Here is a 53,819-nt window from a genome sequence, read left to right on the forward strand (position 1 = left end):
AGTCCTTGGTCAGCTCGATGGAGTCGACGAAGTCCTTGTTCGCCTCCCACTCGCCGTTCTCCTTGAACTGGATGAAGCTCGGCAGGTAGGTCTGCGAGATGGTGGTGTCGTCGACCGTCCCCGAGTCCAGGTTGAGCAGCTGCCAGTTCGCCGGAGCGGTGTCGATCGGCAGGGTGATCGACCCGCCGTCCTTGACGTCAGCGCGGTCCGCGACGGTCCAGCCGGTCGACTTCAGCGACGACTCGGCGACCGCGGAGCTGCTGTTGCCAGCCTGTCCGCCGCCGGAGCAGCCCGCCAGCACGACGGCGGCAGCCGCAGCGGTGGCGAGGACGGCGATGCCCTTGATCCTCTTTCGCATGGCGAGGATTCCCTTCCCTTGTGGTTCGCGCAGATCGCGCTGGACCGCGTACGGCCCCCGCCGTCGCGTCTGTTGGTTGAGAACCCTAGCCACATCCGAAGGCGGCACAAGGGTCTGTGCGACGAATCGAAACACGCTCGTAACGAATGTTGCATAGCGTCACTTCCGTTGTCCCACCCGGTCGCCCGAACGGCTAGCCTGTCGCCACCGACAACGCCGTCCGGTCGGACGGCCGCACCCAGAGGTCACGAACCACATGCTCGCCTTCATCGCAAAGCGGATCGTCAACTACATCGTCCTGACGATCGTGGCGACCACGCTCGGGTACATCCTCGCCAGCACGACGCTCAACCCGGCCGCCCGGTTCCTGGGGCGCAACCCGGCCGTGCCGCAGGGCACCATCGAGGCGTCGCTCCGCAAGCTCGGTGCCGATCCGGGTACCCCGCTCCTCGTCCGCACCTGGGACTGGTGGGTCGGCCTGGTGACGCACGGCTCGCTCGGCATGAGCACCCGCGGCACCGAGGTGACGGCCGACATCATCGCCCGCTCCGGCACGAGCCTGCGGCTGCTCGTGATCGGCACACTGCTCGGCGCGATCCTCGGGGTACTGCTCGGCGTCTGGAACGCGGTCCGGCAGTACCGCACCTCCGACCAGGTGTCGACGTACCTGTCGTTCGCGGTGCTCGCCACCCCGACCTTCGTCATCGCGGTCGTGCTGATGATCCTCGCGACCTCGCTCAACCAGGGCGTCGGGACGCAGGTGATCCGGTTCACCGGCGAGTACACGCCGGGGGTGACCGGGTTCTTCCCGGTGCTCGGCGACCGGCTCGTGCACCTGTTGTTACCGACGATCTCGCTGACCATCGGCGCCGTCGCCACGTACTCGCGCTACCAGCGCTCAGCGATGCTCGACGTGCTGTCGAACGACTTCATCCGCACCGCACGGTCGAAGGGCCGCACCCGCGGGTCGGCGATCATGCGCCACGGTGTGCGGGTCGCCCTCATCCCGATGTCGACCTTCTTCGCGTACTCGTTCGGACTCATCCTGACCGGCGCGAGCATCACCGAGCTGGTCTTCAGTTGGCACGGCATGGGCGAGTACTTCGTCCAGAGCATCAGCAACAACGACATCAACGCGGCATCGGGCACGATCCTCTTCACGGCGATCCTCGTGCTCATCGCAGGGACCCTCGCGGACCTGCTGTACGCCGCGCTCGACCCGCGAGTGAGGGTGTGACCCGTGTCTGTTCTCGACCCCACGACCACGACCACCGCCGGTGACCCCGGCGACGGCGACGCCGGTACGCCGGCGCACGTCATCGAGGTGAAGGGCGGCCGCACCCCGCTCTGGCGCAAGGTGTTCGGCACCTGGCGCGCGCGCATCGGCGGCAGCGCACTGCTCCTCATCATCCTCTGGGCGTTCCTCGGCCCGTACCTGTACCACTGGAACGCCGTCGACTCCGACGGGCTGGCGTTCGGCATGCCGCCGAGCGCCGCGCACTGGTTCGGCACGAACGACATCGGCCAGGACATCTACGCGCAGACCCTGGTCGGCCTGCAGAAGTCGCTGCTCATCGGCCTGATCGCCGGTCCGGCAGCGACCCTGATCGCCGGCGTCGTCGGCGCGATCGCAGGGTACTTCGGCGGCGTCACCGACCGGCTGCTCGTGTGGGTCATCGACCTGCTGCTCGTGATCCCGTCGTTCTACGCGCTCGTGCTGCTCAGCCCGGTGTTCAAGAACCTGACGTGGGTGGCCCTCATCGTCGGCCTCGCGGTGTTCAGCTGGATGGTGATGGCCCGGGTGATCCGCGGTCAGACGATGTCGCTGCGCGAACGCGACTACGTCAAGGCCGCCCGGTTCATGGGCGTCCCGGCGTTCACGATCATCCGGCGGCACATCCTGCCGAACGTGGCGTCGCTGCTCATCATCGACGCCACGCTCGGCGTCGGCGCCGCGATCCTGGCGGAGAGCTCGCTGAGCTTCTTCGGCTTCGGCATCCAGATCCCCGACGTCTCGCTCGGCACCCTGCTCGCCGCCGGCAGCCAGTCCGCCGTCACCCGCCCGTGGCTCTTCGTCCTGCCCGCCGCGACGCTGGTCGCGACCGTGCTCTCGACCAGCCTGCTCGGCGACGCCCTGCGCGACGCCATCGACCCCACCTCCGGAGCCAACCGTGACTGAGCCGCTGCTCACCGTGTCCGACCTGTCGGTCACGTTCAACCCGAAGACCAAGCCCGTCTACGCGGTCCGGGGTGTCGACTACTCGGTGGCTCCCGGCGAGTTCCTCGGCATCGTCGGCGAATCGGGTTCCGGCAAGTCGGTGTCCTCGATGGCCGTGATGGGCCTGCTGCCGTCGTCCGCCCAGGTGCAGGGCAGCATCCGGTTCGACGGACAGGAGCTCGTCGGCAGGAACGACCGCGAGATGTCGGCGCTGCGCGGTCGTGACATCGCGATGGTGTTCCAGGACCCGCTGTCCGCCCTGACGCCGGTGTACACGATCGGCCAGCAGATCATCGAGGGCCTGCGCCTGCACGACCGCTCCCTCACCCAGCACGCCGCACGCACCCGCGCCGAGGAACTCCTGCGCATCGTCGGCATCCCGAACCCGGCTCGACGACTCGACGCGTTCCCGCACGAGTTCTCCGGCGGCATGCGACAGCGGGCGATGATCGCCATCGCCATCGCGAACGACCCGAAGCTGATCATCGCGGACGAACCCACCACCGCGCTCGACGTGACGATCCAGGCGCAGATCCTCGACGTGCTGCAGACCGCCAAGGACATGACCGGTGCGGCCGTCGTGCTCATCACGCACGACCTCGGCGTCGTCGCCGGCAACGCCGACCGCGTGGCCGTGATGTATGCCGGCCGGATCGTCGAGACGGCGCCGGTGCTCCCCTTGTTCCGCGAGCCGGTGATGCCGTACACGATCGGGCTGCTCCGCTCGATGCCGAACATGACGTCCGCCCGCACCGAGCGGCTCGTCCCGCTCGACGGCCGCCCGCCCCTGCTCACCCAGAAGCCGACGGGCTGCCCGTTCGCCGACCGCTGCCCCGCCGTCATCGACGCCTGCCGCGACGGCGAGCCCGCCCTCGTCGCTCCGTCGGTGCCGCAGAGCGCCGACAACCCGGTGCTGACCGGCGCCGTCACGACGATCGGCAACGGCACGCTGCTCGACGACCACACCGCCGCGTGCATCCGTCGCGACGAGATCGCCGCGGGCACCCTCGAGCGCTCGGAGATCTTCCCCCGCCCCGAGGACGTCCCCGAGGCGGCCGTCGACCACGGCGACGACGTCGTGCTCGAGCTGCAGGACGTCGTCAAGACGTTCCCGCTCACCAAGGGCGCGCTGTTCCGCCGGCAGATCGGCGAGGTGCACGCGGTCGACGGCATCTCCCTGACGCTCAAGCGCGGGCAGGTGCTCGGCCTGGTCGGCGAGTCCGGCTGCGGCAAGACGACCACCATCATGGAGATCCTCGAGCTCGCCGGTGCCCAGCACGGCACCATCCGGGTGAACGGCGTCGACACCGCCTCGCTGTCCAAGAAGGACCGCCTGGCACTGCGCCGCGACATCCAGGTCGTGTTCCAGGACCCGATGGCGTCGATCGACCCCCGGCTCGACATCGGCTCGGTGATCGGTGAACCCCTCACCGTGCACGGCGTGGCGAAGGACGAGATCCGCCGGCGGGTGCGCGAGGTGCTCGAGCTGGTCGGGCTCGAGCCGAGCTACATCGACCGGTACCCGCACGAGTTCTCGGGTGGCCAGCGGCAGCGCATCGGCATCGCCCGTGCGCTCATCGTCGAGCCGAAGATCCTGGTGCTCGACGAGCCGGTCTCCGCGCTCGACGTCTCCGTGCAGGCCGGTGTGATCAACCTGCTCGAGGACCTCAAGCACCGCCTCGGGCTGTCGTACCTGTTCGTGGCGCACGACCTGTCCGTGGTCCGGCACATCGCCGACGACGTCGCGGTCATGTACCTCGGCCGCATCGTCGAGTACGGCGACGGCGACGCCGTGTTCTCGGACCCGCAGCACCCGTACACCCGGGCCCTGCTGTCCGCGGTGCCGGTGCCGGACCCCATGGCCGAGGCCGCCCGCGGGCGCATCCTGCTCGACGGCGACCTGCCCTCCCCCACGGAGCGCATCGCCGGTTGCCGGTTCCGCACGCGCTGCCCGCTCTACCAGCTCCTCGACGAGGGCCGGCAGGAGCAGTGCCGCACGATCGACCCGGGTCTCGAGCCCGTGCACGGCCGCGGTGTCGCCTGCATCCAGACCGACCAGGAGCACCTGCTCACCGAGCGGGTCGGCGCGGTCGTCTGACGTCGCTGGTCACGCCGTGGACGTGACCAGCAGACGGACGGGAGGCCCGGAGCACGTCGTGCGCCGGGCCTCCCGTCCGTCCTGTGGTCGCGATCGCGAGCCGTATCAGGCTCCCAGCCACAGGCTGAGCAGCGAGGCGGCGAGCAGCGCCAGCGCGGCTGCACCGACCGCCAGGGCCGGCACGTCCCAGCCACGCACGGCGTCGCCGGCACCGGCGCGCTCGCGGTGCTCGGACCAGCGGTCGAGCAGCACCGTCATCTCGTCGGGCTGTCGCAGGACGGCCCGCTCGCCGCGCCGGGCCGGTTTCGGCCGCGGCAGCGACGGCCCGCCCCAGCACTGCACCTTCCGGCCGGCGACCGTCTCGATCACGATCTGCCAGCGGAGCCGCACGTCGGCGACGGCGTGCCACGGCACCACGGTGCGGCGCAGCGGGTTGACCACGGTGACCGCGCGCTCGTCGATGACGATGCACGGGCGGTAGGTCAGGACCCAGAGCGCCCAGACGAGCACGGCGATCGGGCCGGCGGCGCGGAGGAACACGTCCCAGCTCCCCCGGAACGCCGCATCGCCGAGCAGGAACAGACCCAGGACGGCGACGAGGCCGGACGCCACCGCGCCCCCGCGACCAGCGCGGAGGACGACGGGGCGTCCGGCCTCGTTCGTGTCCAGGTGGATCAGCGTCCGAACTCGAACCCGGCGCCGGGGATGGCGGCCAGGAGGTCCTTCGTGTACTGCTCCTTCGGGGCGGCGAAGACCTCGTCGGTCGTCGCCTTCTCGACGATCTGCCCACGGCGCATGACGCAGACGTTGTCCGCGACGAGGCGGACGACCGCGAGGTCGTGCGTGATGAACAGGTACGTCAATCCGAGCTCGGTCTGCAGCTCGGTGAGCAGATCGAGGATCTGACCCTGCACGAGCACGTCGAGCGCGGAGACGGCCTCGTCGAGGACGATGACCTCCGGCTTGAGCGCCAGCGCGCGAGCGACGGCGATGCGCTGTCGCTGACCACCGGACAGTTCGTTCGGGTAGCGGTTCACCATCGACTTCGGCAGCGCGACCTGGTCGAGCAGCTCGAGCACCCGGGCGCGACGCGAGGCCTTGTCGCCCACCTTGTGCGTGGCGAGCGGCTCGGCGATCGTGTTCCCGACGTTGTACATCGGGTCCAGGGAGCCGTACGGGTCCTGGAACACCGGCTGCACGCGGCGGCGGAAGTCGAAGAGGTCCTTGCCCTTCAGCGCGCCGATGTCGATGCCGTCGAACTGCACGGTGCCGCTCGTGATGCTCTCGAGCTGCAGGACGAGCTTCGCGACGGTCGACTTGCCCGAACCGGACTCGCCGACGAGCGCCGTGGTGGTGCCCTTCTGGATCGAGAACGACACGTCGTCGACGGCCTTGAGCTCGCGCGTGGCGCGGTTCTTGCCGCGCAGCTTGTAGACCTTCTCGAGGTTCTTCACCACGATGAGGTCCTCGGTCGGACGGTGCTCGCGCTCCTGGGCCCGGTGGATCAGCTCGGCGTCGTCGTTGCCGGCGTCGGCGATGTCGACCCGCTGGTGCTGCACCTTCGACTGGATGCGGCGGCTGGCCAGCGACGGGGCCGCCGCGACGAGACGCTGCGTGTACGGGTGCTGCGGGTTGGCCAGGATCTCCTTCGAGGGACCGGCCTCGACGACCTGGCCCTTGTACATCACGACGAGCTTCTCGGCACGCTCGGCGGCGAGTCCGAGGTCGTGCGTGATGAACAGCACCGAGGTGCCGAAGTCGCGCGTCAGGGTCTCGAGGTGATCGAGGATGACGCGCTGGACGGTGACGTCGAGCGCACTCGTCGGCTCGTCGGCGATGAGCAGCTGCGGGCGGCTCGACAGGCCGATGCCGATGAGCACGCGCTGCCGCATGCCGCCGGAGAACTCGTGCGGGTACTGCTTCAGACGGGTCGACGCGTCGCCGAGGCCGGCTTCCTGCAGGACCTCGACGGCACGGTCACGGACGGCCTTCTTGCCGGTCGCCATGCCGTTCGCACGGATCGCCTCTTCCACCTGGAAGCCGATCGACCACAGCGGGTTGAGGTTCGACATCGGGTCCTGGGGGACGTAGCCGATCTCCTTCCCGCGGATCTCCGACATCTCCTTGTCGCTCAGACCGACGAGCTCACGCCCGTTGAACTTGATCGAGCCACCGGTGACCTGACCGGTACCGGGGAGCAGCTTGATGATCGCCTGGGCGCTCGTCGACTTGCCGGAACCGGACTCGCCGACGATGGCCAGGCGCTCGCCCTGCTCGAGGGTGAGGTCGACGCCGCGGACGGCCTGCACGAGGCCACTCTGGGTCTTGAAACCGACCTGCAGGTCGCGGATCTCGAGCAGCGGGGCACCGGAACCGCCGGTGCGGCTGCTGTTCGGCTGGGTCAGTGTCTCGCTCATCGGCGGGCCCTCGCCTTCGGGTCGAGCGCATCGCGCACCACGTCACCGAGGAGCAGGAACGCGAGCACGGTGATGGACAGGGCGGCGGACGGCCAGAAGATCGTCGCCGGGTTGGTCCGGATCGAGGTCTGGGCCGTACCGATGTCGAGGCCCCAGCTGAGCGCCGACGGCGGCAGACCGATACCGAGGAACGACAGCGTGGCCTCGGCGACGATGAACGTGCCGAGGGACACCGTCGCGACGACGATGACCGGAGCCAGCGAGTTCGGGATGACGTGGCGGACCAGTGTCTTGAAGCGGCTGACGCCGAGGGCAGCGGAAGCCATCACGTAGTCCGACTGCTTGGCGCTGAGCACGGCACCACGCATGATGCGGGCGATCTGCGGCCAGGCGAAGGCAGCGAGGACGAGCGCGACGGTGATGGCGTTCCGGGCGGGGATCACCGACATGATCACGATCGCGCCGAGGATGGTCGGGATCGAGAAGAAGATGTCCGCGATCCGGGACACGATCGTGTCGAGCCAGCCACCGTAGAAGCCGGCCAGCGAACCGATGATGATGCCGACGAGCGACACCAGGACCGTCGCGACGATGCCGACGATGACCGAGTTCTGTGCGCCCCAGATCACGCGGGCGTAGACGTCGTAGCCCTGGCGGGTGTAGCCGAGCGGGTGCCCGGGGCGCGCGCCCTCGTCACTGAAGTCGAGGTTCGACGCCCGCGGGTCGACGTGCGTGAAGAGCCCGGGGAAGATCGCGACGACGACGATGAGCAGGATCAGGACCGAGGAGATCCAGAACGTCGGTCGGGTCCGCATGGACTCCCACGCGTCCGTCCACAGCGATCGGGTCTTCTCGTCCTCGTTGACCTGGTCGACCGCCTGCAGGGGGGTCTCCTCGATCGGGGCGACGTAGTGCGTCGCCGAACGGGGTGCGGCGTTACTTGGCATAGCGGATCCTCGGGTCCAGGACGGCGTAGAGCAGGTCGACCAGGAGGTTGGCGAGCATGAAGATGATGACCATCACGGCGACGAAGGACACGACCGTGGGGCCCTCGCCGAGCTTGACGGCGCGGAACACCGTGCCGCCGACGCCGTTGATGTTGAAGATGCCCTCGGTGACGACCGCGCCGACCATCAGGTTGCCGATGTCGACACCCAGGTAGGTCACCACGGGGATGAGCGAGTTGCGGAAGATGTGCACGCCGACGACACGACGACGCGGCAGGCCCTTCGCGGTGGCGGTCCGCACGAAGTCGGCGCTGGTGTTCTCGGCGACGCTCGCTCGGGTCAGACGAACGATGTAGGCGAACGAGACCGAGGCGAGCACGATCGCCGGCAGCACGAGCTCCGACCACGGTGCGTCACCGGACACCGTGACCCGGAACAGGCCGAGCTTGATGCCGAACACGTACTGCAGGACGAACCCGACGACGAAGGTCGGCACCGAGATGAGCAGCAGCGACACGACGAGTGCGGTGGCGTCGAACAGCTTGCCCTTGCGCAGACCGGCGATGACACCGACGACGATGCCGGCGACGGCCTCGAAGACGAGCGCCAGGATGGCCAGTCGAGCCGTGATCGGGAAGGCCTGGGCGAGCTGCGAGCTGACCGGCTGGCCCGAGTACGTCAGGCCGAGGTCACCGCGGAACACGCCACCGATCCAGAGCAGGTACTGGATGATGAACGGCTTGTCGAGGTTGTACTGCTGTCGCAGCGTCTCGATGACCTGCGGCGACGGCTGGCGGTCGCCGAACAGCGCGGCGATCGGGTCGCCGGGCAGCGAGAAGACCATGAAGTAGATGAGGAACGTGGCCCCGAAGAACACGGGGATGAGTTGCAGGAGGCGCTTGCCGAGGTACCAGAGCATCAGATCACTGCCCGGTCCGGAGCGATGTCGATCAGGTTCATTGTGGTGAGGGGTGGACGGTCCGAGGGTCGGCACGGATGTCCGGTGCGGGAGGGCGCCCGCGGTGTGGGGAAGGTCTTACCGCCGCGGTACGGGGGTTCGGGGACCGTGTGGTCCCCGAACCCCCGTCCGGTGGTCGCGAGGCAGGATACCTGCTCGCGTGGTGGTCTCTACGAGACCAGTGTTACTTCTTGACCTCGATGTCGTAGTACAGCGGCACCGAGTTCCAGCCGAACTTCACGTTCGACACGTTGTCCGCGTTCCAGACACCGGTCACGTTGGAGTACCAGAGCGGGATCTCGGGCAGGTCCTCGAACAGGAGTTCCTGTGCCTGGTCGAAGATCTTGTTGCCCTCTTCGACGGTCGCAGCCGAACGGCCCTCGGCGAGGAGGTCGTTGTACTCCTTGGAGTCGTACCGCGAGTAGTTGTTCGACGAGCCCTCACCCATGGTCGGGCCGAGGAAGTTGTACAGCGACGGGTAGTCGGCCTGCCAACCGGTGCGGCTGCCGCCCGTGAGCTTGTCGTTCGTCTGGAGGTCCAGGGCTTCCTGGAACGTCGGGATCGCGTTGCCCTCGGCCTTGATGCCGAGCGTGTTCGAGATCGAGTTCGTGACCGCGGTCACCCAGGCCTCGTGGCCACCATCGGCGTTGTACGTGATGGTGAGGGTGTCGTCGTACTTCGAGATCTTGTCGGCCTCGGCCCAGAGCTTCTTGGCCTCGGACTTGTTGAACTCGAGGACGTCAGCGCCCTTGAGGTCGTCGCTCCAGCCGTCGATCACCGGGGAGGTGAAGTCCTTGGCCGGGGTGCGGGTGCCGTCGAAGATCTTGTCGGTGATCTGCTTGCGGTTGATCGCCATCGACACGGCCTCGCGGCGGAGCTTGCCCTCTTCACCCTTCCAGTGGTCGAGGTAGTAGGGCAGGTAGATCGCCTGGAAGATCGCAGCGGCCTGGTTGACGTTCGAGTCCGGGAAGTCGGACTTGTAGGTCGCGAAGGCTGCGTCCGGCACGGCGTCGAGGACGTCGAGGTTGCCGCCCTGGGCGTCGGAGTACGCGGTGTCCTGCGAGGTGTAGAACGTGATCGTCAGACCACCGTTCTTCGGCTTGCGCTTGCCCTCGTAGTCCTTGTTGGTGACGAGCTTGATGGACTGGTTGTGGGTCCAGGCGCTCTTGCCGTCGAGCTTGTACGGACCGTTGCCGATCGGGTTCTCGCCGAACGCCTTGGTGTCGTCGTAGAACGCCGAGGGCAGCGGCACGAACGCCGAGTAACCGAGCGACAGCGGGAAGTCCGACTGCGCCGACTTCAGCGTGACGGTGAACTCGTCGTCGTCGACGACCTTGAGACCGGTCAGCTTCGAGTCCTTCTCGGCGTCGTAGCCCTCGATGTTCTCGAAGAAGTAGCTCGCGCCCTGGGCGTTCGACTTCTGCGCAGCCCAGTCCCAAGCCTTGGTGAACGACTCGGCCGTGACCTTCTCGCCGTTGGTGAAGGTGTAGTTCGTGTTGAGCGTGATGTCGAAGGTCTTCGAGTCATCGGTCTTGATGCTCTTCGCGACCTCGTTGACCGGCTTGCCGTCGGCGTCGTACGAGACGAGGCCTTCGAAGAGCGAGTCGATGATCTTGCCGCCACCGGTCTCGGTGGTGTTCGACGGGATCAGCGGGTTCTGCGGCTCGCTGCCGTTCGTGGTGACGATCCCGGACGCGTTCGCCGAACCCGAGTCACCGCCGTTCGACGAGCTGTTGCTGGAGCAGGCGGTCAGGGCGAGTGCTGTGGCCCCGAGCACGGCGAGGGCTGAGAGCCCGGCGCGCTTCTTGATCAAGGTTCCTCCTGGTGCATGGGACGCGCAAGGGCACAGCGGTGTCACCCGGGCGCGTTTGACCTTTGCACTGTAGGCAAGGTGAACAGCGGCGTCCAAACCCTGGGGCGAACGGTTACACGCCGGTAACCAACTTGCACGATCGTTGCGAGAAGATGCAAGATTTGCGCGCCTGTCGATGGAGGGTGCGTTTTTGTTGCATCTGCATGAAATCCGTTGCACTCCGCCACACTTCTGTGCAAGTCGGGGACGGGCGAGCATCGCTCAGGGGTACGGCTGAGGGAGTGCGTCGAGCGGTCGGGACCTGCCGTGGTGGCGCGCCGAGTGGTCACGATCTGTCGGTGGGAGCGGGCTCGGACGACGGTTCACGACCGCCCGGCGGAACTGAGCGGGGTGTCGTGACCGTCCGACGCTGCGCCGGACGCTCGGACGCGACCGTGCCCCGCCCGGAGGACCGGACGGGGCACGAAGCGTTCGGCGATCGAGCGCCGGGCGACGACGGGGTGTCGGCGCCGGTCGGATCAGGCGAACGCCTCGATCGGCGGGCAGGCGCACACCAGGTTGCGGTCCCCGTACGCCTGGTCGATGCGACGCACCGGCGGCCAGTACTTCCGGCCGCTGATGCCCGGCAGCGGGTAGACGGCCTGCTCCCGGGTGTAGGCGTGCGCCCACTCCCCCGAGATCACCGACGAGGCGGTGTGCGGCGCGTGCACGAGCGGGTTGTCGTCCGCCGGCCACTCCCCGCGCTCCACCGCTGCGGCCTCGGCCCGGATCGCGAGCATGGCGTCGACGAAGCGGTCGAGCTCGGCGAGGTCCTCGCTCTCGGTCGGCTCGACCATGAGCGTGCCCGCCACCGGGAAGGACATCGTCGGCGCGTGGAACCCGTAGTCGACCAGGCGCTTCGCGACGTCGTCGACCGTGATGCCGGTGGTGTCACGCAGCGGACGGAGATCGAGGATGCACTCGTGCGCGACCAGTCCGTCGTCGCCCGTGTACAGCACCGGGAACGCGTCGCGCAGACGAGCCGCGATGTAGTTCGCCCCGAGGACCGCGGCCTCGGTCGCACGCGTGAGGCCCTCGAGCCCCATCATCCGGACGTACGTCCACGTGATGGGCAGGATGCTCGGGCTGCCGTACGGTGCCGCACTGACCGGGCCGCCGGCGTGCGCAAGGCGGCCGTCCGCCTCGGCGGTGATCGCGCCGGAGCGCCGGTCGGCCTGCTGCGCGAACGGGTGGCCGGGCAGGAACGGTGCCAGGTGCGCCTTCGCAGCGACGGGTCCCACGCCGGGACCGCCACCCCCGTGCGGGATGCAGAAGGTCTTGTGCAGGTTGAGGTGCGACACGTCGCCGCCGAAGTCACCGAAGCGGGCGTGGCCGAGCAGCGCGTTGAGGTTCGCGCCGTCGACGTAGACCTGGCCGCCGGCGTCGTGCACGGCGTCGCAGATCTCGCGGATGTCGTGCTCGTAGACGCCGTGGGTGGACGGGTACGTGATCATCAGGGCCGCGAGGGTGTCGGCGTGGGCGGCGACGCGGGCCCGGAGGTCCTCGAGGTCGACGTTGCCGTTCTCGTCGCAGGCCACGACGACGACCTTCATGCCGGCGAGCACCGCGGACGCCGCGTTCGTGCCGTGGGCGCTCGACGGGATCAGGCAGACCGTGCGCTCGCTGTCGCCGTTGGCCTGGTGGTACCCGCGGATGGCCAGCAGGCCGGCGAGTTCGCCCTGGCTGCCGGCGTTCGGCTGCAGGGACACGGTGTCGTAACCGGTGACCTCGGCGAGCCACGACTCGAGGTCGCCGATCATGTCGAGGTACCCCTCGACGTCCTCGCGCGGTGCGAACGGGTGGATGTTCGCGAACTCCGGCCAGGTCACGGCGGCCATCTCGGTCGCCGCGTTGAGCTTCATCGTGCAGCTGCCGAGCGGGATCATGCCGCGGTCGAGCGCGTAGTCCTTGTCGGACAGGTGCTTGAGGTACCGCATCATGCGGGTCTCGCTGCGGTGTGCGCTGAAGACGGGGTGCGTCAGGTAGTCGCTCTCGCGCTGCAGGGCGGCCGGGAGGCCCGTGGCCGCGTCGCGTACGGCGGTCTCGGTCGCGGGGACGGTCACGTCCACCGCCCCGAGCACGCCCGCCAGCGCCACGACGTCGTCGGGCGTGGTCGTCTCGTCGACGGACAGCTGGAACGTGTCGGCGTCCACGACGTGCAGCAGGTAGCCGGCGTCCTGCGCTGCCGCGACGATCGGCTCGGCGCGACCGACGGCCCGCAGGGTGAGCGTGTCGAAGAAGGCGTCGTGCACGACCTCGACCCCGGCGTCACTCGCCACGGCGGCGAGCGCTCCGGTGGTCCGCGCGACCCGGCCGGCGATGAACCGCAGGCCCTCGGGCCCGTGGTAGACGGCGTACATCGAGGCCATCACGGCGAGCAGGACCTGCGCGGTGCAGATGTTGCTCGTCGCCTTCTCGCGGCGGATGTGCTGCTCGCGAGTCTGCAGGCTGAGGCGGTAGGCCATCGCTCCGTCGGCGTCGAAGGACACCCCGACCAGGCGACCGGGGAGCTGGCGCTCGAGGCCGGCGCGCACCGCGAGGTAGCCGGCGTGCGGGCCACCGAAGCCGAGCGGGACGCCGAAGCGCTGGCTCGTCCCGACGGCCACGTCGGCACCCAGGTCGCCGGGGCTGGCGAGCAGGGTCATCGCGAGCAGGTCGGCTGCGACGACGGCGATGCCACCACCGGCGTGGACCCGCTCGATGACGGACGACGGGTCGACGATGCGGCCCGAGGCGCCCGGGTACTGCAGGACGACGCCGAACGCGCCGTCGAGCTGGTCGTCGCTCGGGCCGTCGGCGGCGTCGAACGCGCGCAGCGTGATGCCCACGGCGTCGGCACGGTGGTCGAGCAGCGCACGGGTCTGCGGCAGCAGGTCGGCGTCGACGAGGAACGCGTCACCCTTGACCTTGGACGCGCGCCGGGCGAGGAGCATGCCCTCGACCACCGCGGTGCCCTCGTCGAGCATCGAGGCGCCGGCGGTGGCCATGCCTGTCAGGTCGGACACCATCGTCTGGAAGTTGATCAGTGCTTCGAGGCGGCCCTGCGAGATCTCCGGCTGGTAGGGCGTGTACGCCGTGTACCAGCTCGGGTTCTCGAGCACGTTCCGCTGGATCACCGCGGGCGTGTGGGTGCCGTGGTAGCCGAGGCCGATCATGGCGCGGCGGACGGTGTTGCGGCCGGCCTTCGCGCGGAGCTCGGCGAGCGCCTCGGTCTCGCCGACGGCGGCCGGGATCACCGAGTCGGCGACGGGGCCGACGTGGATGGACTCCGGGATCGCCGCACGGACCAGGGCGTCGAGCGACGGCTGCCCGACGACGTCGAGCATGGCCTGCTGGTCGGCCGGGGTGGTGCCGATGTGGCGGTCGGCGAAGGTCGTCTGGAGGTTCTCGAACGCGGTCATGCGATGGAGGCCCGGTACGCGTCGTGGTCCATCAGGTCCTCGGGGAACGAGGTGCCGTCGACCTTGATCTTCACGAGCCAGCCGGCACCGAACGGGTCCTGGTTGACGGTGTCGGGGGTGTCGACGACGGCGTCGTTGACCTCGACGACCTCGCCCTCGATCGGGGCGAAGAGCTCGCCGACGCTCTTGGTCGACTCGATCTCGCCGATCTGCTCACCGGCGGTGGTGGCGGTGCCGACGGCGGGGAGCTCGACGTAGACGACGTCACCGAGCTGCTCGGCGGCGTGGTCGGTGATGCCGACGGTGACGGTGTCGCCCTCGACGAGCAGCCACTCGTGGTCGGCCGTGTACTGGAGTGCGGTCTGGTCGGTCATTGGGTCAGCCTTTCGAGGCGCGGCGGTAGAAGGGGAACGCGGAGACCGTGCTGGGGACGGCAGTCCCGCGGACGTCGATGTGGAGGACCTGTGCCCCGTCCGACACGGCGGCGAGCGCGCCCGGGTCGACGAAGGCCATCGCGACCGGGTGTCCGAGCGTCGGTGAGAGCGCGCCCGAGGTCACGGTGCCGACGACCGTGCCGTCGAGCACGACGTCGTAGCCGGCTCGGGGAGCACGGCGGCCCTCGGTCACCAGGCCGACGAGCACCCGGGCGTCCGCGGACGGGGTGACGCCGGCCGCACCGACGAAGTCGCCGTCCTTCGCGACGACACGGCCGAGGCCGGCCTGGGCCGGACGGACGTCGGTGCCGAGCTCGTGCCCGTACAGGGGCATGCCGGCCTCGAGCCGCAGGGTGTCGCGTGCGGCGAGCCCTGCGGGGACGACCCCGCGGTCGGCACCGGCCTCGAGCAGGGCATCCCAGAGCACCGGGGCGGTGTCAGGGTCGGTGTAGACCTCGAAGCCGTCCTCGCCGGTGTACCCGGTGCGCGCGACGAGCACGTCGGCACCGTCGAACAGCGCGTGCAGCACCCGGTAGTAGCCGAGTTCGTCGAGCGGGGTCTCGGGCTGCAGGCGGTCGGCGACCACGAGGGCGTCGAGCGTGCCGGCCGCCGCTGGTCCCTGCACGGCGACGAGGGCTGTGGTGTCGGAGTCGTCGGAGACCTCGATGTCGAACCCGTCGGCCCGCGCGGTGAGCGCACTGACGGCGACATCGCGGTTGGAGGCGTTCGCGACGACGAGGAAGACGTCGTCGTCGGTCCGGTACACGACGAGGTCGTCGAGGATCCCGCCGTCCTCGGCGAGCAGCAGCGAGTACTTGGCGCGGCCGATCGGCATCGTGCCGAAGGACCCGGCGAGCGCGTGGTCGAGGAAGGCGACGGCCTCGGTGCCGGTCACCCCGATCTCGGCCATGTGCGACAGGTCGAAGACCCCGGCGGCCTGGCGCACGGCGTGGTGCTCGGCGAGGTCCGACGAGTAGCGCACGGGCATGCGGTACCCGGCGAAGTCGGTGAAGGTCGCTCCGGCGGCTTCGTGCACGGCTTCGAGCGGCGACGAACGCGGACCCGGCGTGGGCAGTGGGGACGGACTCATGGCGGAGTTCTCCTGGCATCGGCAGGACCCGGCGACGATCGCCGGGTGGAACTCCCCCTCTGTCATGGGCCTGAGAGTTTCACCGCGGCCCGTGAGGTCCGGCGGCTTTCACCGTGGGCGAGACGACCGAGCGTCTGCTTTTCAGAGTGGCCTGTCCGCTGCGGTGTGGGACCTGAGAGATTGACGGGGGGATTGCTCCTTCGGTGCCGTGCGTGCGCCCGGGGGCACGACGTACCCGGAGGTACGTGCACGGCGTCTCCCGCGACGGATGAGCGGCCGGTGTGTTCAGTTGTCCGCCCAGAGCATACCGAGACCGCGTTACGAGCGTGTGTCGTGGTCCAGCCTTCGACATCTCGTAGAATGCGGGGATGGCCGGACAACGATCGCGCCCCCGCGGGCAGCTGGAGCAGGCGGTGCTCGACGCACTCCGCTCCGCCGACTCCGGGCTCACCGCACGCCAGGTGCTCGACGCGTTCCCGGAGCCCCGCCCCGCGCTGACGACCGTCCTCACCGTGCTCGACCGGCTCGGCCGGAAGGGCCAGGTGGAACGGGAACAGCACGACGACGCTCCCCTGACGTTCCGCGCGGTGCACAGTCGCGACGAGCAGACCGCGTCCCTGATGTCGAGCGCGCTGGCCGCGTCGTCCGACCGCGAGGCCGCGCTGCTGCAGTTCACCGGCTCGCTCGCCTCGGACGACCTCGAGGCCCTGCGCCGCGCCCTCGACGCCCGCGCCCGCTCCTGACCGGCTGCGCACCGTGGTCGTCGCCGGCATCACGCTCATCGTCCTCGCACTCGCGGTGGTGGTGTTCGCGCCCCGGGTCCTGACCCGTTCCGCCTGGACGATCGACCTGCCCCGCACCGCGCTGGTCTGCTGGTCGGTCGCTGTCCTGCTCGGCGTCGTCGGCTTCGTGGCCGGCATCACCCTCGTGGTGCTCGCTGACCGTCCGGTCACGGAGCTGTTCGGCGGGGACGGCTCCCCCACGCACGGCTTCAACGTCGGCGTCGCGCTGCTCGCGGTCGTCGCGTTCGTCGTCGCGGTCCGGGTGCGCCCCGGCCCGGAACACGAGGCCGTCCGGCAGGCCATGCGTTCCGGCGTCGCCCCGCACCGCGAGATCGACGGCACCCCCGTCGCCGTCGTCGAGGCCGACCACGCACTGGCGTGCGCCGTGCCGGGTCGGAGCGGTGGCGTCCTCGTCAGCACCGGCTTGGCAGACCGGTTGCGCACCGACGAACTGGAGGCCGTGGTCGCCCACGAACGCGCCCACCTGACCCAACACCACGCGGCTGCGGTCGCGGTCGCGGAATCGATCGAACGTGCGGTGCCGTGGGTGCCCGGTGCGCGCGCCATGGCGCGGTCGACGCGTGTGCTCGTGGAGTTCGCCGCGGACGACGCGGCGGCCCGTCGCGTCGGACGCGACGCCCTGCGCCGGGCGGTGCTGGTGGCGGACGGGAGCAGCGCGCTCGGGGCGATCCGCGCCTCCAGGCTGTCGTAGCGCCCTGTCGGAGGCGAGGAATAGGGTGTCAGCACCGTGAAGCCACTGACCGAAGCCGACATCCGATCGTCGTTCGTGAACGCCACCCCCGACGAGCTCGCACAGCTGCCGATCCCCGGCCTGCACGAGACACTCTGGGACGAACGCGAGTTCCTGGGCTGGCGCGATCCACAGGCCGCCCGCCGCGGCTACATCGTGTCCTGGATCGACGAGCGCCCCGTGGGCATCGTCGTCCGGTCCGCCGGTGGCTCGCTGCGCCCCGGCATCGCCGCGATGTGCTCGTTCTGCCACTCGCCGCAGCCCGCGACCCAGGTCCGGCTGTTCTCCGCCGCACGTGCCGGTGAGTCCGGGCGCAACGGCAACACGATCGGCACGTACATCTGCGAAGACCTCGGGTGCCCGATGCTGATCCGCACCGCGCCCCCGCACCTGAACCCGCCGGCGACGATCGCGATGCGTGGCGCCTCCCTGCTGCAGCGCGTGCAGAACTTCACCGCGGACATCACCAAGACGGCGTGAGCCGGTTCGGCACCGCCCGCTGGGCCGTGGTCGAGGAGCTCGGCGACGGCCGGTGGCGGCTGACGCTGCGGGACGAGGCCGACGACGAACTCGGCGCGTTCGGCCTGGGCGTCGAGGGGCCGTGGGACCCCGACGTCGAGCCGCACGTCGGGTTCGTGCTCGTCCAGCTCGGCCTGACGTTGCGCGGGGCTCGGCCGTGGCGCATCGACGAGCTCGGTGACCACCGGGCGCCCGTCCTGTCGCTCGGCTGAAGGAGGACGCCCGACCGGCGTCCGCTCGCGCGCCCGGTCCGCTCGGTCAGTCCGCGGCGACGAAGTTGCGCAGGATCTCGCGGTCGTCGTCGGCGCGCATCGCCCAGGCGAGCTCGCTGCGGTGGTCGCTGCCCTCGAGCGGCAGGAGCGCCACCGTGTCGGGTGCGGCGAGCGCGGCACTCTCCGGCACCACCGTGACACCGAGGCCCACCCCGACCAGGTGCAGCACGGTCGCCCAGGTCGTGGCCTCCTGCACGACGACGGGCCGGCGGCCGCCGGCGGTGACCGGTGCCAGGTTGCGCTCGGTCGCCAGGGCCCCCGCGACCGCCGGGAAGAACACGAACGGCTCGTCGACCAGCTCGGTGCCGCGGATGCGATCCCGATCCGCCAACCGGTGGCCGCGCGGGACAGCGGCGACGAAGGCCTCGGACCGGAACGGCAGCAGTCGCACGGCGGGGTCAGGGTCGGCATCGCGGACGACGGCGAGGTCGAGCTCGCCGCGGACGATCCGGGCGAGCAGGGTCGACGAGTACCCCTCGGTCAGTTCCACCCGGACCAGCGGGTAGCGTTCCCGGAACGCCTGCACGCGTTCGATCGGACCGAGGGGCAGCGCGGAGACGACGAACCCGACGTCGAGCCGACCGACCTCGCCCCGACCGACCCGCACCGTCTCGTCGAGGTCCCGTCGCACCTGCCCGAGCAACGACCGCGCACGGCCCTGCAGCACCCGGCCGGCGGCGGTCAGGGCCACGCTGCGGCTGGTCCGGACGAACAGGTCGACCTCGAGCGCGCGTTCGGTCCGCCGGATCTGCTGGGACAGCGCGGGCTGGGCGATCCGCAGCTGCTCGGCAGCTCGGCCGAAGTGCAGCTCGTCGGCGACGGCCAGGAACGCCCGCAGCTGCCGGAGGTCGACGTCGGGTTCTCGATCCATGCACCCAGCGTATCGATCAGCGCGAACGAGTATTGGACGTGACTGCATCGTCCATCGAGGATGGTTGCATGCCCGAAGCGACCTCCACCGTCACCATCGCCGACCTCGCCACCCCCGCGGACGCCGAAGCGTTCCGCACGCTCAACGAGGCCTGGATCACCCGGTACTTCACCCTCGAGGACGAGGACCGCGTGTTCCTCTCCGATCCCGTCGGCCGGGTCGTGGAGCGGGGCGGGGCCGTCCTGGTCGCCCGGCTCGACGACCAGGTCATCGGGTGCATCGGGGTCGTGCCCACCACCCCCGGCGTGTTCGAGCTCGTGAAGATGGCCGTCTCCCCCGACCACCAGGGGCACGGCACCGGGCGGAAGCTCATCACCGCGGCACTCGACCGGGCACGCGAACTCGGCGCACGCCGCATCGACCTGGAGAGCAACGCGCAGCTCACCAGCGCCGTGCACCTGTACGAGGCGTTCGGCTTCCGGCACCTGCGCGAGGACGAGATCGCCCCGAGCCCGTACGTGCGGGCCGACGTGCACATGACCCTCGACCTGCACTGACGTTCGGCCTGCACTGACGTTCGGCCTGCGCTGATGTTCGGCCTGCACTGACGGCGGCCCGGTCCCGGTACGCTCGCGGCATGGCGACGTACGAGGTGCAGGCGGTCCGCGAGGCCGGCGCGTGGCAGGTCTTCATCGACGGCTTCATGGTGACCGAGGTGTCCCGGTGGCCGTCCGTCGGGTTCGTGGCCCGCGAGCTCCTCGCGATGGACCGCGACGACGACCTGCGCATCCGCGTCGTCGGCCGCAACCAGTACATCGACTGACGCCGGCGGGCTCGAGTGAGCAGAAGACATCGAGTGCGCGCCGCCGACCCGACGTCTTGTGCTCACTCGGTGCTGCGTAGCCGGCAAACGACGCCGTTCCGCAGGTCAGGCGACGTGCCAGACCAGCCCCTCCTGCGCGCTCGACGGGTACGCCGAGGCGATCCGGAACACGGCCTCGCGCAGGGTCTCCGGTGAGCACGCCAGGTTGAGCCGGACGAACCCGCGCCCCTCGGACCCGAACCCGAGCCCGGAGTTCAGCGCGACGAACGCGTTCTCACGCAGCGGCACCGCGGGGTCGTCGCCGAGGCCGATGCCCCGGAAGTCGAGCCACGCCAGGTACCCGGCGCGCGGCCGCGTGTAGACGACCCCGGGCAGGTGCTCGGCGAGGAGCTTGGCGAGCAGTCGGTCGTTCGCCACGATGCGCGCCACGACGTCGTCGAGCCAGTCCGTCGCCAGGGTGAACGCCGCCAGGTTCGCGTGCAGCCCGAGGATGCTCGTGCGGCAGGCGACCTCCTCCCACAGGGTGTCGAGGAGCGCGGCGGTCCGGGGATCGCCGGCGACGATGACCGAGCACTTCACACCGGCGAGGTTCCACCCCTTGCTCGCCGAGGTCACGCACACGCTGCGGGCACCGAGCGGCTCGGCGACGGCGGCGAACGGGGTGAACTGCACGCCGGGGTGGGTCAGGGGCGCGTGGATCTCGTCGCTGATGACGAGGACGTCGTACTTCGCGGCCAGTTCGGCGATCGCGACGAGGTCGGCCCGGTCGTGCACGAGTCCGACGGGGTTGTGCGGGTTGCAGAGCAGGAAGACGCCGACCCCGTCGGCGAACGCGCGCTCGAGGCCCTCGAGGTCGAGCCGGTACTGCCCCCACTGCTCGAGCAGCGGGACTTCCTCGACCTGACATCGAGCTTCTTCGACGAGCTCGAAGAACGGCGGGTACACCGGCGGCGTGATCGCGACGCGGCCGCCGTCGGGCAGCGCCAGCCGGAGCGACTCGACGATCCCGACGCTGACGTCGGTGGCCAGGTGGATCCGCGACGGGTCGATCTCCCAGCCCCAGCGGTCCAGCGCGAACTGCGCGAAGGCGGGAGCGAGCGGCCCGGGGCCGTCGAGGTACCCGAGGTCGGACTGCGAGACCCGCTCGATCAGGGCCTGCCGGATCGCCGGCGCGACGTCGTGGTCCATCTCGGCGACGAACAGGGGCAGCACGTCGGGCGCGTACCGCGTCCACTTGATGCTCGTCCGGACCCCACGGAGCGTGCCGACCGGGTCCTGCTCGTCGCTCGCCATGCGTCCCAGCATGCCCCTGCCCGGAGGCCCGGCGCGACTCCCGACGTCATCCCACGTCGTCTTCGGGTGGGCTCGCGGCCCGGCGCCGCCCCGTCGGCCTACGCTCGGCAGCATGAGCACGAGCACCGCCGACAAGGCCGTCACCCTCAAGCAACTGCACGAAGCCCCCGAGATCCTGCGCGTCGTGAACGTGTGGGACGCGATCACCGCCAAGGTCGTCAGCGACCTGCCCGGCACGAAGGCGATCGCCACCGCCGGGCACTCGATCGCCGCGTCGTACGGGTACGAGGACGGCGGCATGCCCCTCGACCTCGCGCTGTCCGGGGCGGCGATCGTCGCCGCCGCCACGGACCTGCCGGTCACCGCCGACCTGGATGACGGCTACGAGGATCCCGCCGAGACGATCCGCCGCGCCATCGGCTCGGGCATCGTGGGCGCCAACGTCGAGGACCGGCTTCGACCCTTCGACGAGGCGGTCGCCCGCGTCGCCGCGATCACCGCTGCGGCACAGGCCGAGGGCGTCGACTTCCAGCTGAACGCCCGCACCGACGCGATCGTGCGCGGCGGCGAGCGCCCGATCGACGAGAGCATCGAGGACGCGATCGCCCGCGGCAAGGCGTTCCTGGACAACGGCGCCGCCCTGGTCTTCGTGCCCGGGGCGATCGAGCGTTCCGTGGTCGAGCGACTCGTCGCCGGTCTGGGCCGCGGCAAGCTCTCGGTCATCGGCCTGCCCGGCGCACTGGCCGCCGCGGAGTACGAGGCACTCGGCGTCGCCCGCATCTCGTACGGCCCGCTCACGCAGCGGGTCGCGCTGCGCGCGCTCCGTGACCTGGCGACCGACCTGTACGCCGACGGCGTCGTACCGGAGGACACCCCGGTCCTGAACTGACGGAGCGGACGGACGGGAGGCCCGGTGCCAGCTGGCACCGGGCCTCCTGCGCGTCACGTGGTCGCGATCGCGACCCGCTCAGCTCAACCGAGCGCCGGGTACAGCGCGGGCGCGGTGCGCGCGTGCGTCTCCTGCTCGAAGGCGTAGCCGAGGCCGATGACCGTGCTCTCGTCGAACGAGCGGCCGAGGAACTCCAGGTTCACGCCGGCGCCGGTGATCGTGTTGTCGGCAGCGGTCGCCTGGCCCATCGGGACGGTGATCGCCGGCATGCCGGTGTTCGGGCTGAGGCGCATGTTCGTCGACTGCGTGCTGTACGGCGTTCCCGACGGGTAGACGAGTGCGTCGAGGTCCTGGTCGTCGAGCATCTGCGTCACGAGCTGCTTGCCGGTGGCGAGCTGCGTCGTGTGCGACCCCGTCGGGCCGGCCCACGCCTGGTACTGCGCGTCGGTGATCAGGTCACGCGACTGGTAGGTGCTCTTGCGGCTCGGCACGTACTCGCCCGAGGCCAGGATGCCCTGCAGCGAGCGTGCGGCGACGTCGGGGTCGAGGTGCTTCGCGACGTACTCGTCCAGGTCGTGCTTGAACTCGTTCGTGCTGCCGCTGCCCTCGGACAGGACCCGGTTGAAGGCCGTCGTCGCGGTGATCGGGACGACGGTGGCACCGGCGGCCTGGAGCTTCGCGACGGAGGCGTCGAACAGGCGCTTCGTCGTGGCGTTCGTGCCGACCATGCTCGTCACGTAGCCGATGCGGGCGCCCTGCAGGGAGTCGGCGTCGAGCGACGATGTGTACGACGTCGGCACCTTGCCGGCCTGCGCACTCGTCGCCGGGTCCGCCGCGTCCACGCCGGTCACGGCGTCGAGCGCGACCGCCGCGTCCGTCACCGAGCGGGTGATGGGGCCACCGGTGTCCTGGGACAAGGCGAGCGGGATGATCCCGTCGCGGCTGGTCAGGCCGACCGTGGGCCGGATGCCGACGAGCTGGTTGTACGTCGACGGCACGCGGATCGAGCCGCCCGTGTCCGTGCCGAAGCCGATCCCGGCGAGGTTCGCGGAGATCGCCGCCCCGGTGCCGCCACTCGAGCCGCCGGCCGTCTGCGCCGTGTTGTACGGGCTGGCGACCAGGAGCGACGAGCCGGCGGGCTGGTTCGACGAGAACTCGGAGACGAAGCCGAAGGCGAACTCGTCGAGGCTCGCCTTCGCCAGGATCACGGCGCCGGCGTCGCGCAGGCCGGAGACCATGGCGGCGTCGGTGTCGGTCTGGTTGTCGTCCCAGCAGCCGCAGCCACCGGTGGTCGGCATGTCCTTCGTGTCGTAGTTGTCCTTCACCGCGATCGGCACGCCGAGCAGCATGCTCGTCATCCCGTGCTCGGCGCGCTCGGCGTCCGCGGTCTTCGCGGCGGCCAGGGCGTCGGCGTTCGTGGTGACGATCGAGTTGAGCGGACGCCCGGTCGACGCGGTGTCGACCTTCGTGCGGTCGTACGCGGCAATGCGGTCGAGGTAGTCCTGCGTGATCGCCACCGACGTGGTGACGCCGGCGTTCATCGCGGCCTGCATGTCGATGGTCGACGCCTCGACGAGCTCGAACGGGCCGTCGTCGTAGATCATCCGCTGGGACAACCCGGCCAGGTCGGCGACGGTGATGGTGCCGTCGGCGTCGGTGTCCGCGGCGCTGACCGTCGCCCAGTCCGTGCTCGCGGTCGTCGCACCGAGGTGGTCGGTGAGCACGGCGAGGTCGGCCCGGGTGACCTGGTCGTCGCCGGTCAGGTCGAGGTCCGTGTAGTACGGCGCGAGCATGGCGGCGGGGCTGGCGTCGACGGCCGCGGGTGCTGCGGTGGCCGTGATCGCGGGGGTCGCGGCGAGGACGGTGCCGACGAGGGCGACGAGCGATGCGCCGGCGACGGCGGTGCGCTTCTTGCTGGGGGCCTGCTTGCGGGAGGCCTGCTTCGTGGCTGCCTGCTTCGTGGCGGCCTGCTTCGTGGCGGTCATGCGGAGGCTCCGGTGCGGTCGCGGCGGGCACGACGGGCCCGCAGGGTGATCAGGGTGCCGCCGGCTGCGAGCAGGGCGATGGACGCGGCGATCCACGGCGCGACGTCGGCGCCGGTCCAGGCGAGGTCGCCTCCGGTCGGACGGTCCCCGCCGGCTCCTGCCACGGCGGTGGCGCCGTCGGTCGGGTCGGCGCCCGGTGCGGTCGGGTCGCCGGGGCCGCCGCCCGTGCCGGTGCCGGGCTGCGTGGTCGCTCCCGGGGTCGGCGTGGCGCTCGGGGCGGGCGTCGGAGTGGCCGTTGCGGCCGCCGCGACCACGACGGTGGTGCTCGCCGGGTCGACGAGGGTCGTCGACGTGCCGTCGGAGCCGACGAGGGTGATGCTCGTGATGTCGAGGTCGACGCTGCCGACGGCCGTCGGGGTCAGCGAGATCGAGGTGGCCAGGTCGCCTTCGAGTGCCGGCGAGGTGCCGAGGCGGGTGTGCACGATCGTCAGGGCGTCGCCGTCCTGCTCGACGCTGTCGAAGCCGCCGTCCGGGCCGGTGACACTGTCGTCCCGGTACTGCACGGAGTCGGCCTCGAGCGTGATCTCGTACGCGTAGACGTCGGCGGTCTCCGGGATCGTCAGGTCGACGTCGATCGCCGTGCCGACGGTCACGGTGGCCGGGGCGTCGATGGTGGCGGTGGTCGCGGTGGGTGCTGCCTGGGCCGGAGCGGCCGTCAGGACGGCGAGGCCGAACGCCCCGGCGGCGACGAGCGTCGAGGAGACGATCGTCGCGCGGGGGCGCAGCCGTGGTCGGTGCTGCATGGGCGCAGTTCCTTCGGGTGGGGTGGAGGGGTGCTGAGCGGGTACTCAGTGAACCGAAAGCTAACGTGGCGCTGTTTCCGGTTCTGGCCCGGCACGTTTCCGCCCCGTTACGGCTCGTTCCTGCCGCTACTGTCGTGCCATGTCGCTCGACGTCGAAGCCCTGCTCACCCCGCCCTCCCCCGTCGCTGCGCGCGCACTGGACGTCGTGCGGGCATGGTCCGAACCCGCCCTCGTGCACCACTGCCTGCGCTCGTGGGCCTGGGCCGTCCTGCTCGCCCCGACGGTCGACCTCGAACCGGACCCCGAGCTGCTCTTCGTCGCGACGATGCTGCACGACCTCGGCGTCACCCCGTCGTTCGACGCCCACCGGGTGCCCTTCGAGGACGCCGGCGGCGCCGTGGGTTCGGTCTTCGCGCTCGGTGCCGGGTGGGACGCCGTGCGAGCCCGTCGGGTCGGGGAGATCATCGAGCGGCACATGTGGCGATCCGTCGACCCCGAGGTCGACGCCGAAGGGCACCTGCTCGAGGTGGCGACCTCGCTCGACGTCTCCGGTGTCGGCTTCGACAAGTGGTCGTCGGACGACCTGCGGGACGTCACGGCCGCGCTGCCCCGCCTGGACTTCTCGGCGTCGTTCGACGGGCTGATCCACGAACAGGCCTCGCGCAAGCCTTCCTCGGCCGCGGCCCGCCTCGACGGCTCGGGGAACGTCGCCGCAGGCGGGGACCGCTGGGCGGCCTTCCTGGCGTCCTGACGCTCGTTCCGGTCGCTTGCTGGACTTCTCGGCGGGGTGGGCGTATAGTCTCTGGTTGGTGCACTGCAGCGAACCCATCTGACTCGCGCACACCAATCTCTCGACACCGACTCACCCGAGTCGCATTCCACTCGAGACACCGCTCGATCCGAACGGACGAGCTGCACGTTGAAACTCGACGTGCGCGCCCCGCACTCGATGCGTCGCGCTGGACTGAGACGTCCGCCGACACCGAGTCGCCCTGGCGCCGAATGACCAGGAAGTACAGCACCATGACCAGCAACGAACGAATCACCGTGTTCGGGACCGCACTCGCGGCCCCGACGATCACCCCGGACCGCATCGCCGAGTTCCCGGTGCGCGACGACCGCTCGCAGCGCGAGTACCTCGTGCGCATCGCGGCCGACGACCTGGGGACCTTCGTCACCCGGGGCACCCGGCTCGACGCCGTCGGCGAGGCCGGCTGGACCGTCCCGGGCCGCTCCTGGGCGGGCGAGGCCAGCCGCACCCTGCTGCAGGCACAGTCCGTGCAGGCGGGCGAGATGGCCCTCGCGGCCTAGGTCCCACCAGCACCACCACGAAGCGCCGCCGAGTCCGCTCGGCGGCGCTTCGTCGTTCCCGGGGCAGCCACGGTGCGACGCGTCAGTACTCGCCCTTGATCACGAAGAACGAGCCGCGGATCGTGCCCGCGAGCTTCGACCGCTGCCGGGCGAACTTGAACTTGTCGGCGAGCTCCTCCGGCACGTCCATGCCGTCGGAGAGCTTGAACCCGACCGCTCGCTTGCCGCCCGGTTCGAGTGTGTAGAGCACGTTGATCACCAGGCCGGACTCGTAGAAGACGTAGGTCCAGCGGACGCCGTCGACCACTGCTTCGGTGGCCTCGAGTGGCGGGGACGCGATCACGAGCCCCCGCTCCTCCACGAGTACGCGGGCGACGTACTCGACCAGCTCGGGAGCCTCGGCGGCAGGACGCGTAGTGAGGTCGTGGTCGTACTTGTTCTTGAAGTAACGGGCCTCGTTCGCACGGAGTCCGGCGAGCGCATCCACCACCGGCGATGTCTCGAGCCCCACCGTGGACACGTTCACGAAGTCGACGACGTACGGCATGGGGGCCTCCTCGGGCACTGGACGAGCCGAATCTAGTCCCCCATGCCACTTCAGCAGCAAGGGCGCGTCCTCTATAGTCGAGAGCTATAGGGAGGTCGTCATGCGGGTCGATCGTGCCGCGGAACTCATCCGCGCTGCCCGCGAGGACCTCGGTCTCTCGCAGACCGGTCTCGCTGCCGCCGCCGGCATGCAGCAGCCCACCATCTCGGCGTACGAGAGCGGACGGAAGCGGCCGCGCCCGGAGTCGCTCCGGCGGATCCTCGAAGCGGCCCACACCCGCCCGAGCATCCCGCTCGCCGTCTACGCCGACGCGATCCTCGACGAGGCGAAGCGCTTCCACCTCGACGACGTCCGCGTCTTCGGCTCCGCGGTCCGCGGGCAGGACACCGAACGCAGTGACATCGACCTGCTGGTCCACCTGACCCCCGCGGCATCGCTGTTCGATCTCGGTGGATTCGCGCACGAGGTCGAGCGCATCACCGGTTTCGAGGTCGACGTCCTCACCGACGACCTCGAAGACGACGAGCACTTCACCCACGTCCTCGACGAAGCCGTGCCGCTGTGATGCCGGCTCCCCGGTTCACGCCTCGGCCCCGCAACGACCGTGACCCTGCTGCCCTCGAAGAGCGGTGGCCGTCGCTGCAGACTAGCTTCCTCGACCTGCTCGCCGAGTGCTCCATGATCGTCGAGCACGGGCGGAGCGAGTTCGACGCGACCCGCAGCCTCACCTACCGAGCAGCCGAAGCGGTCATCATCCACTTCGACGACCTGCTCGGTCGCATCCCCCAGGACCGGGAGGCACGACTCCCGTCCGACCTGTCACTCGCGGCCGTCCGCAAGACCCGCAACATCCTGTCGCACGACTACCGAAAGGCACGGAAGGAGATCGTCTGGGACGCGATCGAGCACCGCATCCCCGCGGTGATTCTGGCGCTCGTCGACTGACCCCACCGGGCGTCCCGACGACTCGGACCGCTCGCCTCAGTTCAGGCGCTCGAAGACCATCGTGGCCTGCACCCGGTCCCCGCCACCGAAGCCAGTGCTCCCCGAGGAAGCCGTCGTGATCGTGTGCAGCCGGTACCCGAGCGCAGCCTGCGCGTTGATCGCCTTCTCGAGCTCGGTGAGGTTGCCCGAACCCGTGCCGAAGAACTTCTCCTTGAGCACCACCTGCAGCACGACGTAGCTCATGCCGTTCTGCGCCGGACGCGGCTGACCACCCGAAGCGGCTTCGGCCTGGATCCGGCCGATCACTCCACCGACACCCGACGCCACGGGTGCCTGCTGCTGCACCTGCTCCGTCCACGCGGAACCGTCCCACCACCGCATGGTGCCGGAGCCGTCGTCGTACCACCCTGCCTGTGCATTCGTCATGCGCTCATCCTGGCGCACGACGAACCACGCCGGCAGATCAGTTGTTGAAGCGGAACGAGTGCCCCTGTTCACGTGCGTCCACGCTAGTGCAGAGATCCCCAGAACGACGGGGCTTTGGGAATCTCCAGCTTCACGTGAGAGCACGCCATTTCAGGGGCGTGTGCGGCACCAGTGCGGCACGAAGCCGGACTGGTGCCGCACTTCCTACGCGGACTAGGACCGCATCTGCCTAAGCTGCGACGGCGCGTCACCGTCCCTCTTGCGGCGACGCCCAAGAGACTGCGCCGACTGCTTCCACGGATCCCGTGGCTGCTGAGTCCAGGCTTTGACCTCGGAGGGCCAGAAGCGGTGCTGGTTGCCGTTGCGGAAGGACGGGAACGTCGGATCCTTGCCGAGTTCCCGTGCCTTCCACTCGGAGATCTGCAGCCATGCTGCGAGCTCGGCAACCGTCAACGCTTGCTCGTCCATGCCGCGCAACCTACGTGACCGCTCGACCACCGCTGCGCACGTCTAAGAGGACGGGTATGTCTTTGACCCCGAAGACTGCCCATAATCCTTCAAATCCGGAGGTAATACGCCAAATTTGACTATGGCGCTATGGTTCCGCCCGGAGGACCATGGACAGATGCACGAGCTCGAGCCATCCTGCACCGATCGACTCGCCTACTCGATCCCGAACTTTGCCAAGGCCGTTGACCTGTCAGTGGACACGATCCGCAAGGCGATGGACAACGGGGACCTTCTGCCTTCTTACCCGACACGAGCCGGACGGAAGCCAATCATCACGCACGAAGAGGGGCTGCGGTGGCTGCGGTCGCTGTCGCAGGAGTCGCCTCGCTACCGCTGAAGGTTTCAGTAGCCGCTGAGCGCCTGAGCTTGTCGCGCGGTGCCCTAGGACGGATTACACCGCGTCCACCGGGCGTAGGTACATCGCTCGTGGCTTACCTCGTTCAGACCATCCGGCGATCCGGTACTTCGTGGAGTTGCCGGTTAGTGTCACCCGAACGCTTCCATCAGCGCTGAGGGAGGGACAGTAGCGCAACGGCTGCGGGTCGAGTCGCGCGCCGTTCACGTAGATCATGGTTCGCAATGCCAACACCCCTCAGTCGCCGCACCAGCAGCGGTTTCGGCGGGGGCCTGACCGTGCCGACGGGTGTAGGCGGCGCTGAACCGTCCGAGGTGGACGAATCCCCATCGGCGAGCGGCATCAGGGACGTCGACGTCCGCCGTGCGTCGCGAGCTACGCACGGCATCCAGTCGGTGGTTCAGGATGAATTCGACGGGCGAGGTTCCCGTCTGCGTTTCGAGGAATGTGCGGAGCTCGCTTTGGCTGAAGTCGGTTGCGGCGGCGAGAGATGCCGCGGACACGTGACTCGTCGGAGTCAGGTCGATTCGAGCGTGGAGCCGGCTCAGTGCTTCGGACGGGTCGGTGGTCATGCGCGGATCCTTCATGGCGTTGAGGATGCTGCGGCCCGGGACAGCGACCACGGCGAACGCTAGAACCTCGCGTGGCTGTGGGGAACCCCTTGACAAAGGAGCTTTGCGGCAGCTCAAACCTGCAGGGTGGCGCGCGCTCCTAGTCGTGTCGAGAGCGCTGCCGGTGCCGATCGACAATCAGCTCTCGGGTACGCGCAGTCATGTCCGCTACGAAGTCCGGTTGGGGCTGTTCGAGCTCATCATCGGGGGCGTCCTCTACGAGGATCGGTACGCCCGGCCCGAGCAGGACACTGGTTCGCGTACTCGCCCCGTTCAGATCGGCGGTTGGCACTTCTACGACGTCGCTGGCTGAAGCTTGAGCGAGCACCGCCGCGTAGTGGATAAGCGCGTGAGCTACGTCATCCGATGTGATCACTGACGAGAGCCCGTAGACGATGTATTTCACGCTGCTCCTAACCACTCACTCATCCGCGGCAGGTGCAGTGACCACCGCGACTCGGACGGTAGTGGGAGCGGTCCGCGTGGCCACCGAGGATCGCGAGATTCGGACAGCCGTGCACAAGGGTGGTCTGTGTGTCAGGGGTGTTGAGCATGATCCACCCATGCCCGAGCACAAGTGGGCTCCCCCGGAGCATCCTGACGTCACCCTGCACCAGCCCGTCACGCTCGACGCAGGGACGGTTGGCCGGCTTCGGACGCTCGATCCGGTCACGCCCGTCTGGGCGGACATTGAGTTCGTAGGCGTCGGCGTGCTTCACCTGAAGTGCTTCGCGGCTGCTGAGTCGGATCGTGCGGTGCTCGTACAGACCGCATGGCAGGGGCGACTGCAGCAGGTGCTCGTGTCGCGGGACAAAGTGACGCGACGTGCACTCGACCCGCGAACACGGTGATGGCGCGCAGACGGCGCGACAGGTGGTCACTCGGTCCGGCACTTAGCCTCCCCGAGGCGGCGTATGGAGGACCCGTGTACGACCTCGCAGAGCCCGACCCTGTGCTGGCCTGGGTGACGTTCCCCGACCGGTCCCTCGAGGTGCAGGCGCGTGCGATCGCCTACACGGACCTGGCGGTCCTCGTCGAGTGGGGGTTCTCGCAGGCCGCTGAGTGCGCCTGGGTGTGGCGAGACGCCGTGCGCCCACGATAGGAAGACCTGATGCACTTCACTGCGGGCAATCCCTACGCCCCTGACTCCGTTTCCGACTGGTGGAACTTTTCCGTCAACGCACTGATCGGCGTTGCGACCGCCGTGACTCTTATCGTCACCGTCGTACAGGCCCGGCAAGCGAGCCGAGATGCGCTCTCCGCTCGCCGCGACGCAGCACGAGCGTCAGCCCGTGAGGATGAGCGCGAACGGCTCTCTAGGGAAGACGACATGCGACTACGCGCCGCGCGCCAAGCCCTCAGCGTTTGGGTGAATTGCAGGTGGGATCGTTCTGGCCCGATACGTTTTCGCCCAGTGCTCCATAACGATTCTGACGCCGCGATCCGAGACGTTCGGATCCACTGGCCCGGACAACAGGGAGAGGGTTGGGCTCTGCCCGGCCTGAACGCCGATCAGCGTTGGGAACTCGACCCCTGGGTGCAGGTTGCGGACTCTCTAGCTCAAAGCCAGATGGATCCCCCGTTCACCGTCGAGTTCACGGACATCTACCGCGACCGCTGGAGCATCACGTACGACCGCACGGTCCGACTCCTGCACGGTCCGAAGTTCGTCCTACCGAACGACAGCGTTTCGAACTAGCCCAAGGTCAGAAAGTTGCCGATGGTGCCAGCGACGATTCCGATTACGACGAGGGCCACAGCCGTTCCCTGTCGCTCCATGGCCTCGAGCAGGAAGACCTCAGGCGAATCAGACGACTGGCGCGGTGGCCACACATGACCGTCACCGGCCCCGCCACCGTCGATGATGTGCTCGACAGGCGTGTCGAGCATCTTCTTCGCCGACCTGATGCCGCGGACGATGAGAATAACGCCCCCGAGCTCGGCGACCGCGGATGCGATAAAGAGGATTCCAGCGGCGATCTGCATAGCTGAAAGGATGCAGGCACCGACTGACAAGAGCCCGTCGAAGCCAGCCCGGGCCGCTGCAGTCGCCCCTACTGGTTCGCGCGCTTTGGCACGGTCTTGTTCTTCCAATGCCCCGGCTTCCACTCGCCAGTCAGCTCGAAGTGGACTCGGGTCTTGTAGTGGTCGTTGAGGGCGCTCAGCACTGCCGCTTGCACGACCCAGTAGGTGATGAAGATGCCAAGGATGAAGAGGACGATTCCCATGCGGGAAGTCTGCGGGTCCCGCGATCGACCCGCCCCTCCCAGTTCGGGAGGGGCGGTTCGGGGCGGGTGCTACACGACGGCCTGAGCCGTGAGGTCGTAGACGGTAAGTTGCCCGACTGCGAACGTTGTCGTACCGGGCTGGACGAACATCTTCAGGTCGATGTTGTTCGTGTTTTCGGGTACGACGAGCTCGGTGTAGAACCTGCCGCGCGTTACTGCCTCGGTGACGTCGAGCAGCTGGTTGTAGGTGTCGGTCTGATTCGACGTGTTCACGTAAGCCTGCATTCCAGCCGCCCCGGCAGCCTTCGTGACTACTCCGGAGAATGCGAGCCGGTGCCCCGCTACCGGCGTGATCCGCTTGTAGAGCGTCGCGCCTGCCGACGTCGCTGACAGCGCGAGCTGTTGCATCTTCCCGGGCACGAGCGGGTCCGTAATCACGGAGGGCGTCGCGCCGGTCGGGAGCGAGCCGAACACACTCCATGGCGCTGCCAGCCCGTTCGTCACGGAGCCGTAGTTGAGGCCGTCAGGCACTAGGTTCAGCGTGTCCGTGTTGTCCGACGCGATCGGTATCGTCGCCGCTCCTACGAGCGGTGCGAGCGTGTCGGCGGCGTACTTCCCGAGCAGCGCGTTGCCGATGTTGCCCGGGTGCGTGCCGTCGGTGTTGCCCATCGTCGACTGCAGCAGGTTCCCGGTCGCGGGGTCGATGCTGAGCGCGTAGAAGTCCAGCATTCGAATGCCCTGCTGTGTGCAGTACCTCCGAAGCCAGGTGTTGTACTTCACGATCACCGGGCGCTGCGAGCTCGAGTTGATGGCGGGGATGGTGCAGAGCACCGGAACGATCCCCGCGGTCCGCAGGTAGGTGACGATGTTCCCGATGTTCGAAGCGAAGTCCTCCACCGGCACCGGCGTCGCGGAGTCGTTGGTGCCTCCAAGCACGACGCAGACCGCGGGGTTGTAGTCGATGACGTCCTTCTTGACGCGCGAGAGCATCTTCGCGGTGGTGTCGCCGCTCACTCCGGCGTTGACCGTCTTCGCCAGCTTCCCGCCCGAGTAGAGCATCGCGTACGTCGCGATACTGTCCCCCGCGACGGCCGCGCTGCTACCGGCCGTGACGCCGGGCCAAGAGTCGCCCTTGTTGACCGCGCCAAGACCTCGAGTGATGGAGTCACCCAACCACGCAACGCCCGACCCGAAGGCACCCGCTGCGAGCGGGGCAAGCCGCCGGCGCAAGTACTCTTCGCCTGCCGCGGGCGGCACCTCGGGCATGTTCGAGTTGGGGTGCGGCGGCAGGTCCCATCGCGGGACCTTCTCGTATGACTGCATGATTCTCTCCCTGATGTGAGTGCTGCTGCGCCTCAGCGCCCGCCGCGGATCTTGGTTTTGTACATGAACATGGCTTGATCCATGTCCTTCTGCTGATCGCCAGAAGACGGGAACGAGAACGCCACCTGCTGTGGTCCGTCATATCCCGCCATCTGCGTCGGCATCGAGAAGTACGGTGCCGCCGGCTGCACCGTCGGGATGTTGAACCCACCAGACGCGAAAGCCTGCAGACGCTTCCCGGTCTCTTCCCACACAGCCAACGAACGCGCGCGCTTAGACGGAGCCAACGGGATATACGCCTCCCCGCCAGTTTCCGGTTCAGCCCACACCCGCCATGCACCCGCAGGCGCAATCTCCGCGAGATGGTTTTCCCGCATGCCACCATCCGCGTAGTAGTCGACCAGGCCACCATCAGCCTTTGTCACACCACCAGTCCACGACGATGCCGGACTGTCATTCGTAGCCTGCACCGAAATGCGAACCACGCGCCCATTGTTCAGCGTGATCAGGTTGTTGATCTTGTTCTGCGCATCCGACGTTTCCGCTAGGATCTTGATGTCCTTCGACGACGGCAAAGCGAACACCTGATCGGCGAGCTTCTTCACCTCAGCCTTGTTGAATCCCGCCGCAGTAGCAGACTCGATGAACTTAGCACGCTGATCACGCAACGTCGCAATGTACTTGTCCGCAGCGTCCTTAGACGACATCGTGGACGAATCCACCTGGAACTGCGCCTTAGCCGCCTCCTGCGCCTTACCGGCCACATCAGACAGCATCGACGCGTTCGCGGAACCCGACTCCGTGCTCTGATCCAACGACAACTTGAAACCGTCGAGAGTCTTGTGCGACTCTTCGTACGCTTCCTTCTGCCGGTCAACCTCATCGGAAATCCCGGCAAGGCCAGCCTGGTAATCGGCGTTCGACGACACAGCATCCTGGTTCGCGCCGTTGATGTCGTTGAACGACTCCAGCAACTGGTTCAGCTGATCAGTGAGCGCTTCAACCTTGTCCTGCTCTTCCAGGTAGGCGTCGCCGGTTTCCTTCGCGACCGTCGCGGAATCTTCCTGTGCCAGCTTGAGCAGGTTGTGCATGCTGTCGGACTCGCCCAGCGCGGTTGCCTGCTCGGTCAGAGCCTTCTTGTAGGCAGGCATCGCGTTCAGCAGGGTCTCGAGCTGGCCGTTGGAGCCGTCGGTCTCGGCAGCGAGCAGCGAGAACGCGTGCTGCGCAGTGGGGAGGTCCGTGGCCGCCAGCACACCAAGCTGCTCACCGACATCCTTGATCGCGTCCGTGGCACCGAAGTAGTCGGAGTTGAAGCGGGCCATGACGTTCTTGTTGCGCTCGTCGATGTTGTCGAGCACCGCCGGCAGATCCTTCAGCTGCCCAGCAACATCAGCCGTCCAGTACTTGAAGCCCTTGCCCTGCGCGGCAGTCTCGAACACGTCAGACGCGTCCTTGGCCGTGACGAGGCTGTTGGTGAGCTCATCGGAGCTGGCCTGCAGCGATTCGATGTACTTGCTGAGCAGGTCCACCCCGACCGTCGCTGCGGCCAGAGCCACACCCCACGGCCCGGTCAGGAAGGTTGCCACGGCCTTCATGGCGGCACCGGAGCGTGTGACAGCCCCACGGACCGACTCGACGCCCTTGGATACAGCCGGGATGGACGACCCCTGCAGCGTGTCGAGCGCCAGCTTGAACTCAGCGACCTTTGGAATCACCAGCAAGAATCCGCCTGCAGCAAGCGCCGCAGCACCCGCAATCGCCGTAAGGGTCAGAGCGGTGGACTGAACAATCGGCGGGGCATCCGAGAATGCATCCACCATGCTCGTAACCAGCTGCACGAGGGGCCGCAGCGTGCCATCAGCAGCCGCACCCGCCTTGATCGCGGCAGTATCGAACGCGCCACCCAGCTTCTCAAGGTCACCAGCCAGGTTGTCCTGCATGATCGCAGCAGTCTCAGCGGCATACCCGGAGTCGTTGACCTTGTTGATCCACCCCTGAACGCCCGACTGACCCTGCTCGAACAGGACCGACGCAGCACGCACCGCGTCAGCACCGAAGATCGTCTTCAGGGCAGCGTTCTGCTGCTCAACGGACATGCCCTTCAGCGCGTCCTGCAAGACACCGGCGTACTGCGCGAGACCGATGAAGTTACCCTGCGAGTCGTAAGCGCTGATGCCGAGCTGATCCATCAGATCAGCGGCCTGCTTCGAGTTTGGCGTCAACGCCTGCAGCATCGACTTGAATGACGTACCCGCATCGGAACCGGTCAGACCAGCAGACGCGAACGCCGCCAGGCCACCAGTCGTTTCCTCGATCGACAGGCCGGTCTGGTTCGCGACAAGCCCAGCCTGGTTCAGCGCCTCACCAAGATCGTGGACGGACCCCTGCGCCTTGCCCGCACCAGCAGCCAACAGGTCCGCCACGTGCGGCACCTCGCCACCCTTAAGGCCGAACTGCGTCATCGCCGTGGCCGCAGTCTCAGCAGCCTCGCCAACACCGAGCGCGCCGGCCGCAGCGAGATCAAGCGAGCCCTTCAGCCCGCCACCGAGGACATCAGTCGTCGTGACACCGGCCTTCGCCAGTTCCTCGATCGCCTCGCCAGCCTCAGTTGCCGAGAACGCCGTAGCGCCACCCGCATCGATAGCCGCATCACGCAACAGGTTCATGTTCTCGGCGGTCTCATGCGTCGCCGCCTGCACCGCAGACATCTGCTTGTCGAACTCGGTGTACTTCGCCACCGCGATACCCACCGCAGCGACAGCGACGGCACTGAAAGCAGTCAGGCCCCGGCCAACCTGCTCCATCGCCTGGTTCTGCTGCTCAAACTTCTGCTTCGCATCCTCAGCAGACCTCGAAACCTTCCGGTTCGCCGACTCCGCTTGCGCGAAACCCTGCACGTAACTAGCGACCTGAGCGGTCAACGTTACGCTCGTGTTCCTTTCGACCATTCCTTCATCTCCAACCGGAGAATCAAGGCGCACAAAAGAAACCCGCCGGAGACCCGAGCGCGCCGAGACTTCTCATCTCGTTCACGCCCGGGTGGTTTCCGGCGGGCTTACTTACAGCTCAATTCTACCGCGGAACAGCACCAGAAGGATATACTGCTCTATGCGAAATACTTCGCGACAACAAAGCCGATGACGCGCGCAACAAGAAGGCGCGGACTTGAAGCGTTGTCATTTCGGCGCGGTGCTCTCGTCCACATCCCTACCATTTCGCTTGGCAACGAATAGCTTATCGATCTCCAGATCGGCGCGAACAGCCAATGTAAAGGCGTCGAATAAGTCGTCGTATTGAGCGCGGAATGACATGTGATCACGAGCCACGAAGAGGCTCGCATTCGCTTCCGCTTCCATGTAGGCCTCAACTCGCTCGATCATCTCGCGGATGGCCTGGCTCACCCCAAAGCTCCCTACCGCTTCGACGAGGGTCGCCAACCGATTCAGGTTGCGATACTCGTCAGCAAGAGAATCTACTGCGGCCGCTGCCAGCTCATCGCGCTCCACCATTTCTGCTGCCTCTTCAGGAGTGGCTGCCGTTGCGGGGTCAATCCGACCGGAGTTGTGACCGCCATATTGCCTCACAGCCACGCGCAGATTGTCGGCAGCTTCTATCGCGGCGAAATACTGCTCGCGTCGCACCTCGAGCAGTTTGGCTCGTCTCTCACGATTGTGCTGAATCCAATTCGCAACTTGGATCGATGCAGCACCAATCAGTGCGACGATCAACGCGCCGGCGAGCGGGCCGACAACGGTCCAGGGGTTCACCGGCGGGTACGTAGGGACGGGTGCCGGTGTCGGACTAGCGGCCAGAACGATCCAGAGCATGCCTGATTTTTCCACGGCTAACCGCGGCCGGCTGGCCGCGGCTGTGGAAAAACTGTCACGGACAGACGTCACCTAGCCCCGGAGGGCCTCCAGGCGACGCACAGGGGGCCTCCGCCCACCCCCAGCGCTCTCTTGTCGCAGTTGCGTAGAGAGGGCTGGGGTGAGCGCACAGGCTCTCAGACCATGTAGGCCATCGTGCGGCTGAAGGACTCGTTGAGGTGCTGCTCGAGGATCTGGATCTCCTTCGCGGTCGTCGCAGCGTCGGGGTGCTCGGCCGTGAACTGCTGGGTCACGCCGTTCCAGCCCTTGTCGATGGACTTGCGGAAGAGCGCGTGCGCGAGAGTTCGGTCGTTGCTTCGGATCGCGAGGCCCATGAGCCGTGAAGCATCGTCAGCGTCGTCCAGCCGGTCGGCTCGCTCCTGCGCGTCTCGGAAGGCGATCATGTCGGTTGCGCCGTAGCCAATCTTCGCGTCGAGCTGCGTCTCGAGGCTGCGGAGGTGGTTCTTCACCAGCTGAACCTCCTTGTCGCGGAGGGCGTTCGCACGGGTACGAGCGCCGGCCACTACCTCTTCTGTCTGGTGCCGCTTCCCTTCCTCGGACAGCGTGACGTTTGCGGCGATATCCTTCTTCTCCTGCTGCGTGTACTTCTGCAGGCGTGACGCCTGCTCGCGCAGGTCGTCGAGCTGGGCGTCGAGTGCGTCAAGGCTCATGGTGTTCCCTTTCGTGCTTTGAAGTGGGCGAGTTGTTCTCGGTTGATCCGGTAGGCGCGACCGACCGTGTTCGCTTGTAGGCGGTTCTCGCGGATTGCTTTGCGTATTGCGCGGTCGGTCATCGCGAGGGCGTCAGCCGCTTGTTTGGTGCTGAGCCATTCAGAGTCTGGTGTTAGTTCCGGCCTTGCCGCATTCTTGGTTCCGGTGGCGGTATTTCTCCAGATGAGTGCGGCGGTTTTGAGAGCGATGAGGGATTGGTCGATCTCGGCGTCTTCGCCTCGGTGGTCCAGGTGGTAACGGTCTAGTTCTGCGTAGCGCAGAAGCCAGGCGCACGCTCTTGCGCTCAGGAGAACTACGGGGCCGTCGACGCCGGTCAGTAGTTCTGAGGCTTGCTTTACTCTTCGCAAGGTTCCCCTTTGAAGCAGAAAGGACCCGCACCTGAAGAGGTGCGGGTCCTTGACGGTCGGAAGTTAGACTTGCGCAGTTTTCTCTACAGCCACCGCGGCACGATCACGGTATTCCGTCAAACGGGCGTAGTGATTGTCGATGCTTTCGTTGTGTTCCCGTAGATACGCGCCGAGAACATCGCGGATGTGACCGGCGATCCAGCGGCACTCTTGTGCCGGTAAGTCCTTGTCCAGATCGCCAATCGCGTAGCGCGCGGACACGCCTTCGATACCGGAGATGCCGTGGTAGACGCCGTGACGTACCCGCTGATCAGAGATGATCGCAGCGCGTGTGCTGATGCGTCGAAGGATCGTCTCGTGGAGGTCATTGAACCGACCCTGATCGTCCGGCGTTTCGGTATGCCACGTGTCGAGCAGTTCCAGTGTGCTCTCTAGAGCTTTCTCCGCTGCGATCATGCCTCGGTCGCGCAGTTCATCTTCGAGCTCGTGGGTGCGACGGGTTTTCGCGTTCTTCGCCTCGCGGCGGTTCGTCACCAGCTGGTTGATGAGCGCACCGGCGATGGCGGCCCCAGCTCCGATACCGCCATTGAGCACGGACGCCCAGGGGAACGTGTCAGTCATGGTGCGACGGTACTGAATCTTCATCGCCTTCAGTTCCCCCAGTTAGCGTCCCCCACCACGCACGAGCGGCTGAGCGCATGTCGAAGTCGCTCGCGTCGGTGATCTTGTAAGCGGGCTCGAGGTACAGGACGGTGAGGTGCAGCGTGACGCCGAAGAGGACGTCGGGCCACGCGTCCGGGCCGAGCGTGTGGTCTACGTGCCACTTGTGCTTGGACACGATGGCGGTGAGTTCGGGTGGGTTGTCCGAGGTGGCTGCGAGCTCGGTAGCGAGGGTGAACGCTGCGAGGCCGATGGATCCCATGCCGGCGACGCTGCTGGGGTTGCCGTCCTTGTCTTCGTAGAGCTGGCCTGCGAGTGCCCGGTTGCCCGCCGCTTCGAGTTCGCTGAGGTAGGTGTCGACCCAGCTCTTGCTGTCGTTGGTCACGGTTCGTCCTAACGGTCGTGGTGCAGCCCGAAGGCTGGGTGGTTGAGCCGCGGGCACGTCTCGTCGTGTTCGAGGACGGCGTGGGTGATACCGGGGCCAGAGATGTCGATGACCGCTGCGGCTGAGCAGTCGGGGCAGGCGACGGTGATCGGGTTCATGCCACGCCCTCAAACACGTCGCTCTCGTAGGGGGTGTTAGAAGCGTTAGGAGTGTTAGAACCGTCTTCGGAACTAACAGATCTAACGGAACTAACAGGGCCATAGAGGCCTCGTGATGGCTTCGAGATGCGCTTTGCGTCGACCGCGCGCTTGAGGTACACGTCGAGCTGAGCAACCGGGATCGTCGGGAGCAGGTGCTGAATCTCCTGACGGGAGACGGGTGCATCGGCCTGGTAGATGACGCCGATGATGTCTGCCATCCGATCCCCCACTCCCGCGGACACCTTGATCGCGTCAGCAGCAGCGCGAGCAGCTTCCAGCCCCCCGCCGTTGAGTGCCCAAGCTCCCGAGTCGGACAGCAGCAGCGCGTACTCGCCCTCCTTCGCGTCGCGAGAGGTGACATGCAGCGTCGCGCTTTGCTCCTGTCGCTCACGGCGCAGCACGAGCACAGTGTCGGCAGCTCCTGCGATGCCCTGGGTGCCGCTCACGGCGTCCAGGAAGTCCTCTCCGCCGCTCTTCCGGGTGTGGTGGACGATGATGAGGGACGAGCCCGGTTCCGCGTCTGTGGTTGCCTTGAGTGCGCCAAGGAACTCGTAGTCCGCGGCGTACTGCGACTTCGTTGCTGCGGTACTCGGAAGTACCTTCCCGAGGGTGTCGAGGATGACGACGGGGTTCTGGTCGATGTTGCGGGAGATGAACTCCTTGATGGCAGGGATCACTTGACCGCCTTCGAGCGCTGTGACGAATTCGAGCCGCGGGGTGACCACCTCAGGATTGAGCGTGCGAATGCGCTGCTGCAGGCGGCGGGGACCGTCTTCGAGTGCGAGGTACAAGACGGGGCGGGGCGCGCCCGTAGGTACACCGCCAAGTGCTTTCTCGCCAACGTGGAGCGAGAGCGCCAGTCCGAGCACTAGCCAGCTCTTGCCGATCTTCGGCGCTGCGACGAGCAGGGTCATGCCTTCGGGGATGATGCCGGGGACGACGTACTGAGTGGGTGGAAAGTCCTGCGCCATTAGCCAGCGGGCATCGAAGGTAGTTGGGGGTCGGGTCATTGGGTCTCCTGTCCGGAGTAGATCTGGGCGCGGATTGCGGCCGCTCGTTTGGCCGCGGCTTCAGGGCCGCGATGCTTCTGCGCCTCGAGGAAGGCGTTTGTGGTCTCGTGGTCACGCGATGGCTGGCGTCGGCACACTTCGGCGTACAGCCGGTCTGCGTCGTGATTCGCTCGGTCGACTTCGGGTTGCCGTGACGAGCTCCCCTGCTCGAACGCGAACACGTAGAACTGCCGAAGCGAGGGCGGCAGCTGCCTGAGCTCGACGACGCCAGCTGTGAGGTCGATCGCCAGCTGGTGCATGTACCGCTCTGCGGCCGGAGAGAGCTCGATGGTGTCCGGGTACGAGAAAGCCCCCTCGTCCTCGTTCTGTCGAGGCTCTGGGGGCTTCCTGGTGCCGGACTGGCCTACGGCCACTCAGGCGGCTCCGGACGTTCGGCGTCTTGCGCAGCTTCGAGCAGGCAGATAGCCAGGCGTCGTGCCTGGTCCCCAGCTAGCTCCGTCAGGGGACGTTCGGCACGCAGTCCCACGACGCCGTTGATGGCGAGCACTGCGAATCCGTCGACCGTCGTCTTGCCCGCCGGCATCAGGCAGCCACCTGCAGGGTCGGGACCAGCATGGGGACGGCGAGCGGCTGCGTCCGCGAGTCCGAGACGCGAGCAACGATGGCGTGAGCCAATCGCAGCGCTTCGGAAGGCGTCAGGATGAGCGAGTAGCCGTCGCTGAACTGGCTCGGCTGAGCGTCGATGATGACTTCCGCACGTCCGGTCAGAGTCGTCTCGAGTTCGACGAGCTTGATCACGTCGTCCATCAGGCGTCACCCTCGACTCGCTTGAACTGCCCGGTGATGACCCCTTCGTACGAGTTGAAGGAGTATCCGACGAGCTCGTACAACCCGACGTAGGTCATGACGAACTCGTTCGGGCGGCTGGGCACGTCGTCTTCGGGGTGGTCCCCCCACTGGTATCCGGGCGTCGTGTGCAACTGGTACTCGACCGGCGTCAGGTGCCCCCAAGTCGTCGCGTCGGGCATGGCGCTGATCTCTTCGCGGTTGCCCTCGTACCGGCGGTGCGTGGTGATGACCCTGTAGAGACCGTTGGGGTCAGGCTGCTTCCACTGCTTGTGGTGCCAGCCCTTCAGCTCGACAGTCGCGGTGCCGACCCGCGCAGCTACAGCGTCCCCCGAAGGGGCGCTTGCGTGGATGTCAGTGGGGCGTGAGATGATCATGTTGTTGAGAGACAATGTCTTCTGTCCTTCGGTTTCGTGATGGTTACTGGTTGGACTGGGGCCCGGTTGCCGCCGGGCCCTTCTTCATGCCGTACGTCATGGTCTTGCCGGACCTAGACGGGCGACGTTCTGCTATTCGGTTGAGGTAGCGCAGCACCTCGGCTGCCACATCAGGTTCGAGGTTCAGCTGGAGCGGCTTGTCTGACACAGACGGCATCCGCAGCCACTCCCGGCTGCGATCGAGGCCTCCGCGTGACGCGGGGTCCGGATCATGCCGGCGAACCATCAGCGGGCCGGTGAGCTTCCAGTCGACCGGCTGGCCACCACCTTCGATCGCACGCACAACTGCGTCGAACGTCGGATCCCGATGTGGGAGAACCCCGCGACCTTGATCCAGCGAGGCGACTGACGGGTCGCGAGTCATCCGGCCTCCTGCAGCTTGGCCGTCGAGTTGCCCTCGATAAGAGCCGACACGTCCTCCCGCCGGACGTACACGCGGCGGCCGATCCGGACGACCTTGATCGGGCAGTCACGTGAACGCAGCCACATCCGAGCCGCACCTTCTGTTTTCCGAAGCAGCGGTGCCGCTTCTGGGACGGTGAGCAGAGTGCTCATCAACATCTCCTTTGACTTGAACTTGCGCCACCCTGACAAGGCGACACCTCAAGTATCGCCGTGCTGCGGAGGTTTGTCAAACAGGCGCAACTACGGCAAGATCAGAGCATGGCCCTACTGCACGTAAGCGTCGGTGATCACCCGCCGTCCATAGCGGACGCGACACTCGAGCCCTTCCCCGGCTTCCGAGTCGTTCCGTGGATGTCCATGCGCATCGAGGGCGAGGCGAACACTGACTACGAACCCGAGATCGAAGTGACCTTCGATGTGTCCGAGAGCCGGTATCGGCCGACGTTCATCGGCGTCCGCGCGGATGAAGTCAACGGAACGATGCTGCGTACGGTGCGGGTGACGGACTACCTGCGCGGTGCGGCTCGGTTGGGGATCTACTCCGCCCTCGATGCCTCAGATGGCGAGGCTGAACCTCTCGCGGCTCTCTTCGACTTCGCTGGCCCGGAATCGATCTTCGGTGATGAGTTTGCCAACCTCCTCAAGAACGAAGGGCCGACCCCGTTTTCCATCTCGCACGTGGGATTCAGTTACGTGTTCGCTCAGCTTGCTGCTGAGCCTCCTGCGAAGGCGGTGCAGCGCGACCTCCATCTGACCGCGCGGACTGCGGACAACTGGATTGCGAAAGCCAAAGCGAACGGACTTCTCGTGCCGTCGACCGTTGATCACGACGTAAGTACCCAGCTCTCCGCCTGGCAAGCCGTTATGGGTCGGCACGAAGGGATGACAAGCGATGAGTGACGTGTACAAGCGCGCAGACGGAAGCTACCGAGCGCGCTTTGAGTGGCGGGACGACGAGGATCGTCGTCGCGAGAAGACGAAAGTGTTCCGGCTGAAGGGCGACGCACAGCGTTGGCTCGACGACCAGCGGATTGCCTGGAAGGCAGGCGGCTGGGTCGACCCGAATCACGGCGTCACCACACTGCAGGACTACTTTGACCAGTGGGCACCGCGGCAGGTGTGGGAACCGACCACCGTGACGGCGATGACACTAGCCGTGGACAAGTGCTCGTTCCGCAACGTTCGGCTCGACAAACTGCGCCGGTCGCACGTCGAACAGTGGGTTAAGACGATGACCGCGGACCTGGCTGCTTCGACCATCCACACGCGAGTGAACAACGTCCGCAGCGTGCTACGTGCCGCGGTGCGCGACAAGTATCTCGGAGCCGACCCTTCAGAGGGCGTCGTTCTCCCCCGACGCCGACGCGCTGCGCAGGCAATGCGGATCCCCACACCTGCCGAGCTGGCGTCCGTAATCGATGCCGCGGACGATTGGTTCAAGACGTACATCCGCCTGTGCGCGTTCGCTGGGCTCCGACTCGGAGAGGCCTCCGCGGTTCAGGCCGGTGACATCGCGTTCCTCGAGCGGCGGCTGCAGGTCCGCCGTCAGGTGCAGCGTGCTGGCGGACAGGAGGTTCGAATCTCGCCGCCGAAATACGGCTCAGAACGAGATGTATACGTGCCGGACGAGCTCACCGCGGCTTTGTCCTGGCACATCTCAGAAGTGGGAGTTCGAGGGGATGAACGTTGGCTGTTCGTCGGGTCTGGCGGCAATCCTCCCCACGGGAACACCATCCACTACTGGTGGGCGAAGACCATCGCTGCCGCGGGCGTTGAGCCCTTCAAGCTTCACGACTGCCGCCACTTCTTCGCGTCTGGCCTGATCGCTGCCGGCTGCGACGTCGTGACCGTTCAGCGCGCCTTGGGGCACCACTCCGCCACCGTCACGCTGAACACGTACGCGCACCTATGGCCAGACGCGGAGGACCGGACTCGTGCGGCAACCGCAGGCCTCATGCGCCAGGTTTCCGAGACGAATGCGGCACTGGTGCGGCACGAAGTGGCCGAGACGCTCTAGATCCGCGCAGATCCGGGCAGATCAGTTGTTGAAGCGGAACTCCACCACGTCGCCGTCCTGCATGACGTAGTCCTTGCCCTCGATGCGGGCCTTGCCGGCAGCGCGGGCCTCGGCGATCGAGCCGGCTTCCATCAGGTCGTCGAACGAGATGACCTCGGCCTTGATGAAGCCCTTCTCGAAGTCGGTGTGGATGACGCCGGCAGCCTGGGGAGCCTTCCACCCCTTGCCGATCGTCCACGCACGGGCTTCCTTCGGACCGGCCGTCAGGTAGGTCTGCAGCCCGAGGGTGTCGAACCCGATGCGGGCGAGCTGGTCGAGGCCCGACTCGGTCTGACCGGTCGACTCGAGCAGTTCGGCGGCGTCGGCCGGGTCGAGGTCGATGAGCTCCGACTCGACCTGGGCGTCGAGGAACACAGCCTGCGCCGGGGCGACGAGCGCGGCCAGTTCGGCCTTGCGCGACTCGTCGGTCAGGATCGCCTCGTCGACGTTGAACACGAAGATGAAGGGCTTGGCGCTGAGCAGGCCGAGCTCGGCGATCGGTGACAGGTCGATCTTGGTGGCGGACAGCAGCGTGCCCTGCTCGAGCGCGGCACGGGACTCGCGAGCGGTCTCGAGCACGATCGGCTCGGCCTGCTTGAGCTTGAGCATCTTCTCGTACCGCGGGAGTGCCTTGTCGATGGTCTCCATGTCGGCGAGGATCAGCTCGGTGTTGATGACCTCGAGGTCGTCCTTCGGGGAGACCTTGTTCGCGACGTGCACGACGTCGTCGTCGGTGAAGCCGCGGACGACCTGCGCGATGGCGTCGGCCTCGCGGATGTTGGCGAGGAACTTGTTGCCCAGGCCTTCGCCCTCGCTCGCGCCCTTGACGATGCCCGCGATGTCGACGAACGACACCGGCGCCGGCACGGTCTTCTCCGAGTGGAAGAGCTCGGCGAGCTGGTCGAGCCGCGAGTCGGGCAGGTTCACCACCCCGACGTTCGGCTCGATCGTCGCGAACGGGTAGTTCGCGGCGAGGACCTGGTTCTTGGTCAGGGCGTTGAACAGGGTCGACTTGCCGACGTTCGGGAGACCGACGATTCCGATGGTGAGAGCCACGGGAGCACAGCCTACCGGCGGCGGCCTGTCGGAGCCGACCCGGGCCTCCAGTCCGTCCGTCAGACCAGGGGACGCGACCCGCCCGTCCTGGGCCGCAGGGTCGTGACGCGCCGCTCGACGACGTCGAAGACGTCGGCCTGCAGCCGCTGCGAGCGCCGCCAGTCGCCGGCCACCTGGAGCGAGTGGTCGGCACGGTCGACGGTCTGGAGGCACGCAGCAGTCCCCGAGACCCGCTCGGGGCGCCACATCGTGTCGTCTCCACCCCCGATCGCGACGTGCACGTCGGTGGCGGCGGCGAGCGCTGTGGCCACGTCGTCATGCGTCAGCACCGGGGTGAGCCAGACGCCGGGCACCTCGTGGCGGATCGCCCACGGCAGGGCGAAGCAGCCGAACGACTTCGCGACGACGAGGTCGGGCAGCCGGTCCGCCAGCGCCGCGGCGACAGCGGTCTCGACGAACCCGACCGGATCGGCACCGGCAGCGTCGTCGACCTGCCATCGTGGCGCAACGACCTCGCACCCCGCCGCGACGGCGATCTCGCTCGTCCACCAGAGCAGCGGCGCCTGCTGCCCGTAGCCGGCACCGGCGAGCACCAGGACGAGCGGACGTCGGTCGGCCTCGTTCCCCATGTGGCGAGAGTAGCCACACGCAACGCCGACGGGAACGGAGGGCGATGTCGGCACCCCGTGCGACGATCGGGACCGTGCCGTTGAACTTCACCGCGATCGACTTCGAGACCGCCAACAGCTCGCCCGCCAGCGCCTGCTCCGTCGGGCTCGTGAAGGTCCGAGCCGGCCGGGTCGTCGATCGGGCGTCGTGGTTCATCCGCCCGCCGTTCGGGCACGACGCGTTCCTGGAGTGGAACACGCGGATCCACGGCATCGTCGCCGAGGACGTCACGCACGCCAAGACGTGGGAGCAGCAGTACCCCGACCTGGTGGCCTTCGCCGAGGGCGACGTCCTGGTGGCGCACAACGCCCGCTTCGACATGGGCGTCATCGCCGGTGGGTGCTCCGCGACGGGGATCGACCTGGCCGAGCACCACTCGCTGTGCTCCCTGGCGGTCGCCCGCAAGACCTACACGCTCGACTCGTACCGCCTGCCGGTCGCCGCGATGGCGGCCGGGTTCGAGGGGTTCCAGCACCACGACGCCGCCGCCGACGCCGAGGCCTGCGCCGCGATCGTCGTGCACGCCGCCGGGCACCACGGCGTCGAGACGGTCGAGGCGCTCGGCGCGGTGACCCGGGTGACGATCGCCCCGGTCCGCGCGCGCGCCGAGAAGCCGAAGGGCGCGAACCAGCCGCGGCTGTCGAACCGACCGATGGTGTTCGCCGACTGACGGTCTGCGCTGACTGACGGTGTTCGCCGACTGACGCAACGCCCGCTGCGCGCGGCCGGGGCGCCACATCCCCGGTGGTATTGTCACGACAATGCCGTCGGCACCGACGCCGGCATCTCCGCACGTGTGAAGGACCGCGATGACCAACGAAGGCCAGCTGCCGTCCGACCTGTTCATGGACCTGGACCGGTCGGGTCCCATGCCCCTCTACTTCCAGGTCGCCTCGCGCATCGAGGAGTCGATCCGCTCCGGCGCGATGCCACCAGGGGCCCGGCTCGAGAACGAGATCGCCCTCGGTGAGCGTCTCGGTCTGTCGCGGCCGACGATCCGTCGCGCGATCCAGGACCTCGTCGACAAGGGTCTGCTGGTGCGCCGCCGCGGCATCGGGACCCAGGTCGTGCACGGGCCGGTGACCCGCAAGGTCGAGTTGACGAGCCTGTACGACGACCTGGCGCAGGGTTCGCAGGCTCCGGCGACGAAGCTCCTGCAGCGCAACGACGTCCCCGCGTCCGACGAGGTCGCCGCGGCACTGAGCATCGAGCCCGGCACGACCGTCGCGCACATCCGGCGGGTGCGGTTCGCCGAGGACGTCCCGATGGCGATCCTCGAGAACTACCTGCCGCCGGAGTTCCTCGACCTGACCGACGAGGACCTGCAGGCGTACGGGCTGTACCAGCTGCTGCGCGGCCGAGGTGTCACGATGCGGGTGGCGAAGCAACGGATCGGGGCCCGTGCGGTCACCGACGAAGAGGCCGGCCTGCTCGAGATCGAGGACGGCGACCCGGTGCTCACGATGAGCCGCACCGCGTACGACGCCTCGGGCCGTGCGGTCGAGTACGGCGTGCACTGCTACCGCCCGGACCGGTACTCGTTCGAGGTCACGCTCGTCGACAAGTAGGCCGACCGGTCACTCGGCCGAGCGGTCACGTTCTGTCGCCCGGGGCTGCTCGGCGAGGGGTCACGACACACTGTCGGCGGTGTGCCGAGTGGTCACGAACTGTCGCCCGGAGGCCCGGCAACCGACAGTTCGTGACCACTCGGCGGAACTGAGCGGGGTGTCGTGACCACCCCGCACCCGCACCGCACCCGCACCGCGCCCACGCCCGCACCACCTCAACCGAGCGCGGGCACCCCGAGCTCGCCCGTGACGTACTGGGCACGGCCGAAGCCGAACGACCAGTCCTGCGGCCCGTTCTCGACGTAGCCGATGAAGACGTCCTCGGACGCGACACCGATCGCCGCGAGGGCGTCGTGGATCGCCAGGTACAGCGCGGCCTTCGCCTCGTCGGTCCGCCCGCGCTGCGTGAACACCTGGATGACGATGACGCCCTCGGTGCGCTCGAACCCCAGCCCGGCGTCCTCGGCGATGATCTGCTGCGCGGGGTGCTCGGTGATCACCTGGAACCGGTCCCGCACCGGGATCCCGTACACGTCGACGATGGCCTGGTGGATGGCGTCGGCGATGCCACGGACGGCCTCCGGCGTGCGGCCGGTGGCGAGGTCGATACGGACGAGCGGCATGGTGCCTCCTGGTTGCTTGGACTTTGTACTTACATACTAACAAGCAAGGACGGCCAGGTGTCTAGAACCTCGGCGTCGGCGCCCCGTACGTCAGCGGCCCGTCGACACGAGCGACGTCGTGCCACGAGCCGTCGACCAGCGAGGCCTCCGCGGCCTCGACGATCGACGCGGCAGCCAGCCCGTCGGCGACCGAGGGCGCGAGCTGTTCCCCGCGCTGCACGCTCGCGATGAACTGCGCCGCCTCGATCGTCTTCAGGTCGTCGTAGCCCATCGCGGTGCCGGCGCCCGGCTGGAACCGGGCGAACTCGCCGTCCCCGGGAGCGACGTAGTGCGTCGCGTACCCGTCGGCCTCCTGGCCGTCCAGGTACACCTCGAGCTCGTTGAGGCGCTGGAAGTCCCACCGGACCGAACCGCGGGTGCCGTAGATCTCGAGCGTGTACTCGGCGTGCGGCCCACGCATGACGCGACTCGAGTCCATCGTGCCGACCGCACCGTCCTCGAACCGGAACAGCAGCGCGGCGTAGTCCTCGTTCTCGACGGCACCGAGCTCACCGGTCGCAGCGGCACTGCGGTCGACGATGCCGGCAGCCGGGCGGGGCCGCGACTCGATGAACGTCTCGGCGAGCGCACTGACCGAGGCGATCCGCCCGACCACGTACTGCGCCAGGTCGAGTCCGTGCGACAGCAGGTCGCCGAGGACACCCGATCCGGCGCGCTCACGCTCGAAGCGCCAGGTCAGCGGGGCCGCCGGGTCGGACGAGTAGTCGGCGAGCAACGATCCGCGCACGTTCGTGATCCGGCCGAGCCGCCCGTTGCGGACGAGTTCCCGGGCGCGCTCGATGGCCGGGGCGTGCCGGTAGTTGAAGCCGACGCTCGTGATGACGCCGGCGCGCTGCACCGCTTGGTGGATGGAGCGCGAGTCGCTGGCGTACCGCCCCATCGGCTTCTCGATCCAGAACGGCTTGCCCGCCTCGGCCGCGGCGACGGCCATCTCGCGGTGCAGGAAGTTCGGCGAACAGATCGACACGACCTCGACCGCCGGGTCGGTGAGGACCTCGTGGTAGTCGGCGACGGCCCGCTCGTACCCGAGCCGCGTCACCGCCTGGTCGCGTGCCGCCTCGATCGGGTCGGCCGCGACGACGAGCCGCGGCTGAACGCCGAGCTCCGGGAAGTGGTCCGGCAACGCTCGGTAGGCACGCGAGTGCAACCGCCCCATCCAGCCGACCGAGATCAGCCCGACGCCGATGCTGTCCATGGAGAACTCCTTCGTTCAGGTGACGCGCATTGGAGCGCGACAACGAGCGTAGCCGATGCGGCCGACTTTGTCAGCACATGAAGCAACCGCCTGGAGGCCCGGTGCCGGTCTCGGGGACCGGCACCGGGCCTCCAGGCTGGTGCGTCAGCGCGCGGGGCGCGACCCGTCATTCCGACCGCGGATCGCGCCGCGCATCAGGTCCCGTCTCAGACAGCGGGGACGATGATGTCGCGGACCAGTGCGTCGAGCTTCGCGTCGGCGTCCAGGAACTGCCGGAGCGTCGTCACGGTCGCACCGAAGCGGTCGAACTCGTCGATCGTCATGCCGTCCACGTCGTAGCCGCGGGCGAACTCCGGCGTCGCGGCCCGGAGCGCCTCGATGACGTGCACGGGGACCTCGTCGTCGATGGCGTGCGGACGGAACGGGAACGCGTTGTCGTTGATGTCCTTCGTCCACTGGAACGGCGGCGACACGACCAGGTCGCCGCCCTGGAACTCCGACCACTGCAGTGCGTTGCGGAACGCGGCGACCAGCACCCGCGAGCGGAACCCACGCTCCTGGAAGACGCGGTAGGCGTTCTTCACCGCGGCGACACCGGCCCACTCGAGGATGCCCGGGTCCACCATCACGTGGTCGCGCTTGACGACGGTCTTCAGCCAGTCGTCGAAGCGGCCGGCCATCAGGGTGACGACGTGGCCGAACTCCTGCTCCGGCAGGCCCTCGGCAGCACGGCGGTCGAGTGCCCGCTCGATGGCCTCGCCCACGGCGACGACCTGCGGCACGGTGAAGGACACCGTGGCGTTGATCGAGACCCCGCGGTAGGCGGCTTCCTCGATCGCGGCGATGCCGACCTTGGTGGCGGGGATCTTCACGATGATGTTCGGCGCGAGCTGCGAGAACCGGACGGCCTGCTCGACGAGCGCGTCGGCGTCGCGGTGGAACCGGGGGTCGGTCTGCATGGAAAGTCGACCGTTCCGTCCGCCGGACGCCTCGAACGCGGGCAGCAGCTGCGCCGCGGCGGCGATGGAGAGCGCCTCGACGGCCTTCCAGCCGATCCAGGACTCCCCCGCCGTCGGGTGCTCCTCGGCGATCTCGCGGATGCGCGGGACCCAGGTCTCCGGGTCCTGCTGGATGCAGGTGTACGCGATCACCGGGTTGCAGGTCGCACCGACGGCACCGTACTCGTGGATGGCGGTCGACAGTTCGCGCGGGTCGGCGGAGTCGTTCCACAGGGCGGTCGGGGTCTGCTCCGCGGCCTGCAGGGTGACGGGACGGGAGTCGGCGTCGGTGGACGCCTGCGTTTCGAGGGTGGTGGTCATCGGTAGAGCCCCTTCGTGATCGTGTCGAGCTGGAACCGCGACACCGCGTCGGCGTTCTCGTCCTCGGCGAAGACGCTCGAGACCGCGACGGTGTCCTCGCGCGCCGAGAAACCGACCCGGTCGAGCGCCGCCCAGAAGGCGTCGAAGTCGACGTCCGCCTGGCCGACCGGCAGGTGCTGGTGCACGCGGACCGGATTGCCGGGCGGGTTCGTGATGTAGCGCAGGCCGTGTGAGCGACGGTGGTCGTACGCGTCGGCGACGTGGACCAGCTGCAGCGAGTCCCCGGCAGCGTCGATGATCTCGTCCATGTTGCCGCCGTAGTGGAACGTGTGGCACGCGACGTAGACGAAGCCCACGTGCTTCGAGTTCAGGCCGCGGATCACCCGGAGCGCCTCGAGCCCGTCCTCGACGAAGTCGTCGGGGTGCGGGTCGATGAGCACGCGGATGCCGGCGTCCTCGATGATCGGCAGCAGTTCCTCCATCGACCGGTAGAACTGGTCCTCGGACTCCTCAGCGCGCTCGGGGCGGCCGGAGAACTCCGTGTTGATGGTGTCCACGCCGAGGCGCTTCGTGATCTCGATGACCCGCTTCCACTTCCGCACCGCAGCCTGTCGGGCGTCCTCGTCCGGGCCCGACCAGCGCAGCACCGGCAGCACGCTCGCCACCTGGACCCCGGCGTCACGGCAGGCCGCGGCGAACGCGTCGACCAGGTCGTCGTCGGCCTTGGGGTGCCGGTAGAAGGGGATGAAGTCCTTGTGCGGCGTGAGCTGCAGGTACTCGTAGCCGAGCTCCGCGACCTTGCGCGGGAACTCGAGCAGCGACAGGTCGTGGTGGAACGGGGTGGGGTCGAGCGCGATCTTCGGCATCGATCAGGCCCCGGCGAGCGCGGCCGGCGCAGTCGCGTCGCTCGTCTCGTCGTAGAACGCCGGCTTCGTGACCGCGTACTCGACCACTTCGTGCGCGCCGGACTGCTGGGCCCGGACGGCGACCTCGGCGACGACCGAGGCCGTGTAGCCGTCCCAGGCACTCGGCCCGTCGATGCCGCCGGTCCGGGCCGCGTCGACCCAGCGCTGCACCTCTTCGTCGTAGGCGGCGGCGAACCGCTCCTTGAACGAGGGCGTGACGCCCTGCGAGGTCGCCCCGGCTGCGGCGAGCGAGAGCGAGGTGTCGCGGCCGATGTAGGCGACACCGGACTCGAACACGGCGTCGGTGGTGACCTGGTAGCCGAACTGGGCGTTCACGTTGATCTCGACGATCGCCATGGTGCCGGACTCGGTGGTGAACAGGACGAACTGCGGCTCGGGCAGGTCGGCCGGCGCGAGGGAGTTCTTGCGCGGCTTCTTCACCTCGACGCTCGTGATCGCTTCGCCGGTCAGGAACGGGATGATGTCGATCTCGTGGATCACCGAGTCGTGGATGAGCATCGACTCGCTGAAGTTCGGCGGCGTCGTCGGGTTGCGGTGCGCGTGGTGCAGGGCGAGCAAAGCGCCGTTCGCCCCCGACTCGCGCAGGGCCTTGAGCTCCTGGTAGCCCGTGTCGAACCGGCGCATGAAGCCGACCTGGATGACGGGTCGGGCGGCGTGCTGCTGTTCGAGCTCCACGATGCGCAGCGAGTCCTCGGCGCTGGTCGTCAGCGGCTTCTCGCACAGGACGGTGAGCCCGCGCTCGAGCGCCGTCACCAGGATCGGCTCGTGCAGGAAGCCCGGCGTCGCGATGATGACGGCGTCGATCTCGGTCTGCTCGAGTGCCTCGTCGAAGGACGCGGCGGTGATCGCGCCGGGTGCCAGGGCCGCTGCCGCGGCGGCACGGGCCTGGTCGGGCTCGACGACGGCGACGACGTCGGCGTTCGAGATCTTGGCGGTGATGCGGCGGACGTGGTCCGCGCCCATCATGCCGGCGCCGACGACGGCGACGCGGAGGTTCTGCGTGGTGGTCATGGTGGTGTTCTCCTGGGGTTTGTTGACGCTGCGTGGACGGCGCGTCAGGAGGCGCGGGCGGCCGAGGTCGAGCCGAAGATGTGCTGGAAGGTGCGCTCGGCGATCGGGCCGGGGGCGTCGACGGAGCAGCCGTACATGTCCTGCTCGACGATGCCGAAGACGTCCGGGTTGATCGCGGCGACGGCCTCGATGATCGGGGCGAGTTCCGGGGTGCCGTGCGGCGGCTCGGTCATGATGCCCTGCGACACGGCGGTCGCGAACGGCACGTCGTTCTTGAGCACGTCGAACAGCAGGTCGGTGTCGACCTGCTTGAGGTGCAGGTAGCCGATGCGCTCCGGGTGGGCGGCGATGAGCTTGAGGTTGTCGCCGCCGTAGTAGGCGAAGTGGCCGGTGTCGAGGCAGAGGTTGGTGTACTCGGGGTTCGTGACCTCGAGGAACCGCACGGTCTCCTTGTAGGTGCCGACGTGGCTGTCCGCGTGGGTGTGGAACTGCTGGTGGACGCCGTACTCCTCGAGCAGCGCCTTGCCGAGCTGGTCGTGGCCCTTGCCGAGACGCTCCCACTGCTCGTCGGTGAGCGTGCGTGGCTCGAGCACCTCTTCGGTGGCGTCCGAGCGCCACAGGTCGGGGATCGTCACCAGGTGCTCGGCGCCGAGCTTCGCTGCCAGGCCCGCGACCGCGACGGCCTGGTCCCACGCACGCTGGAACTGGTCCTCGCCCTTGTGGAACCCGGTGAAGACCGTGCCCGCCGACAGCTTGAGCCCGCGGGACTCGAGCTCGTCGGACAGCTGGGACGGGTCGGTCGGCAGGTACCCGTACGGGCCGAGCTCGATCCACTCGTACCCGGCGGCGGACGCTTCGTCGAGGAAGCGCTGCCACGGCACCTGCTTCGGGTCGTCCGGGAACCAGACGCCCCACGAGTCCGGGGCGGTGCCGATGCGGATCGAGGCGGGCGCCGCGTCGGTCGCGGGGCTGCCGATGGGGGTGGCGGTGTCGGTCATGACGTCGCTGTCGCTTTCTGTCTCGTGAACGGTTCAGCCGAGCAGCGGACGCTGCGTGGCGACCTGCTGCTCGTACTCGGCGCGGGCGGCCTGGGTGCTGGGGAGGGTGGAGGTCTGCGCGACCGGCACGTCCCACCAACCGTCGCCCTCGGGGGCGTAGACCAGCGGGTCGGAGTTGATGTGCACCAGGGTGGTGTGGTCGTTCGCCTTCGCCTGACGCAGCGCGGCCTTCAGGTCCTCGATGCTGTCCGGGCCGGGCTGCACCTCGATGACGTCGACGCCGTACGAGCGGGCGTTGGCGGCGAGGTCGACGGGCAGCGGCTCGCCGTTCTCGAACGACTCGGTCTCGTCGAGGTAGCGGTACTTCGTGCCGAAGCGCTCCGAGCCGACGGTCTCGGACAGGTGCCCGATCGACGCGTACCCGTGGTTCTGGA

At 68.1% G+C, this 53,819-nt stretch carries 65 protein-coding genes and 1 riboswitch (2 of these 66 cut by a window edge); of the genes, 22 read left to right on the plus strand and 43 right to left on the minus strand.

Annotation, left to right across the window (positions count from 1 at the left end):
- Positions 1-358: the 5' end (the start) of an ABC transporter family substrate-binding protein gene (locus tag DEJ30_RS08915; protein ID WP_110860564.1), read on the minus strand. 1,361 nt of this gene lie to the left of the window's left edge; only the first 358 of its 1,719 coding nucleotides appear in the window; it begins with the start codon at positions 356-358; the stop codon falls past the left edge of the window.
- 256 nt (positions 359-614) lie between these two features.
- Between DEJ30_RS08915 and DEJ30_RS08920 the strand changes: the two genes are divergently transcribed.
- The 3 genes from DEJ30_RS08920 to DEJ30_RS08930 are packed head-to-tail and all read left to right on the plus strand — an operon-like array spanning position 615 to position 4,674.
- Positions 615-1,595: an ABC transporter permease gene (locus DEJ30_RS08920; RefSeq protein WP_110860566.1), complete on the plus strand. Its 981-nt coding sequence runs from the start codon at positions 615-617 to the stop codon at positions 1,593-1,595.
- A 3-nt stretch (positions 1,596-1,598) separates the two neighbouring features.
- A complete protein-coding gene (locus DEJ30_RS08925; RefSeq protein WP_110860568.1) occupies positions 1,599-2,537 on the plus strand; it encodes an ABC transporter permease in 939 nt (312 codons plus the stop codon).
- Complete coding sequence (locus DEJ30_RS08930) at positions 2,530-4,674, plus strand: dipeptide ABC transporter ATP-binding protein (RefSeq protein ID WP_110860570.1); 2,145 nt, start codon at positions 2,530-2,532, stop codon at positions 4,672-4,674. Before DEJ30_RS08925 ends, DEJ30_RS08930 begins: the two co-directional genes overlap by 8 nt.
- 105 nt (positions 4,675-4,779) lie before the next feature.
- Here DEJ30_RS08930 and DEJ30_RS08935 read toward each other — a convergent pair whose 3' ends face one another.
- The 8 genes from DEJ30_RS08935 to gcvT form a co-directional block, all read right to left on the minus strand.
- Complete coding sequence (locus DEJ30_RS08935; RefSeq protein WP_110860573.1) at positions 4,780-5,286, minus strand: PH domain-containing protein; 507 nt, start codon at positions 5,284-5,286, stop codon at positions 4,780-4,782.
- 62 nt (positions 5,287-5,348) lie between these two features.
- Entirely contained in the window at positions 5,349-7,091 is a 1,743-nt protein-coding gene (locus DEJ30_RS08940; RefSeq protein ID WP_110860575.1) for an ABC transporter ATP-binding protein, read from the minus strand.
- Entirely contained in the window at positions 7,088-8,038 is a 951-nt protein-coding gene (locus tag DEJ30_RS08945; protein WP_110860577.1) for an ABC transporter permease, read from the minus strand. Before DEJ30_RS08945 ends, DEJ30_RS08940 begins: the two co-directional genes overlap by 4 nt.
- On the minus strand, positions 8,028-8,957 hold the full coding sequence (locus DEJ30_RS08950; protein WP_110860579.1) for an ABC transporter permease: 930 nt from the start codon (positions 8,955-8,957) through the stop codon (positions 8,028-8,030). The genes DEJ30_RS08945 and DEJ30_RS08950 overlap by 11 nt, the downstream gene beginning before the upstream one ends.
- Before the next feature lie 223 nt (positions 8,958-9,180).
- On the minus strand, positions 9,181-10,809 hold the full coding sequence (locus DEJ30_RS08955; RefSeq protein WP_110860581.1) for an ABC transporter substrate-binding protein: 1,629 nt from the start codon (positions 10,807-10,809) through the stop codon (positions 9,181-9,183).
- 518 nt (positions 10,810-11,327) lie between these two features.
- A complete protein-coding gene (gene gcvP / locus DEJ30_RS08960; protein ID WP_110860583.1) occupies positions 11,328-14,249 on the minus strand; it encodes an aminomethyl-transferring glycine dehydrogenase in 2,922 nt (973 codons plus the stop codon).
- Complete coding sequence (gene gcvH / locus DEJ30_RS08965; protein WP_110860585.1) at positions 14,246-14,623, minus strand: glycine cleavage system protein GcvH; 378 nt, start codon at positions 14,621-14,623, stop codon at positions 14,246-14,248. The genes gcvP and gcvH overlap by 4 nt, the downstream gene beginning before the upstream one ends.
- A 4-nt stretch (positions 14,624-14,627) precedes the next feature.
- Positions 14,628-15,773: a glycine cleavage system aminomethyltransferase GcvT gene (gene gcvT / locus DEJ30_RS08970; RefSeq protein ID WP_110860587.1), complete on the minus strand. Its 1,146-nt coding sequence runs from the start codon at positions 15,771-15,773 to the stop codon at positions 14,628-14,630.
- Positions 15,774-15,924: 151 nt separating this feature from the next.
- Positions 15,925-16,045, minus strand: a riboswitch (glycine riboswitch).
- A gap of 96 nt (positions 16,046-16,141) precedes the next feature.
- Between gcvT and DEJ30_RS08975 the strand changes: the two genes are divergently transcribed.
- Genes DEJ30_RS08975 through DEJ30_RS08990 form a run of 4 tightly spaced genes read left to right on the plus strand, consistent with a single transcriptional unit; the run spans position 16,142 to position 18,037 of the window.
- Positions 16,142-16,516, plus strand: a complete 375-nt coding sequence (locus tag DEJ30_RS08975) for a BlaI/MecI/CopY family transcriptional regulator (RefSeq protein ID WP_110860589.1) — start codon at positions 16,142-16,144, stop codon at positions 16,514-16,516.
- Between the two features lie 13 nt (positions 16,517-16,529).
- Positions 16,530-17,267: a M56 family metallopeptidase gene (locus DEJ30_RS08980; protein ID WP_110860591.1), complete on the plus strand. Its 738-nt coding sequence runs from the start codon at positions 16,530-16,532 to the stop codon at positions 17,265-17,267.
- Positions 17,268-17,303: 36 nt separating this feature from the next.
- Positions 17,304-17,786 carry an FBP domain-containing protein gene (locus DEJ30_RS08985; RefSeq protein ID WP_027464546.1) on the plus strand — a complete coding sequence of 161 codons (483 nt, stop codon included), beginning with the start codon at positions 17,304-17,306 and terminating at the stop codon, positions 17,784-17,786.
- A complete protein-coding gene (locus DEJ30_RS08990; RefSeq protein ID WP_017887084.1) occupies positions 17,783-18,037 on the plus strand; it encodes a hypothetical protein in 255 nt (84 codons plus the stop codon). Before DEJ30_RS08985 ends, DEJ30_RS08990 begins: the two co-directional genes overlap by 4 nt.
- Before the next feature lie 46 nt (positions 18,038-18,083).
- On the opposite strand, the gene DEJ30_RS08995 is transcribed toward DEJ30_RS08990, so the two are convergent.
- Complete coding sequence (locus tag DEJ30_RS08995) at positions 18,084-18,968, minus strand: LysR substrate-binding domain-containing protein (protein WP_110860593.1); 885 nt, start codon at positions 18,966-18,968, stop codon at positions 18,084-18,086.
- 68 nt (positions 18,969-19,036) lie between these two features.
- On the opposite strand from DEJ30_RS08995, the gene DEJ30_RS09000 reads away from it, so the two are divergent.
- Complete coding sequence (locus DEJ30_RS09000) at positions 19,037-19,525, plus strand: GNAT family N-acetyltransferase (protein WP_110860595.1); 489 nt, start codon at positions 19,037-19,039, stop codon at positions 19,523-19,525.
- 80 nt (positions 19,526-19,605) lie between these two features.
- Positions 19,606-19,791, plus strand: a complete 186-nt coding sequence (locus DEJ30_RS09005) for a hypothetical protein (protein ID WP_110860597.1) — start codon at positions 19,606-19,608, stop codon at positions 19,789-19,791.
- 105 nt (positions 19,792-19,896) lie between these two features.
- On the opposite strand, the gene DEJ30_RS09010 is transcribed toward DEJ30_RS09005, so the two are convergent.
- Positions 19,897-21,084 carry a MalY/PatB family protein gene (locus tag DEJ30_RS09010; protein WP_258369884.1) on the minus strand — a complete coding sequence of 396 codons (1,188 nt, stop codon included), beginning with the start codon at positions 21,082-21,084 and terminating at the stop codon, positions 19,897-19,899.
- A gap of 112 nt (positions 21,085-21,196) precedes the next feature.
- Here DEJ30_RS09010 and DEJ30_RS09015 point away from each other — a divergent pair, with 112 nt between their 5' ends.
- Positions 21,197-21,973: an isocitrate lyase/phosphoenolpyruvate mutase family protein gene (locus DEJ30_RS09015; protein WP_110860601.1), complete on the plus strand. Its 777-nt coding sequence runs from the start codon at positions 21,197-21,199 to the stop codon at positions 21,971-21,973.
- Positions 21,974-22,056: 83 nt separating this feature from the next.
- Here the strand turns inward: DEJ30_RS09015 and DEJ30_RS09020 are convergent, their stop codons facing one another.
- A complete protein-coding gene (locus tag DEJ30_RS09020) occupies positions 22,057-23,958 on the minus strand; it encodes an amidase family protein (protein WP_181435547.1) in 1,902 nt (633 codons plus the stop codon).
- Positions 23,955-24,761, minus strand: a complete 807-nt coding sequence (locus DEJ30_RS09025) for a hypothetical protein (protein WP_110860603.1) — start codon at positions 24,759-24,761, stop codon at positions 23,955-23,957. Before DEJ30_RS09025 ends, DEJ30_RS09020 begins: the two co-directional genes overlap by 4 nt.
- 139 nt (positions 24,762-24,900) lie before the next feature.
- Here DEJ30_RS09025 and DEJ30_RS09030 point away from each other — a divergent pair, with 139 nt between their 5' ends.
- Both DEJ30_RS09030 and DEJ30_RS09035 read left to right on the plus strand, forming a co-directional pair.
- Positions 24,901-25,512, plus strand: a complete 612-nt coding sequence (locus tag DEJ30_RS09030) for an HD domain-containing protein (RefSeq protein ID WP_110860605.1) — start codon at positions 24,901-24,903, stop codon at positions 25,510-25,512.
- Between the two features lie 272 nt (positions 25,513-25,784).
- Positions 25,785-26,072, plus strand: a complete 288-nt coding sequence (locus DEJ30_RS09035) for a hypothetical protein (protein WP_017887091.1) — start codon at positions 25,785-25,787, stop codon at positions 26,070-26,072.
- Between the two features lie 82 nt (positions 26,073-26,154).
- Here DEJ30_RS09035 and DEJ30_RS09040 read toward each other — a convergent pair whose 3' ends face one another.
- On the minus strand, positions 26,155-26,619 hold the full coding sequence (locus tag DEJ30_RS09040; RefSeq protein ID WP_110860608.1) for a phage tail protein: 465 nt from the start codon (positions 26,617-26,619) through the stop codon (positions 26,155-26,157).
- Between the two features lie 100 nt (positions 26,620-26,719).
- On the opposite strand from DEJ30_RS09040, the gene DEJ30_RS09045 reads away from it, so the two are divergent.
- Positions 26,720-27,184 (plus strand): helix-turn-helix domain-containing protein, encoded by a 465-nt coding sequence (locus tag DEJ30_RS09045; protein WP_110860610.1) that lies wholly within the window; start codon positions 26,720-26,722, stop codon positions 27,182-27,184.
- Entirely contained in the window at positions 27,184-27,564 is a 381-nt protein-coding gene (locus DEJ30_RS09050) for a HepT-like ribonuclease domain-containing protein (RefSeq protein WP_110860612.1), read from the plus strand. Before DEJ30_RS09045 ends, DEJ30_RS09050 begins: the two co-directional genes overlap by 1 nt.
- 36 nt (positions 27,565-27,600) lie before the next feature.
- Here DEJ30_RS09050 and DEJ30_RS09055 read toward each other — a convergent pair whose 3' ends face one another.
- On the minus strand, positions 27,601-27,990 hold the full coding sequence (locus DEJ30_RS09055) for a DUF2510 domain-containing protein (protein ID WP_110860615.1): 390 nt from the start codon (positions 27,988-27,990) through the stop codon (positions 27,601-27,603).
- A 213-nt stretch (positions 27,991-28,203) separates the two neighbouring features.
- Complete coding sequence (locus DEJ30_RS09060; RefSeq protein WP_110860617.1) at positions 28,204-28,458, minus strand: helix-turn-helix domain-containing protein; 255 nt, start codon at positions 28,456-28,458, stop codon at positions 28,204-28,206.
- Positions 28,459-28,615: 157 nt separating this feature from the next.
- Between DEJ30_RS09060 and DEJ30_RS09065 the strand changes: the two genes are divergently transcribed.
- Positions 28,616-28,837, plus strand: a complete 222-nt coding sequence (locus tag DEJ30_RS09065) for a hypothetical protein (RefSeq protein WP_258369885.1) — start codon at positions 28,616-28,618, stop codon at positions 28,835-28,837.
- Between the two features lie 230 nt (positions 28,838-29,067).
- Here the strand turns inward: DEJ30_RS09065 and DEJ30_RS09070 are convergent, their stop codons facing one another.
- Both DEJ30_RS09070 and DEJ30_RS17810 read right to left on the minus strand, forming a co-directional pair.
- On the minus strand, positions 29,068-29,427 hold the full coding sequence (locus DEJ30_RS09070) for a helix-turn-helix domain-containing protein (RefSeq protein WP_181420068.1): 360 nt from the start codon (positions 29,425-29,427) through the stop codon (positions 29,068-29,070).
- A 139-nt stretch (positions 29,428-29,566) separates the two neighbouring features.
- Positions 29,567-29,872 (minus strand): hypothetical protein, encoded by a 306-nt coding sequence (locus DEJ30_RS17810; RefSeq protein WP_146238535.1) that lies wholly within the window; start codon positions 29,870-29,872, stop codon positions 29,567-29,569.
- A gap of 157 nt (positions 29,873-30,029) precedes the next feature.
- Between DEJ30_RS17810 and DEJ30_RS09080 the strand changes: the two genes are divergently transcribed.
- The 3 genes from DEJ30_RS09080 to DEJ30_RS17815 all read left to right on the plus strand — a co-directional run bounded on the left by DEJ30_RS09080 (position 30,030) and on the right by DEJ30_RS17815 (position 31,165).
- Positions 30,030-30,317 (plus strand): hypothetical protein, encoded by a 288-nt coding sequence (locus DEJ30_RS09080; protein WP_110860625.1) that lies wholly within the window; start codon positions 30,030-30,032, stop codon positions 30,315-30,317.
- Positions 30,318-30,391: 74 nt separating this feature from the next.
- On the plus strand, positions 30,392-30,568 hold the full coding sequence (locus tag DEJ30_RS18145) for a hypothetical protein (RefSeq protein WP_181420069.1): 177 nt from the start codon (positions 30,392-30,394) through the stop codon (positions 30,566-30,568).
- 9 nt (positions 30,569-30,577) lie between these two features.
- Positions 30,578-31,165: a hypothetical protein gene (locus tag DEJ30_RS17815; RefSeq protein ID WP_146238536.1), complete on the plus strand. Its 588-nt coding sequence runs from the start codon at positions 30,578-30,580 to the stop codon at positions 31,163-31,165.
- On the opposite strand, the gene DEJ30_RS09085 is transcribed toward DEJ30_RS17815, so the two are convergent.
- The 16 genes from DEJ30_RS09085 to DEJ30_RS09145 all read right to left on the minus strand — a co-directional run bounded on the left by DEJ30_RS09085 (position 31,162) and on the right by DEJ30_RS09145 (position 42,054).
- A complete protein-coding gene (locus DEJ30_RS09085) occupies positions 31,162-31,452 on the minus strand; it encodes a hypothetical protein (protein WP_110860627.1) in 291 nt (96 codons plus the stop codon). The genes DEJ30_RS17815 and DEJ30_RS09085 overlap by 4 nt on opposite strands.
- A gap of 68 nt (positions 31,453-31,520) precedes the next feature.
- Positions 31,521-31,694, minus strand: coding sequence for a hypothetical protein (locus tag DEJ30_RS18150; protein ID WP_181420070.1), 174 nt, complete (start codon positions 31,692-31,694; stop codon positions 31,521-31,523).
- A gap of 69 nt (positions 31,695-31,763) precedes the next feature.
- Positions 31,764-33,017, minus strand: coding sequence for a GDSL-type esterase/lipase family protein (locus DEJ30_RS09090; protein ID WP_110860629.1), 1,254 nt, complete (start codon positions 33,015-33,017; stop codon positions 31,764-31,766).
- 32 nt (positions 33,018-33,049) lie between these two features.
- Positions 33,050-35,938, minus strand: coding sequence for a phage tail tape measure protein (locus DEJ30_RS09095; protein WP_181420071.1), 2,889 nt, complete (start codon positions 35,936-35,938; stop codon positions 33,050-33,052).
- A 255-nt stretch (positions 35,939-36,193) separates the two neighbouring features.
- A complete protein-coding gene (locus DEJ30_RS17820; protein WP_146238537.1) occupies positions 36,194-36,784 on the minus strand; it encodes a hypothetical protein in 591 nt (196 codons plus the stop codon).
- Between the two features lie 236 nt (positions 36,785-37,020).
- Positions 37,021-37,554, minus strand: a complete 534-nt coding sequence (locus tag DEJ30_RS09105; protein ID WP_110860636.1) for a hypothetical protein — start codon at positions 37,552-37,554, stop codon at positions 37,021-37,023.
- Positions 37,551-37,961, minus strand: coding sequence for an excisionase family DNA-binding protein (locus DEJ30_RS18660; RefSeq protein ID WP_146238538.1), 411 nt, complete (start codon positions 37,959-37,961; stop codon positions 37,551-37,553). Before DEJ30_RS18660 ends, DEJ30_RS09105 begins: the two co-directional genes overlap by 4 nt.
- 63 nt (positions 37,962-38,024) lie before the next feature.
- On the minus strand, positions 38,025-38,582 hold the full coding sequence (locus DEJ30_RS09115) for a hypothetical protein (protein ID WP_110860640.1): 558 nt from the start codon (positions 38,580-38,582) through the stop codon (positions 38,025-38,027).
- Positions 38,575-39,006, minus strand: coding sequence for a hypothetical protein (locus DEJ30_RS09120; RefSeq protein WP_110860642.1), 432 nt, complete (start codon positions 39,004-39,006; stop codon positions 38,575-38,577). The genes DEJ30_RS09115 and DEJ30_RS09120 overlap by 8 nt, the downstream gene beginning before the upstream one ends.
- 8 nt (positions 39,007-39,014) lie before the next feature.
- Positions 39,015-39,164, minus strand: coding sequence for a hypothetical protein (locus tag DEJ30_RS18155; protein WP_017887222.1), 150 nt, complete (start codon positions 39,162-39,164; stop codon positions 39,015-39,017).
- The gene (locus tag DEJ30_RS09125; RefSeq protein ID WP_110860644.1) at positions 39,161-40,216 is read right to left on the minus strand and encodes an AAA family ATPase; all 1,056 of its coding nucleotides are present in this window, start codon (positions 40,214-40,216) and stop codon (positions 39,161-39,163) included. The genes DEJ30_RS18155 and DEJ30_RS09125 overlap by 4 nt, the downstream gene beginning before the upstream one ends.
- Positions 40,213-40,515, minus strand: a complete 303-nt coding sequence (locus DEJ30_RS09130; protein ID WP_146238539.1) for a hypothetical protein — start codon at positions 40,513-40,515, stop codon at positions 40,213-40,215. Before DEJ30_RS09130 ends, DEJ30_RS09125 begins: the two co-directional genes overlap by 4 nt.
- A 283-nt stretch (positions 40,516-40,798) precedes the next feature.
- On the minus strand, positions 40,799-41,023 hold the full coding sequence (locus tag DEJ30_RS09135) for a hypothetical protein (RefSeq protein WP_110860648.1): 225 nt from the start codon (positions 41,021-41,023) through the stop codon (positions 40,799-40,801).
- Positions 41,023-41,439 (minus strand): hypothetical protein, encoded by a 417-nt coding sequence (locus tag DEJ30_RS09140; RefSeq protein ID WP_110860650.1) that lies wholly within the window; start codon positions 41,437-41,439, stop codon positions 41,023-41,025. Before DEJ30_RS09140 ends, DEJ30_RS09135 begins: the two co-directional genes overlap by 1 nt.
- Before the next feature lie 43 nt (positions 41,440-41,482).
- On the minus strand, positions 41,483-41,863 hold the full coding sequence (locus DEJ30_RS17830; protein ID WP_146238540.1) for a DUF2384 domain-containing protein: 381 nt from the start codon (positions 41,861-41,863) through the stop codon (positions 41,483-41,485).
- The gene (locus DEJ30_RS09145; RefSeq protein WP_181420072.1) at positions 41,860-42,054 is read right to left on the minus strand and encodes a helix-turn-helix domain-containing protein; all 195 of its coding nucleotides are present in this window, start codon (positions 42,052-42,054) and stop codon (positions 41,860-41,862) included. Before DEJ30_RS09145 ends, DEJ30_RS17830 begins: the two co-directional genes overlap by 4 nt.
- Before the next feature lie 108 nt (positions 42,055-42,162).
- Between DEJ30_RS09145 and DEJ30_RS09150 the strand changes: the two genes are divergently transcribed.
- Together DEJ30_RS09150 and DEJ30_RS18525 are read left to right on the plus strand one after the other, a co-directional pair.
- Positions 42,163-42,804, plus strand: coding sequence for a hypothetical protein (locus DEJ30_RS09150; RefSeq protein WP_110860654.1), 642 nt, complete (start codon positions 42,163-42,165; stop codon positions 42,802-42,804).
- Positions 42,797-43,921: a site-specific integrase gene (locus DEJ30_RS18525; RefSeq protein WP_110860656.1), complete on the plus strand. Its 1,125-nt coding sequence runs from the start codon at positions 42,797-42,799 to the stop codon at positions 43,919-43,921. The genes DEJ30_RS09150 and DEJ30_RS18525 overlap by 8 nt, the downstream gene beginning before the upstream one ends.
- A 21-nt stretch (positions 43,922-43,942) precedes the next feature.
- On the opposite strand, the gene ychF is transcribed toward DEJ30_RS18525, so the two are convergent.
- Together ychF and DEJ30_RS09165 are read right to left on the minus strand one after the other, a co-directional pair.
- Complete coding sequence (gene ychF / locus DEJ30_RS09160) at positions 43,943-45,016, minus strand: redox-regulated ATPase YchF (RefSeq protein WP_110860659.1); 1,074 nt, start codon at positions 45,014-45,016, stop codon at positions 43,943-43,945.
- Between the two features lie 59 nt (positions 45,017-45,075).
- Complete coding sequence (locus DEJ30_RS09165; RefSeq protein WP_110860661.1) at positions 45,076-45,645, minus strand: hypothetical protein; 570 nt, start codon at positions 45,643-45,645, stop codon at positions 45,076-45,078.
- Between the two features lie 44 nt (positions 45,646-45,689).
- On the opposite strand from DEJ30_RS09165, the gene DEJ30_RS09170 reads away from it, so the two are divergent.
- Positions 45,690-46,355 (plus strand): exonuclease domain-containing protein, encoded by a 666-nt coding sequence (locus DEJ30_RS09170; protein WP_181420073.1) that lies wholly within the window; start codon positions 45,690-45,692, stop codon positions 46,353-46,355.
- Between the two features lie 139 nt (positions 46,356-46,494).
- Positions 46,495-47,253 (plus strand): GntR family transcriptional regulator, encoded by a 759-nt coding sequence (locus DEJ30_RS09175; RefSeq protein ID WP_027464530.1) that lies wholly within the window; start codon positions 46,495-46,497, stop codon positions 47,251-47,253.
- Between the two features lie 215 nt (positions 47,254-47,468).
- Here DEJ30_RS09175 and DEJ30_RS09180 read toward each other — a convergent pair whose 3' ends face one another.
- The 7 genes from DEJ30_RS09180 to iolD form a co-directional block, all read right to left on the minus strand.
- The gene (locus DEJ30_RS09180) at positions 47,469-47,876 is read right to left on the minus strand and encodes a tautomerase family protein (protein ID WP_110860663.1); all 408 of its coding nucleotides are present in this window, start codon (positions 47,874-47,876) and stop codon (positions 47,469-47,471) included.
- Positions 47,877-47,937: 61 nt separating this feature from the next.
- Complete coding sequence (locus DEJ30_RS09185; protein ID WP_110860665.1) at positions 47,938-49,131, minus strand: Gfo/Idh/MocA family protein; 1,194 nt, start codon at positions 49,129-49,131, stop codon at positions 47,938-47,940.
- A 206-nt stretch (positions 49,132-49,337) separates the two neighbouring features.
- Positions 49,338-50,450, minus strand: coding sequence for a transaldolase family protein (locus DEJ30_RS09190; protein ID WP_110860667.1), 1,113 nt, complete (start codon positions 50,448-50,450; stop codon positions 49,338-49,340).
- Positions 50,447-51,316 carry a sugar phosphate isomerase/epimerase family protein gene (locus DEJ30_RS09195; protein ID WP_110860669.1) on the minus strand — a complete coding sequence of 290 codons (870 nt, stop codon included), beginning with the start codon at positions 51,314-51,316 and terminating at the stop codon, positions 50,447-50,449. Before DEJ30_RS09195 ends, DEJ30_RS09190 begins: the two co-directional genes overlap by 4 nt.
- A 3-nt stretch (positions 51,317-51,319) precedes the next feature.
- Positions 51,320-52,387: a Gfo/Idh/MocA family protein gene (locus DEJ30_RS09200; protein ID WP_110860671.1), complete on the minus strand. Its 1,068-nt coding sequence runs from the start codon at positions 52,385-52,387 to the stop codon at positions 51,320-51,322.
- A gap of 44 nt (positions 52,388-52,431) precedes the next feature.
- On the minus strand, positions 52,432-53,385 hold the full coding sequence (locus DEJ30_RS09205) for a sugar phosphate isomerase/epimerase (protein WP_110860673.1): 954 nt from the start codon (positions 53,383-53,385) through the stop codon (positions 52,432-52,434).
- A 33-nt stretch (positions 53,386-53,418) separates the two neighbouring features.
- Positions 53,419-53,819: the end of a 3D-(3,5/4)-trihydroxycyclohexane-1,2-dione acylhydrolase (decyclizing) gene (iolD, locus tag DEJ30_RS09210; protein WP_110860806.1), read on the minus strand. Its footprint extends 1,489 nt past the window's final position; only the last 401 of its 1,890 coding nucleotides appear in the window; its start codon lies off the right edge, out of view — the gene reads right to left on this strand; its stop codon occupies positions 53,419-53,421.

The organism is Curtobacterium sp. MCPF17_003, assembly GCF_003224385.1.
Classification (GTDB): Bacteria; Actinomycetota; Actinomycetes; order Actinomycetales; family Microbacteriaceae; genus Curtobacterium; species Curtobacterium flaccumfaciens.

Bases quoted from the DNA above. Each gene is read 5' to 3' on its own strand.
- DEJ30_RS08920 (WP_110860566.1), top strand. From the start codon at position 615: ATGCTCGCCTTCATCGCAAAGCGGATCGTCAACTACATCGTCCTGACG.
- DEJ30_RS08940 (WP_110860575.1), bottom strand. From the start codon at position 7,091: ATGAGCGAGACACTGACCCAGCCGAACAGCAGCCGCACCGGCGGTTCC.
- DEJ30_RS08945 (WP_110860577.1), bottom strand. From the start codon at position 8,038: ATGCCAAGTAACGCCGCACCCCGTTCGGCGACGCACTACGTCGCCCCG.
- DEJ30_RS08950 (WP_110860579.1), bottom strand. From the start codon at position 8,957: ATGCTCTGGTACCTCGGCAAGCGCCTCCTGCAACTCATCCCCGTGTTC.
- gcvP (WP_110860583.1), bottom strand. From the start codon at position 14,249: ATGACCGCGTTCGAGAACCTCCAGACGACCTTCGCCGACCGCCACATC.
- gcvH (WP_110860585.1), bottom strand. From the start codon at position 14,623: ATGACCGACCAGACCGCACTCCAGTACACGGCCGACCACGAGTGGCTG.
- gcvT (WP_110860587.1), bottom strand. From the start codon at position 15,773: ATGAGTCCGTCCCCACTGCCCACGCCGGGTCCGCGTTCGTCGCCGCTC.
- DEJ30_RS08975 (WP_110860589.1), top strand. From the start codon at position 16,142: ATGGCCGGACAACGATCGCGCCCCCGCGGGCAGCTGGAGCAGGCGGTG.
- DEJ30_RS08995 (WP_110860593.1), bottom strand. From the start codon at position 18,968: ATGGATCGAGAACCCGACGTCGACCTCCGGCAGCTGCGGGCGTTCCTG.
- DEJ30_RS09000 (WP_110860595.1), top strand. From the start codon at position 19,037: ATGCCCGAAGCGACCTCCACCGTCACCATCGCCGACCTCGCCACCCCC.
- DEJ30_RS09005 (WP_110860597.1), top strand. From the start codon at position 19,606: ATGGCGACGTACGAGGTGCAGGCGGTCCGCGAGGCCGGCGCGTGGCAG.
- DEJ30_RS09010 (WP_258369884.1), bottom strand. From the start codon at position 21,084: ATGGCGAGCGACGAGCAGGACCCGGTCGGCACGCTCCGTGGGGTCCGG.
- DEJ30_RS09015 (WP_110860601.1), top strand. From the start codon at position 21,197: ATGAGCACGAGCACCGCCGACAAGGCCGTCACCCTCAAGCAACTGCAC.
- DEJ30_RS09020 (WP_181435547.1), bottom strand. From the start codon at position 23,958: ATGACCGCCACGAAGCAGGCCGCCACGAAGCAGGCAGCCACGAAGCAG.
- DEJ30_RS09025 (WP_110860603.1), bottom strand. From the start codon at position 24,761: ATGCAGCACCGACCACGGCTGCGCCCCCGCGCGACGATCGTCTCCTCG.
- DEJ30_RS09030 (WP_110860605.1), top strand. From the start codon at position 24,901: ATGTCGCTCGACGTCGAAGCCCTGCTCACCCCGCCCTCCCCCGTCGCT.
- DEJ30_RS09035 (WP_017887091.1), top strand. From the start codon at position 25,785: ATGACCAGCAACGAACGAATCACCGTGTTCGGGACCGCACTCGCGGCC.
- DEJ30_RS09040 (WP_110860608.1), bottom strand. From the start codon at position 26,619: ATGCCGTACGTCGTCGACTTCGTGAACGTGTCCACGGTGGGGCTCGAG.
- DEJ30_RS09045 (WP_110860610.1), top strand. From the start codon at position 26,720: ATGCGGGTCGATCGTGCCGCGGAACTCATCCGCGCTGCCCGCGAGGAC.
- DEJ30_RS09050 (WP_110860612.1), top strand. From the start codon at position 27,184: ATGCCGGCTCCCCGGTTCACGCCTCGGCCCCGCAACGACCGTGACCCT.
- DEJ30_RS09055 (WP_110860615.1), bottom strand. From the start codon at position 27,990: ATGACGAATGCACAGGCAGGGTGGTACGACGACGGCTCCGGCACCATG.
- DEJ30_RS09060 (WP_110860617.1), bottom strand. From the start codon at position 28,458: ATGGACGAGCAAGCGTTGACGGTTGCCGAGCTCGCAGCATGGCTGCAG.
- DEJ30_RS09065 (WP_258369885.1), top strand. From the start codon at position 28,616: ATGCACGAGCTCGAGCCATCCTGCACCGATCGACTCGCCTACTCGATC.
- DEJ30_RS09070 (WP_181420068.1), bottom strand. From the start codon at position 29,427: ATGACCACCGACCCGTCCGAAGCACTGAGCCGGCTCCACGCTCGAATC.
- DEJ30_RS09080 (WP_110860625.1), top strand. From the start codon at position 30,030: ATGCCCGAGCACAAGTGGGCTCCCCCGGAGCATCCTGACGTCACCCTG.
- DEJ30_RS17815 (WP_146238536.1), top strand. From the start codon at position 30,578: ATGCACTTCACTGCGGGCAATCCCTACGCCCCTGACTCCGTTTCCGAC.
- DEJ30_RS09085 (WP_110860627.1), bottom strand. From the start codon at position 31,452: ATGCAGATCGCCGCTGGAATCCTCTTTATCGCATCCGCGGTCGCCGAG.
- DEJ30_RS18150 (WP_181420070.1), bottom strand. From the start codon at position 31,694: ATGGGAATCGTCCTCTTCATCCTTGGCATCTTCATCACCTACTGGGTC.
- DEJ30_RS09090 (WP_110860629.1), bottom strand. From the start codon at position 33,017: ATGCAGTCATACGAGAAGGTCCCGCGATGGGACCTGCCGCCGCACCCC.
- DEJ30_RS09105 (WP_110860636.1), bottom strand. From the start codon at position 37,554: ATGAGCCTTGACGCACTCGACGCCCAGCTCGACGACCTGCGCGAGCAG.
- DEJ30_RS09115 (WP_110860640.1), bottom strand. From the start codon at position 38,582: ATGACTGACACGTTCCCCTGGGCGTCCGTGCTCAATGGCGGTATCGGA.
- DEJ30_RS18155 (WP_017887222.1), bottom strand. From the start codon at position 39,164: ATGAACCCGATCACCGTCGCCTGCCCCGACTGCTCAGCCGCAGCGGTC.
- DEJ30_RS09125 (WP_110860644.1), bottom strand. From the start codon at position 40,216: ATGACCCGACCCCCAACTACCTTCGATGCCCGCTGGCTAATGGCGCAG.
- DEJ30_RS09130 (WP_146238539.1), bottom strand. From the start codon at position 40,515: ATGCACCAGCTGGCGATCGACCTCACAGCTGGCGTCGTCGAGCTCAGG.
- DEJ30_RS09135 (WP_110860648.1), bottom strand. From the start codon at position 41,023: ATGGACGACGTGATCAAGCTCGTCGAACTCGAGACGACTCTGACCGGA.
- DEJ30_RS09140 (WP_110860650.1), bottom strand. From the start codon at position 41,439: ATGATCATCTCACGCCCCACTGACATCCACGCAAGCGCCCCTTCGGGG.
- DEJ30_RS17830 (WP_146238540.1), bottom strand. From the start codon at position 41,863: ATGACTCGCGACCCGTCAGTCGCCTCGCTGGATCAAGGTCGCGGGGTT.
- DEJ30_RS09145 (WP_181420072.1), bottom strand. From the start codon at position 42,054: ATGAGCACTCTGCTCACCGTCCCAGAAGCGGCACCGCTGCTTCGGAAA.
- DEJ30_RS09150 (WP_110860654.1), top strand. From the start codon at position 42,163: ATGGCCCTACTGCACGTAAGCGTCGGTGATCACCCGCCGTCCATAGCG.
- DEJ30_RS18525 (WP_110860656.1), top strand. From the start codon at position 42,797: ATGAGTGACGTGTACAAGCGCGCAGACGGAAGCTACCGAGCGCGCTTT.
- DEJ30_RS09165 (WP_110860661.1), bottom strand. From the start codon at position 45,645: ATGGGGAACGAGGCCGACCGACGTCCGCTCGTCCTGGTGCTCGCCGGT.
- DEJ30_RS09170 (WP_181420073.1), top strand. From the start codon at position 45,690: ATGTCGGCACCCCGTGCGACGATCGGGACCGTGCCGTTGAACTTCACC.
- DEJ30_RS09175 (WP_027464530.1), top strand. From the start codon at position 46,495: ATGACCAACGAAGGCCAGCTGCCGTCCGACCTGTTCATGGACCTGGAC.
- DEJ30_RS09180 (WP_110860663.1), bottom strand. From the start codon at position 47,876: ATGCCGCTCGTCCGTATCGACCTCGCCACCGGCCGCACGCCGGAGGCC.
- DEJ30_RS09185 (WP_110860665.1), bottom strand. From the start codon at position 49,131: ATGGACAGCATCGGCGTCGGGCTGATCTCGGTCGGCTGGATGGGGCGG.
- DEJ30_RS09190 (WP_110860667.1), bottom strand. From the start codon at position 50,450: ATGACCACCACCCTCGAAACGCAGGCGTCCACCGACGCCGACTCCCGT.
- DEJ30_RS09195 (WP_110860669.1), bottom strand. From the start codon at position 51,316: ATGCCGAAGATCGCGCTCGACCCCACCCCGTTCCACCACGACCTGTCG.
- DEJ30_RS09200 (WP_110860671.1), bottom strand. From the start codon at position 52,387: ATGACCACCACGCAGAACCTCCGCGTCGCCGTCGTCGGCGCCGGCATG.
- DEJ30_RS09205 (WP_110860673.1), bottom strand. From the start codon at position 53,385: ATGACCGACACCGCCACCCCCATCGGCAGCCCCGCGACCGACGCGGCG.